Raw genomic sequence first — 57,202 nt, 5'->3', positions numbered from 1 at the left:
GAGAACGAGCGCTCCGGCGTGCTGTCGACGGCCGTGAGCTTCCTGGGGCTCTATCGCGACCCCGTCGTCAGCCGGAACACCGAAAGCTGCGATTGGCGCATCGCCGATCTCGTCGGCGCCGAACAGCCGGTCACGCTTTACCTGGTCGTACCGCCCTCGGACATCAGCCGCACCAAGCCCTTGATCCGGCTAATCCTCAACCAGATCGGCCGCCGCTTGACCGAATCCTTGAACACGAAGGCGGGTGAGGCCAAGCAGCGCCAGCTTTTGTTGATGCTGGACGAATTCCCGGCGCTCGGCCGGCTTGATTTCTTTGAAAGCGCGCTCGCTTTTATGGCCGGCTACGGCATCCGCGCTTATTTGATCGCCCAGTCGCTCAATCAGATCGCCAAGGCCTATGGCGAGAACAACGCGATCCTGGACAATTGCCACGTCCGCATCGCGTTTGCGGCAAACGACGAACGCACCGCAAAGCGCATTTCCGACGCGCTGGGTACCGCGACCGAATTAAGGGCACAGCGGAACTATGCCGGTCACCGGCTCGCGCCCTGGCTCGGCCACGTGATGGTCAGCCGCCAGGAGACAGCTCGGCCGCTGCTCACTCCGGGCGAGGTGATGCAGTTGCCGCCCGACCAGGCCATCGTGCTGGTCTCCGGCCTTGCACCGGTTCGGGCCAATAAGCTCAGGCACTACGAGGATGCAAATTTTGTAGGGCGCCTGCGTTCGCCGCCACAGCTCGCCACGGACGAGTATCGCGACCGTCCGGCGGCACGTCCAAACGACTGGGCCAGCCAGATCCGCACTGTCGATCTTCGGTTGGCGACCCTCCCGTACCGCGACCTCATGCAGTCAGGAGCCGAGGAGGGCGGCCTCAAGCAGCAGCTGCCGCTGTTCGAAGACACAAAACCTCATGTCGAAACAGCGAGGTTCGCCGAGGAGCGCCTGCTCGATGATGACGCAGACGTCGCCGCCGATCGCAACCAGATGCAGCGAGTGGCCAACGCCTCAAGCACCATCCGCAGCGCCCACGCCGTGACCCGCGACGACGACGATCTCCTTCCTGCGTTCTGACGGGAATTCTCGAATGAAACCCAAACTCTCGGCCTATGTTTCTGACAGCGTGGCAGAGCGGCTTGAGTTAGCTGCCAAGCGACCCGGAACCAACAAATCGGCGATCATCGAAGCGGCGCTCGATCGCTTCCTGAATCCGGAGCGCGACGCTAGCGGCGATGCCGCGTTGATCCGCCGGCTCGACCGTATGAGCCGGCAGCTCGATCGGTCGGAACGTGATCTCTCGATCATGGCCGAAACCATTGCTCTGTTTGTCCGCTACTACCTGACGATCACGCCGCCTCTGCCTTCGGGTGATCAGGATGCCGCACGCGCGCTTGGACGTGAGCGGTTCGAAATGTTCGTCGTCCAGGTCGGCAAGCGCGTCGCGTCGGGCGGCCGGCTGGTTGCCGATGTCATGGAGCAGGTCTCAACTTCAAATCCGGACCTCTTCATGCGGCACCTCGAGGAGGGAGCGCCGCTCGGCGCCGGCAAGGAAGGCTCCTCAACGGGATCCCGCTCGCAGCATGCGACGGGCGAGCAGCCGGGGCTGTCTCCGGCAGGGCGGGAGGAGGTCGGCCATGTCTGATCTTCTCTCGCCCGAAACCCGCGAGCGGCGCCGCGGAATGTTGCGGACCGCGATGGGCCCGGCCATCGCGCTGGCCCTGGAAGAGGCCGACGTCGTCGAGGTGATGGTCAATCCGGACGGCAGGCTCTGGCTCGACCGGCATGGGTCCGGGCGCGCGGACACCGGCGTGGTGCTGACGCCACAGGAGTCTGAGCGGATCATCCGCCTGGTCGCAAGCCATGTACGCGCCGAGGCAAGCGGGGCATTCCCGATCATCTCGGCCGAGCTGCCCGAAACCGGTGAGCGGTTTGAAGGCGTTCTGCCGCCGGTCTCGCTCGCGCCGTGCTTTGCTATCCGCAAACCTGCAACGACCACCTTCCGTCTCTCTGACTACGTCAAGGCGCAGATTGCTTCACCCGTGATGGCCAAGGTGCTCACCGCCGCGGTTACAGAAGGCCGAAGCATTCTGGTTGCCGGCGGCACGGGATCGGGCAAGACGACGCTTGCCAATGCGCTTCTGGCGGAGATCGCCGGCCTTAATGAACGCATCGTTATCATCGAGGACACCCGCGAGCTCCGCTGCGAGGCCAAGGATGCCGTGACGCTCCGGACCAAGCCGGGTGTGGCAAGCCTTGCCGATCTCGTGCGTTCTACGCTCCGCTTGCGTCCTGACCGCATCATTGTCGGTGAGGTGAGAGGAGCCGAAGCGCTCGACCTGCTGAAGGCCTGGAACACAGGCCATCCCGGCGGGATCGCCACGGTTCACGCCAATTCGGCACGCGCGGCCCTCTACCGGATCGAGCAACTGGTCCAGGAAGCCGTTACCACAGTGCCGCGCCGGCTTATCGCCGAGGCGATCGATCTCATCGTCTTCATCAAGGGGCGAGGGCCCGCGCGGCGGATCGAGGCGGTCGCCGAACTCAAGGGCCTCGATCCCGCTGGCGACTACCATCTGGAAACCCCGCCCGGCCTTCCCACTACCTCCCATCGTCCCTGACCTCACGGAGAGTTCGATATGCATGTTTTGCTGCGTTCAAGGTCGTGTTTCTTCTTTCTCCGAGTTCACAAACGCCTCCTTATTGGGTTCGGAGCGGCAGCCGGCTGTGTGCTTTTGACGGCGTCGGCGGCGCACGCGGCCGGCTCGGGCATGCCGTGGGAAGCTCCGCTGCAGCGTATCCTGGAATCCGTGCAGGGGCCGGTCGCCAAGATCGTCGCCGTCATCATCATCACGGTGACCGGCATTTCGCTTGCCTTCGGCGACACCTCCAGCGGGTTCCGCAAGATGGTCCAGGTCGTGTTCGGCCTCTCGATAGCCTTTGCAGCGAGCTCCTTCTTCCTTTCGTTCTTCTCGTTCGGCGGCGGAGCGCTGATCTGATGCGTCCGGATGGTTTCGAACTTGTGCTCCACCGCTCGTTGACCGAACCCATCCTGATCGGTGGTGCGCCGCGCGCCGCCGCCATTCTGATCGGCACAGTGTCGGCTGTGCTGGCGCTCGGCTTGCGGCTTTGGCTCGCAGGTCTCATGCTTTGGATCGTCGGTCACGGCATAGCCGTCTGGCTTGCCAAGCGCGATCCCGCCTTTGTCGAGGTCGCCGTCCGCCACACCAAACATAAGGGCTGGCTTGCATGCTGAACTTGAGAGAATTCCGCGGCCATGCCTATCGCCTGGCCGATTGGCTGCCTTGGGCGTGCCTCGTCGCCCCGGGCGTCGTTCTGAACAAAGACGGCAGCTTCCAGCGTACCATCCGCTACCGGGGACCCGATCTCGACAGCGCGACCGAGGCCGAACTCATGAGCGTGGTCTCGCGGGTCAATAACGTTCTGAAGCGCTTTGGCTCAGGCTGGGCGCTGTTTTTCGACGCCACGCGGATCGAGGCCTCTGAATATCCGCGCTCACAGTTTCCCGACGCGGTGTCCTGGCTGGTCGACGAGGAGCGGCGGGCGGCCTTTGAGAGCACCTCTGATGCGTCGTGGGACGACCCCTCACGTCCGCGCGGGCAGCATTTTGAAAGTGTGCTGCACCTTACCTTGATGTTTCTGCCACCGGCTGAACGCGTGTCGCGGCTAGAGGGATTGTTTCTGGAGCGTCCGCGGGAGAAGCAGGCTGCGGGACGGTGTCAGCAGCGTGCTGATATAGGCCGGCAAGAGGAGGGGACGCAAAACGACGATGTTTCTGAGACCGGTGTAGAGGATGATCGATCTCAGCCGTCGCGCGAGCACAGCTATTGGGACCACCTTGAGCGCTTTGTGCAGGAAACCGACCGGGCGATTGATCTTCTGTCTTCCGTCCTGCCGGAGATCTGGCCGCTTGGCGACGAGGAGACGCTGACCTACCTGCACAGCTGTGTTTCCACCAAGCGCCATCCGGTTGCCGTTCCCGAAATCCCGGCCTATCTCGATTGTTTTCTGAGCGACGAGCCGTTGACCGGTGGATTGTCGCCGGCAATCGGCCGCAACCATCTGCGTGCGCTGACCGTGCTCGGCTTCCCGTCGGTGACCTATCCGGGCTTGCTTGACGAATTGAACCGGCTTGGGATTGCCTATCGCTGGGCAACGCGATTCCTGGCACTCGACCGCACGCAGGCAAATGCGACGCTGTCGCGATATCGCCGCCAATGGTTCGCCAAGCGAAAATCGATGGCCGCAATCGTCAAGGAGGTCATGTTCAACGAGCAAGCGGCGCTCGTTGATACCGACGCCAGCAACAAGGCAGTCGATGCGGACGCCGCGCTCACCGAACTTGGCGATGATCTAGTGGCGTTCGGCTACATCACGACAACTGTCACAGTTGCAGATGAGGACGCACGCGCTGCCGACGACAAGATCCGTCTCGTCGAACGGGTGATCAATAGCCGCGGCTTCACCACGATCCGGGAAAGCGTCAATGCGGTAGAAGCGTGGCTTGGCGGGCTGCCGGGACAGGCTTACGCGAATATTCGCCAGCCCATCGTTCACACACTCAACCTCGCCCATATGTGTCCGCTGTCGGCCGTGTGGGCAGGGTCGGAACGCTGTGAACACCTCGACGGTCCGCCGCTTCTGATCGCCAAAACCAAGGGCGCGACCCCGTTCCGTCTCTCGCTCCATGCCGGAGATGTCGGACACACCATCGTCGTGGGGCCAACGGGCGCGGGCAAGTCGGTGCTGCTATCGATGCTCGCCCTGCAGTTCCGCCGCTACCCGGATGCCCAGCTGATCACGTTCGACAAGGGGCGCTCCGCCCGCGCCACTACGCTTGCTCTGTCCGGGGCCTGGTACGAACTCGGCGCCAAGGGCGGCATCGCATTTCAGCCGCTCAAGGATGTCGCGGAGGAGGGGGCGCGGCTTTGGGCGCTGGATTGGCTCTGCGGTGTGCTTGCCCACGATCGCGTTACCGTGACGCCCGAAGTGAAAGAAACCGTCTGGTCGGCGCTCAAGAGCCTCGGCACGGCACCTGTTTCCCAGCGCACGATGACCGGGCTCGTGGCGCTGCTTGCCCGCGATTCCCTTCGCCAGGCGCTGCAGCCTTATACACTCGAAGGACCTTACGGCCGTTTCCTTGATGCGGACGCCGACCGTCTCTCGAGCGCCGACGTTCTGACCTTCGAAATGGAGGAACTGATGGCGTTGCCCAGCTTGGTCGCGCCCGTTCTCACCTATCTCTTCCACACTTTGGAAGCGCGCTTTGATGGCCGGCCGACCTTGCTCGTGCTCGATGAAGCCTGGGTCTTTCTGGACGATCCGTTGTTTGCCAGCCGGATACGCGAATGGCTGAAGACGCTGCGCAAGAAGAACGTCGCGGTGATCTTCGCGACCCAATCGCTTGCCGATATCGCCGACAGCGAGATAGCGCCCGCCATCATCGAGTCCTGCCCGACGCGAATATTCCTGCCGAATCCTCGCGCCCTCGAGCCGACGCAAACCGAAACCTATCGGCGCTTCGGCTTGAACGATACCCAGGTGAGATTGATCGCCGAAGCCTTTCCCAAGCGTGACTATTACCTGCAGTCTCGCGCAGGCGACCGCTTGTTCGAGCTCGGCCTCGGGCCGGTCGCGCTTGCGCTCGTCGGAGCATCCTCGGCGGAAGACCAGCGCAGCATCGAAGCGGTCTTGGCCCGGTCGGGCCCTCATCATTTTGCCGAGCGCTATCTCGCTGAACGAAATCTGCACTGGGCCGCGAACCTGATTAGCACCTTCGAACAGGCCCACAAGGCCTGAGTTCAACCTCAACCTCGGAGTACCCTCATGCTCAAAGGCATCTGCTGCCTATGCTCTCGCACAACCTTAGGAGCATCGGTAACCATTGTTCTATCTCTCATCATCGCCGTGAACGGCTCGCGACGCCTTGGCGCGCAGGTCATCGTCTTCGATCCATCGAATTACAGCCAGAACCTGCTGACGGCCGCACGAGCGCTTGAGCAAATCAATAACCAGGTCAGAAGCCTCGAAAATCAGGCCCAGTCGCTTCTCAACCAGGCCAAACACTTAACACGCCTCCCGACTAGTGTCGTCGGCGAGCTCACGTCGACCATAAGTCAGATGAACAGCCTCATAGCGCAAGCGAAGGGAATCTCATTTGACGTTCAGAGGACGCAGCAGGGTTTTGCGCGGTTCTATCCTCACCAGTACGGGGCGGCCACCTCATCCGACAAGATGGTGCAGGACGCGACCGCGCGCTGGAACAACAGCTACGAGGGGCTGAAGCAGACGCTGACCGTCCAGTCGGCCATCGTCAGCACCCTGGACCAAGACGGCCAAACGCTTCGTACCTTGATGGCGAACTCGTCGGGCGCGGTTGGCTCGCTGCAGGCCCAACAGTCGGGTAACGAACTGCTCGCCCTGCAGGTCAAGCAGTCGCTGCAGACGCAGGCGCTGCTCGCAACCCAGGCACGCGCAGACACGTTAAGAGCGGCGGAGCAGCAGGCTGCCGTTGCGGCCGCCCGCGAGCGCTTCATCCGCTTCATCGGCGATGGCCACGCCTACGCCGGCCGCAAGTAGGAGAGGGCATCATGGCTGATCTCTCCGTCATCGACCGCTTCACCGAGACCTTCTCGAGGTACATTGACTCAGGCTTTGGCCTTCTGTCCGGCGAAGTCTCCTTCTTAAGTTCGACGCTCGTCGTTATCGATCTCACGCTTGCCGGGCTCGCCTGGAGCGTGCGAGCCGACGATCAGATGCTGGTGACGCTTGCGAAGAAGGTGCTCTATGTTGGCGCGTTCGCCTTCATCATCGTAAACTTCAAGAGCCTCGCCGATATCATCTTCGGCTCGTTCTCGAGTATTGGCCTGAAGGCGGCTGGCGGCACCCTCAGTGCCGCGGACCTGACCCGACCGGGGTTCGTCGCTTCCGCCGGATTTACCGCAGCGCATCCGCTTCTGGAGGAGACGAGCCAGTTCTCTGGCTTCGATGTGCTGACCAATCTGCCGACGATCCTGATCCTTCTGTTTTGCTGGATCGTGATCGTGCTCGCGTTCTTTGTGCTCTCGGTCCAGCTCTTCGTTACGCTGATCGAGTTCAAGCTGACCACGCTTGCGAGCTTCATCCTGGTGCCATTCGCGCTCTGGGGCAAAACCGCGTTTCTGGCCGAGAAGACGCTCGGCAACGTCGTCGCCTCCGGCGTGAAGGTAATGGTGCTGGCAATCATCATCGGCATCGGTTCGACCATCTTTGGTCAGCTGGCGAGCACGTTGACTCGGCCAATCGACATTGCGTCGGCCATGAGCCTTCTGCTTGCGGCGCTTTCTCTGTTTGGACTTGGAATCTTTTGTCCGGGCATTGCTGCTGGTCTTGTTTCGGGGGCGCCTCAGCTGGGTGCTGGTGCTGCCGCCGGAACTGTGGCGGGCGCAGCCGCCGTTGCAATTGGGGGAGGGACAGCGGCGATGGGCGGGCTCCGAGCAGTAGCAAGTGGATCAGGAACGGCGGTTCGTTCGGCGGCGTCGCTGGCAGGAGCTGCATCGACGTCCGGTGGCACGACGCGCGGTTCCGCCATCGATCAACTCTCGAGCCCAGGCGGTGGTCGTGCGGCGAGTGGAACGGAATCGGGGGGCTCCGCCAAGCCCGCAGCAGCAGGACGGCAGCGAGCAAGTGAAGCTGCGCGGGTTATCGCCCATACCCTGAAAGAGGGTGACAAGGGTGGGCACTCGTCCGGTCCGAAGCTTGGGGAGGACTGACACATGGCTGGTCATGCCTTTCAACGCGTGTCCGTTCGATATGGTGAAACGCCAGAACCCGTGACGCCCTATCAGAAGGCAGCCCAGGTCTGGGACGAGCGCTTAGGCTCCGCGCGGGTTCAGGCGAGCAACTGGCGAGTTACGGCGCTGTCAGCGACCGCCTTGTCCGGCCTGCTTGGATTGACGCTTTTCGTCGTGATCGGCCGCTCGGGCGTCGTTCCTTACGTGGTCGAAGTCGACCGGCTTGGCGAGGTACGCGCCGTCGGGCCTGCGCTCGAAGCCTATCAGCCTTCAGATGCGCAGATCGCGCACTTTCTGGCGCGGTTCATCGAAAACGTCCGCTCCTTGTCGATCGATCCCATCATCGTTCGAACTAACTGGCTGCGCGCTTACGATTTCGTCACTGATCGCGGTGCGCTGGCCTTGAACGAATACGCGCGTGAAACCGATCCGTTCGCGAAGATCGGCTCCAAAACGGTCACCGCCGAAGTCACCTCGGTGGTGCGTGCGTCCGGCGACAGTTTTGAGATCCGCTGGAAGGAAAACGCCTACGAGAACGGCTCGATCGCCAAGACCGAGCGTTTCACCGGGCTTGTCACCACGGTTCTCAAGCCGCCGGGAGACGCCGAGACGCTGCGCAAGAATCCCCTCGGGCTCTACGTCCATTCCCTCAACTGGTCGCGCGACCTCATTGGAGACGCCAAATGAATTTTGCTGCCCTCACCAAGCTCGCGTCTGCCAGTGTCCTTGCATTGTCGCTTGGGCTCGCAGGATGCGCCACCAAGCTCAATCTCGAAGCACCCTATGACGATATGACGTTTGAGCAGGCGCTTCCGGAGGTAGACCCGCCCAAGCCGGTCCAGATCGTCGAAACGCCAAAGATTTTGCCGCTACCCGGCCAATTGAAGCCTTATCCGAAAGGCGCAAAGGAAGAAAAGCTCCCACCAGAGCTGGCGATCGCGAAGGCCAACAAGGCGGCGCGGATGGAGCCGACGCGCGCCGGCTACATCAATGCGATTCAAGTCTATCCATGGACGGAGGGAGCTCTCTACCGGCTCTATGCAAGCCCAGAGAAGGTTGCAACCATCGCGCTTCAAGCAGGTGAGGAACTGATTGACGTCTCGACGGGAGATACGGTCCGTTGGGTCGTTGGAGATACCGCGAGCGGGCAGGGTAGCTCCCGGCGGGTGCACATCCTGGTCAAACCAACGTTGCCGGACATCCAGACCAACCTCGTAGTCTTGACGGATCGGCGCACCTACCACCTGGAGCTTGTCTCGACCAAGCAGACCTACATGGCCTCGATCTCCTGGACCTACCCGACGGACAAGCTGGTTGCGCTTCACAAGCAAAATGCCGTCGCTACGGCTAACGAGGAACGAGTGGCCGACCGCGGGGTGCGGCTCGACAGCTTGAATTTCCGTTATCGCATTGAAGGCGATGATCCTCCGTGGCGGCCGCTACGCGCCTTCGATGATGGCCGCAAGGTCTTTATCCAGATGCCGTCGGGCCTGTCCCAAGGTGAAGCACCGCCCTTGTTTGTGGCAGGCGCCGACGGTCGTCCAAATCTAGTAAACTACCGCGTTCGTGGCACGTACTATATCGTCGATCGGATGTTTGGCGCCGCCGAACTCCGCCTCGGCGAAAACCCACAACGCACCGTCCGGATCATTCGCATCGACGCGCGGCCGGTGTCGCAGGCCATTGGCTCTGGGAGCGCCTCATGACGCGTGCACCAGATCAGGATCCGCCGGAACCGCTGGAGTTGCGGGCACGGCCGCGGCCAATTCGGCGTCTCAACAGGCGCGCCCTCATGATCGGCTGCGCCCTCGCGGCACTGTTCATTGCGGGGGCAACGATTATTGCGCTTCGACCGCTAACGTTCAGACAAGCCGATCGGTCAGAGCTCTACAACACCGACCGCAAGCAAACAGCCGAGGGTCTGAACAAGCTGCCAAGGTCTTATGAGGATCTACCCCCAGCAACGCCCCGCCTGGGGCCGCCTTCGCCAGGCGACATTGGCCGAGCCTTCGCCGAGAACGAAAAGAAGACCGGCACCGCGTCATCGGATCCAGGCTTCCACACCAATCCGGAGGAGGACGCCGAAAGAGCCGAGCGCATCCGCCAGGCGCGCATCGCGCAGCAAGCCAAGGAGTCCGGATTGTTCTTCCGGCTGTCGGAGAAGCAAGACAAGCGAAAACAGGCGAGCACTGCCGAGGTGGAAGCCAGCCAGCCGCTCTCATTCCGACTGCCGGCGGCCGATCAGGGACCGTCGGCTGCAGAGCTGGCACAGGGAGCGCGAATGATGGTCGACCGCTCCAGCGAGATCATCCCCCCGTCGCAGGCGCGAAAGCTCGCGTTCGTGGGTGCGAAGGCTGACACCGATACCGCGAATCCTCACGGGCTTACCGCGGCACCTTCCAAGTATGCAGTGATGGCGGGGTCGATCATTCCGGCCAGCCTTGTCACCGGACTGAATTCGGACCTGCCCGGCACCACGATCGGTCAGGTTACCGAGAACGTCTACGACACGGTCACGGGCGAGCACCTGTTGATCCCGCAGGGAACGCGGCTCGTTGGAAAATACGATAGCATCGTTGCCTTCGGCCAGAAGCGGGCGCTAGTTGTGTGGACACGGCTCATCCTGCCGAACGGAAACTCGATCGTGATCGAAAACCTTCCGGCCACGGATGTCGCGGGTTACGCCGGGCTTGAGGATCAGGTGGATTTCCATACCTGGCAGGTGCTCAAGGGCGTGGCGTTGGCGACGTTGATCGGGGTGGGGACCCAGCTTTCGATCGGCAACGACGAGAGCGATCTCGTCAAGGCGCTACGGGAAAGCACGCAGCAAACGACCAATCGTGCCGGCCAGCGCCTGGTGGGGCGCGAGCTCGACGTACAGCCGACGATCACGGTGCGGCCGGGTTGGCCGCTCCGGGTGATTGTTTCAAAGGATCTGGTGATGAGGCCATACCAGGACGTTAAGACAGTAGCGAAAGGCAGGTGAGGGATGAAGCTTGCGAAACTGCCTGATCGGACACAGGTGAAGATGAATGTTGTGTTGGCGCCGCGCCTTGCTAAGCGCCTGCGCGAATATGCAGACTTTTATGTTGAGACGTACGGCAGCCGGGAGGAGGTGGCGGAGCTGATACCGTTTATGCTTGAGGCATTTCTTGATGGAGACGCAAAATTCCGGCGCGCCAATCGGGCTGGCGGCGCAAAGGATACGGCGGACGCCGTTCCTCGCATCCTTGCGGATCGCCGCACCCGTAAAGGGCACGATTTAGGTTGAGAGCCCGCACGGTTAGGCGGGAAATCAGGCCCGCCTATGCATGTTAGTCTGGCGCTCGTCGGGATCGCATAAGGGCCTCAACGAAAGGGAACACTTCAATTGTTATCTTAGGAGCTGCCTTTGAAATTATTTGCCATTTCGCCAATTGTTTTGCTGACGAGGTCGGCCGAATGATTGAGTCGCTTCAACAATATTTCCAAGTCCGCGACCGTCGCTTCTTCCATACGAAGATTCTCTGAACTGAGCGATCGTGCGATAAATGCATCAATAGGCTCAGCAATAATCCGTTGGCGTTCGTTCAAATCCCTGTCTTCGACACTCGTTATCGTCGTTACTATGCGCCCATCAGGCGTCGTCATAGTCGCCAGATCTGACTGCGCGAAGATTGCCGGCTCAGCAATTGATGCAGGGATTTCTATCACGCAAATAATCTCACCTGTTTCAAGGCAGCGATATCCAGCACGATAGGAGCTTGGACCGGTAGCGCCGAACTCCTCACCGGTCAGCTCCAAAAACGCTTCCACTGTATTTGTGCCGTGCTTCATCTGATCGCAGGGGATGCCGTTTCTGAGGGAAATAATACTCCATCTTGATGCATTATGTAACTTAAAAGCGGTCGTCTTAAAAGCGTCAATCCGCACCATAGGCGCGGTGAAACGGACGCACAAAGGACCTCTACGCGATATCTTGGCGAAAAATATGCGCCGGCTACGCGCTGTGCGTGGCCTGAGCCAAGAGGCTCTCGCGCACGAGTGCGGGATCAACCGTACCTACCTAAGCGCAGTCGAGCGTTCGGAGCGCAATGTGTCGATTGACAACATTGCCCGCATTGCAAAAGGGCTCGGCGTGGAGGCTTGGATGCTGTTGCGGAACGAGTAAGGTGTGTGGCGGTTTCTGATAGGCTCCGAGTGGTTGGACTTCAGGACATCATGCCAAGGCTGGCAGGTCGACCAGCTTGATCTCGCGACGGACGGGCTAATGCGGGCGCACATAAGCGCTCCATGAGCCTAGTCCAGCGAGATCAAACAGTGCAGAGTCGCTCGTCCTGGACGACCGCGCCACATCGACCACGGCATCAAAACCCGACGAAGCGAGACTCTCGGCACCCAAATTATCGGCAGCGGCGAGGAAGCGACGGTTCAGCCCCACCTACACCTAACGGGATATTCGTGATAAAGGAAGCGGGAGCTTGCCGATTAAGACGGCGTTGGGGGGAAGTAGATGGCCGAGGCGCACGTTGGGCCTCTTCCGGAAGGGATGAAGCGCTGCAAAGTTTGCGCGGAGCCGATCAACGAAAAGGCAGTCAAATGCATTCATTGCCAAGCAGAGCAAAGCTGGGCCCGCCAGCGCCTAGGTTTTAGCAGTACCATCCTTTCGCTCCTGGTTGCGTTGATAACCGTGCTAACGGCGGCTGTACCGGTTGTCCGTGACTCGATCACGTCGAAGAACTCGAACCTTATCTTCAGCTTTCAGGCGGCCAACGACCGAGTGATATCGGTCTTGGCCTCCAATACTGGGGTGCGCCCCGGCTCGATCGGCAGCAGTTACTTGCACATGAACCAAAAGCGCAACTACGGCCTCAGAGTTTCTGGCGTAGATTCGGCTCGCGTAGTCGAACCAGGTAAGAGTGAGCTTATTGCATTAACTCGCGACAGTAGGCCTATTTTTGCAGACGAGGATACTGATGACCCGCGCAATCCGAAATGCTTTTTGTTTCTTCACTCGACAGATTTTATCGGAGTCGCGGAATATCACAAAGTTGTCGTGCCCTGCACCTCGTTTATAGCATTCGAGGCGAATGCTTTCGATGGCGTTACAAAGCGCTAAGTCTCCCTATCATGCTCCAGCGTCTAGCCGCCGTCGCGCTCATCTCCAATTGGGCTAAGGACGAAGGGGGGTACAGCTGAGTTCAATCAAAGTCGCCTTCTTGGAGTGCCTCGTCCAATCCTTCTACGGAGGATTTCTTAAGAGAAGCTCCACTCTGTAAGGTTTGGCGTAAAGCGTCGCTAGCGTCTTTCTTTGCCTGATCAAACGGTCGCCCGAGTAGCACGGGGTGTTCCGAGCCGATCGCTTTGCCGGCGGCCATAAATTGAAAGCGGCCAAGGTTAGGGATCGTGCGCACATGCTGGCCGCTGTAGACGCTTTCCAAGAAAGTAAGGCTCGTCTGATCGATTAGGCTGTGCGTCAAGAATGTGTTGCACTGGGAGAGAATCGTCTTACTGACCAGCGCAGTCCGTTGGCTGATCACGAGCAGGCCAACACCATATTTGCGGCCCTGCAAAGCGATCTGCCCAATCCGGCTGACGACCCATTGCGTCTCGTTATCGAAGCCTGAGCTGAAGGATTCCGGGATAATCGTATGTGCTTCCTCCAGAACAATAAGGATTTTGCGCGCCTGCCGATGCTTTCGCGCCCAAGCCATGATGGTTGACAGGTACTGCTCTGTAATCCGCAGCGTCGCCTTGGTATTTGATATCTCCGTCAGTTCGAGTATCGCCAGCTTTTCTGCGCCTGTCAGAAAGGAGTTGATCTGCGTCTCGACGGAGCCCCTAATCTGGGTCAGGCAGGCCTTCAGCGCCGCCTTCTCTTGCGGAGCCCCGTAGCTACCAGTCTCAACCGCAAAGAGTTTCTGATCCAGGTCGTTGATTTGCTGTTGGGTAGGCGAGGGTACAATCGGATTCACTGTAGCGAGTCGAACCTTGTACTCGCCCGTGAAATCAACACAGAACACCTTGAAATCGTTCTTCACCGCCTCTCGCACGATATCTAGCGCCAATTCCGTCTTGCCGGTGCCGGTCATTCCAAGCACGGCGGTGTGGAATTGAACGAGGTCGTCGAGCTTCGCGGTCACACCAATGTTGGTTGACGGAACTGTGCCCACCACAAATTCGCCGGGCTGAAGCGTTGGCGCAGGAAAAGTCCGTGCCTTTGCCCAGAACACTGGTGCGTTCATGGTAGAGAGCCAGCCATATTTCGTGAATCCGCCCTCTAGTGAATAGCAGCCGAGTTGCACGGCATTCACAATGTGGGTGCCGCGTGGGTTCTGGTCGAAACTTTCTTCGGCCGTTTGCGCATCTAGAATCTGATAGAAAACGTCACGCCCGTTCAACCTCACAAACACGACCTCGCCCTCACCAAGGGGAGAGGCTGCTGACACCTCGAAGCGCAACACGCCGATATTGGAGTTTTCGACCGTGAAGCCAACCAACTCTGCTCCGGGAGTGCCACTCAGAGTCTCTATGAACTGTGCTGTCTTTTCAGACGAATGCGAATAAATAACCTCGCCCTCGTCTAGGCTAAGTTTTTCTTGAAGCTGTGCGACGCAGAGACCCGTCGCCATCACTTCGAGGCCTTGAACCTGGCTGAACAGGGCCAGCACATAGTGCTGATCGCCATCGGACATTGCAGCTGTGTAAAGATGATTTGGCTTCCATGAGGCACGGCGAGCCAATCTCACGCGCACGATTCCTGGATGATCGATGCGCTCGATCATGCCCACAGCCGGCGACTTGACGATACGGTCTGTTTCTTCTCGCCAGCTCTTCCAGGCTGCGAGGATCCTCTCTGCAGGCCGTCCGATAATGACCAGGGTCCAAAGAATCGCTAGCCAAGCGACGGCAATCGGGCTGTTCTGATAAGCGCCCACGATGCTGATCAACGCCGGAGGAGTGTAGAGGAGCTCTCCCTGACCGAACGTATCAGTTGTCCTGAAGGAAAATCGTCCTATAGGCGAGCGCTTGTTTTTGTCGTGCGCAAAAAGCGCAGCGACCGCGCCAATCATGACCAAAGTGCAGTAGAAGACGCCAACCCATCTGAGGGCTTCGAGATGGGGCTTAAGGCCGCCCACGGCGGCAAGATCGGCCGTAACTAGAATAGCCATGGCCCCGATCGAGTTCGACAGCGCATCCTTAGGAGGTACGAACCACGGTGCAGACAGCAATGCCAGAAACCACAGTGCCAGTCCGCTAAGAAACCAAACGCTCTCGAGGCCACCTGTCGGTAATACATTGCCAGACGCAACGTAGAGTCCTATGTAGAACAGAACAATGTTGGCGCAAAGAGCTTTGGTGCGATCAGCCAGGCTAGTCTGCAATCGACCCGATACCATATGATTTCTCCCGGTTGCGCGCATTGCTAGCACAACCCGGCGCCCCTTGCACAACTGGCCCAACGCTTACTCAGGTTACCGTGCCGCAGGCGGCGCGAGAACCTCAAATGACGAAGATCCTCAACGTCAACGACCTCTGCGACGCGATCGTTGGCTCGATGCTAGACGCCTCACGCAGCGCGTCCTGGAACATCTGTGGCCGGCGCAGCGAAGGTTCTGGCGGACCGTTTACGGGGGTCTTCTCCGAACAAGCCGAATACGAAGGTGGCTTCGGCGAAACCTGTGTCAATTTTCGCCTCGCATACGCAGGCTAGGAATACCCAGATGTGATCGATGAAGACGATGAGGGTGGATACTGGCCGTGAGCCGGCAAAAGCCCTGCTTGCAACCAAACCCAGGGTGATTATCCGGGTACTGCGTGGTGCCTTCGATGATGGACCGGGCGATCTCGACAGGAGACTGTGATTTTCAATGGCAACTGCAAGATCGCGTTTGCGATGCAGACGGACCAATGACGATGATACCCTACTTGCCGGTGCGATTCGGGGTCACTGCCCAGGGAATCAGGCGATGAAATGACACATGTCGAATAGTACGGCGGGCCGCAAGAACGCACCTGTGCGATTCGCAGTCGGTAATCCAGACGGGTTGACTTCTCACTCTTGGCGGGTTTGGACGGAAAAGAGATGCGAACTTTACCTCGCCTGCAGAGACGCGTTCAAAGACACCAAGGTCAGCTTGCATGCGAGCGGAAGATGGCGCATGGGGTTTACTCAGGAAGCTATTCGCTCGAGTCCAAGGCTCGTCAAGGGCGACCAAAATCGAGCGTGGGAAATCTGGGACAAGCCGCCCCCCGCACTGCCAGGAGTAATCGTCGCATTCAGCATTTATTTTCCAGCTTCGGAGTTCGTTCTGGCTAAAGAGCAGCGACCCAAAAACGCTTGGACGAATGTTCGAGTTGTTAGCTCGGCCGCTGTCGGCTTCACCACGGTGGTCAGCTTGTGTATCACCGCTGCAGGAATGGGCGTCGAGCACTCTAATACTAGCAGTGAGCTTGGCGCGTTTGACCTTGCAGACGGCAAGTGCGCACGTCTGATCGCTCATGAAGTGGTCGACACCGACATTGCGCGGAAAGTGCAGGAAATACGCGAGATAATCACGAATGCGGTTCGTGCGAACGGCGGAGAAGCGCCTCCAGACACTTTCGGCTATTTCTTGGCTCATAGGCCCGACGGCGCCCGCAATCTTATTGGGGTAAGGCTGCCGGTTGGGAGTGATGCGTAATCCAAGACTTGCGAGGGATACCTTTGACAGTAAGCAGAGAATGAACGTTGTGCAGCGGTTAGACCGAGCCGCTTTCATCCAAGGGCTCAAGAGCAGGGTTTCGAGCATATTTCCATCCGGAAAGATGAGATCTTTGAGGATTGGGTTTCGAGAGCCTGGCAGACTTCCATCGCAGCGCGCCATGCTGGCTGCGGACATGGGCGCCGTTCAGCGGAAGGTGACCGCGACGCGAGCCGTGCAGAAGCGAGCCTGGGTCGCTGCCGCGATTGGCGTTCGATCCGGGGCCACGCAAGAAATGCTTCGTTTGCAGCGGGTTCGAGCCGATCACGCAGGCTCACCATGTGGTACCTCTGAACGAACAGTTTGAGCTTGGATTCGAGGCGCCCGATCACGAGCACGAATGGCTGTGCCCGAACCATCACGTCATCCTGCATCTCTGGATAGACCGGAGCCGGGCCACTCCCAGCGTAGCCGACATACCTTTGGAGCAGTTCGGAAAACTATGGAACTGGTCGGTCGCGCGGGGCAAAAGGCTCCGAGGCCGGGCAAACCACTCCTCTCTACCTTTGAGCCCGCGGAAGGGACGGCCGTTCGGCCAATTGGCCCACAATGCGAATAGCCTCTTCGCGAGGCGTCATGGTTGGATTGCTGGGCCGGATTGCGCAGCACGGTGTCGCCGTGTTCGAGATTGATAGAGCAGTATGCGCCTTGAACGTCGACAAAGGCGCAGATTTCGCGCCCTCGCGTATTCTCTCAAGGGCCCGTGGGCCTCATCCTGCGCAACTTCTTCGGGTGTGGTCACCTCAAGAGCGGGCGAACAAATCCTCGAAACGAATTCCTCACGGGGTCATGGAGGCGTGACCCAGTCAACCTGGCCGGAGGTCATGTAAACGACGGCGCCTCGCTCGGCCTCCAAGACCTGAAGATACAGACTTAATTGCCGCCGGTAGTCGGCACGCGCCTGCTCGTTGGGACTGACGTCACTCTTCCAGTCGAATACAATCTTACCTCCGTCCTCGCTCAGCGCAATCGCGTCTGCGCGTCCCGAGACGAGCGCGTCGGCACGCGGTACCTCGCCGTAGATCGGTACTTCTGCGATGAGGCTGTCCCGGAACGGCTGCAGCTCCGGCAAGGCAAGCGTACGAAGTGCCGTGGCAGCCAGTTCGTCCGGATCAGGCAAACCGTGTGGAGATGCAAGCGACGAGAACAGCTGATCGGTGAGGACGGCGGCCCTCGCGCGCACGTCGTCACCGACGGGGGCGAGTTCGTGCGTCAGGAATTCCTCCATCAGCTTATGCAGGAGAATACCTCGCGCGCGACTGCCGTCGACCTCGACTGAAGCTTGGAGCGGCTCCTCGGTGAGCGATGGTGAGAATTGGATTTGTACGATCTCTGGATCGGCGTCGCTCGGCCGGACCCACTTGACCGGCTGAAAGGCGTCCTGGATCCGTGCTTGTTGCGCCGCGAAAACATCGGCCGTCTGCGTGTTCTCGGTCGCTTCCGGCGCGTCGAAGGGGCGGCGCGGCACGCCGCTCAGGTCCAGTTCGGGGGTATCGGCTAGCTTGAGGTCGAGCAGTCTCGCCCAGGAGGAATCGTCGCTCCAGGTGAAGTCGGGGACGATCAGTAGCTCCATCGCGCGGGTGCATGCGACATACAGCAGCCTCAGACTCTCGTCGCGTCTTTCCCGATTCTCGGCCCGCAAAGCGCCTTCAAGAGAAGGCGGCGTAATGGCGCCCAGTGCCCAATGCAGGCTGTCATCGCTTCGGCGGTAGACGAACGGTTCACTCCGGCGCGGCATCGAGGCTCGATTGATCGGGATCACGACCGGCCATTCGAGTCCTTTCGAGCTGTGAACCGTCACGATTTCGATCGAGCGACCATCGGACTCGACCAATCCCTCGGTCGAACCGATGCCGCTCGACCAATCTATTTCGAGGTCCTCCGCGAACCGCGCGAATCCCCGCACGCTGTAGCTTCGGGCCCGCTCAAGAATCCCGTCGACGTTCGCGAGCGCTCGCGCGGCCTGATCGACGCTTCGCGCAACGACGATCGCGCGGATCCGCAGCCGCTCGACCGCTTCAGCGAGGAGGAGGGCCGGGGCTGTGGTCCGCAGCCGCCGGCGGAGGTCGCGCAGCGTGTTGAGAACTTCTCGAGCGATCTCATTCGGAACCGCTGCAGGATCGACGTTCAAGGACAGCTTGCCAGATCCGGCCACGCCATCGGGCCCGCGCAGCTGTGCCGCGATGTCGAGCAGCTGCTGCTCAGTTAATCCGACCAGCGGACCTCGCAGCAAGGCGCCCAGTGCTATGGTGTCGCGGGGATCGGCGAGCGCACGCACCAGAGCGACCAGATCCTGCGCTTCCTGGCGCCGAAAGAGATTCCTGCCGGCTTGGGAGGCGAACGGCAGGCCGGCCTCTTCGAGAGCCCGCTCGTAGCGCCACAGATCGGTCGAAACGGGTGCCAATAGGGCGATGTCTCCGGGCGCGAGGGTCCGGCGCTTTCCGTCGTTGAGCGCGAATTCGACGTTTCCGATCAGCCGTGAGCAAATTTCGGCGACGACGCGGGCTTCCTCGTCCCTGCTGCTGTCCAGCCAGGTGTTCGGTGGAAGTTCGACGGTTACCTTGGAGACGCACGGCAGTCCGTGGTTCGCATCGGATCGGGTGCCGCGAAGCGCGACGTAGCCGGCTTCCTGCGCAACCAGCGGCAGCTCGAAGCACCGGTTGACGTGATCCAGTATCTGGCGGCGGGAGCGGAAGTTCGCGGTGATGCGGAGAATGTTGCCCGGGAATTGCGCTTCTATCGCCCGCCGTACAAGTAGGTAGGTCGCGAGATCGGCGCCGCGAAATCGGTAGATCGCCTGCTTCGGATCGCCGACCACGAAGAGATGGCCGGGCTCGAGGCGCCGCTCGTGCCAGGCGGCGCCGTCCGCATCCTTGGCGCAAAGCAGGAACATGATCTCCGCCTGAATCGGATCGGTATCCTGGAATTCGTCCACCAGGATGCGCGAAAACCTTTCGCCGGCGGCGGCGCGGACCTGCGGGTGGCGCCGCAGCACGTCGCGGCAGGTGAAGAGCAGATCGTCGAAGTCCAGGGCGGCTGCGCGCCGCTTGAATGATTCGTACTCTGCGAGCAATCTGTCGAGTTCGGCCGAAAACGTGCTCACCAGCGAAGTGGCGATGCGCCCCATCAGCGCGCCATATGCCTCGCGACAGCGCCCGTAATGCTCCTCCGCTCGAGCGGCGAGGTGATCGCCCTTTTCGGCGCCCCCGAAGCGCTTCCACACGGAACGCCGCCGGTATTCCTGAAGATCGAAGGAGTTTTTCCTCATGATCGGGAGCCGAGCGGGATGGGCCAAGTCCCACAAAGCCTCGAACCCGGGAGAGGCGGAAAGGGCGCCGAAATGCGCGGCGAGACGCTCGAGGTTCTCGATCTCCGTTTCGGCTTCCCGTGGTGTGCCGACGCTGACCGCCCAGCGCCTGAACTCTCGGACGCACTCCGCGAGCTCGATCGCCGCGTCGGCATCGAGATCTGGGCCGCGCGGCCGGGCAGTGCGGTAACGGCGGCGGAAGTTGGCGAATTCCCGTAGAAGCTTCTCCGCGCCGGTGGGATCCTTCCGCGCGATCAGGCTGACCGGATCGTCGTCGCGCGTCGGCGCGTCCAGACGATCGCGCCACCACTGCTCGAAGATGGCGCCGAAGACGAAGTCGGCTTGGTCGCGGTCCATGACTTCTGCGCCGGGATCGATGCCGGCCTCCACGGCATAGGCACTCAGCAGGTCGTTACAGAAACCGTGGATCGTCGAGCAGGTGAGTTGGTGCAGACGCTCGGCCGCGGTGCCGAGCGCGTCACGTCGCTCTGGACCGAGAGCGGCCGGCAGACAAAGCTTCATCTCCTCCGGAACCTTTCCGGACAGCAAAGACTCAAGGTACTGCGCGACGCGCTGGCGCAATTCGCCCGCGGCGAGCTCGGTAAAGGTGATGGCGGCGATCGAGGCGGGATCCTCGCCTTCGGCAAGAAGCATCACCACGCGGCCGGCGAGCAGCGAAGTCTTACCGGTGCCCGCCGCGGCCTCGACGATCAACGTCGAGTTCAGTTCGGCTAGAGCGCGAAGCCGGTCCCGATCGTCTGTCTCTTCCGTCACGGATGGCTCCAGAAAGGAGACAGGTTCGCGGCAGCCTTGCCGAATGCGCTTCGCTTGCGCCGTTCGTAACCGGGCGAGGCCGGAAGCGCCAAGCGGAGATCGTTCGACCTGTCGAACGACAGTCGTCCCGGCACCGCGATGCCGCCATTCAGCATGGCAATGGCCTCGTTCACGAAAGCAGCGATCTGTTCGAGCGCGCCGTCGAGATCGTTCAGCTTCACCGCGAGCGGCTCTCCCGATAGATACAGCAGGCGTGCCACCACCACCGGCTCATCCTCGAGAAGCTGGCGGCACGCGAGAGCATAAAGGCAGCGCTGTAGCTCGGCGCCACCTCCGATCACCAGGCGAGACGCGTTCGTCGGCGGGCCGCCGCTCTTGTAGTCGGTGACGCGGGCCGCCGCGGGATTACTTCGCAGATCGAGGCGGTCGATCGTGCCGCGCAACCGGATCGGCGTGCCGGGCATTGGAACGGGTCTCGTCGGATCCCAGGGAAGCTCCCTGTCGGCCCGGAAATCGTCGGACTGCCCGAAAGGCACCTCGGTCCAACTGCGCGTGCTCGCCTCGCGGATGTCCCTGTGCAGTAGTCCGGTGAGCGCCATCGCGGACGCGTAGTCGACCGTGTTGGTCCACAGCAGTTTCGGAGGCACGGGACGCTCAAGCGGCCACGACTCGTGCACGTGAGTGGCCGCATGCTTGAGCGCGGCTTCGATATCCGCTTCGGAAGCCCTGGCGTATCCGGGATCGGGCTCGAGGGAATCTACGGCGCGCCGGAGCAGCTCGTGGACCAGCTTGCCGAGCTCGTCGGGAGCGATGGTCAGCGGCTGGGCGCGTTCGCGAGGCGCGTCGAAATCGAGTGCATATCGCCACGCGAAGCCCAATGGATCGCGCAGCAGTCTCTGCAACGAGGTCGCCGATTGCACGCGTTCGATGGCGCGCCGAATCGCTGGGTGGCCCGGCGCAAAGCGTCCGTCGTGCTCGGTGAGCTCGTCCACGTGCCAGTTATGCCAGCAGCGTCCCGCCGATCTGATCAGCGGCACCTCACTGGCTTCCCCCGGACGAGCCATCAACCTGTCCGCCTCGCAGAACGCGTGTGCTGGAGTGCGGGCGCGTGATAGGGCGATTTCCGGCAGGTCCCGTAGCAACGGGCTTCTTCCGATCCGGCTGCCCTGGGCTCCCCGGCGGCTCCTGGACAGAACCGCGCCACCGACGGCGGCATCCAGAATAATCTCGAAGTGCCTGCGGTCGGCGCGTGGGGCGGGATCGGGGTCCAGCTCGCTCGCCGGGACGATATGACCCGGCAAGACGGGATCGGTAGTCGCCCGGCGGGGCCACCCTCGGTTGGTCAGTCCAAGCAGCCTGACGAATCGGCGGGGCGCGGCGGCGAGATCGCGCGCGGAGCACCAGGCGATCGAGTCCGCCGCATCGCTCTCGGACGCGAGGCGAACGTTCCGCAGCGAGAGCTCGATCGCGTCGACAGGCGCGCAGCGCGTCGCCGAACTCCAGATCCGCAAGGAGCGGCCGCGTAGCAGAGCCGCCGCCGCCTCGGTCGAGGCCATCGCTCCCTTCGCCAGGATTTCCAGCAGCGAAAGGATATCCTCCGGCGAGCCAAGTGAAGGATCGCGCAGCCTGGCCGCCTCGAGTGCGCGCTTCCAGTCCTCCAACCGGGGCAACGTTGCACCCCGGGGCAACGCCTTCGGCCATCGGTCCGGCGAGTCACCGAAAAGTCCGAGCCGGTCCCGGCACAACGAGAAGAGCCGCCGGACGCGCCGCTGGCTCATTCCGTGCATCAGCACGTCGGCGAGCGCCGCGCAGCGCTGTCCGTCTCGGGTCGATAGTGCAGGTATGCCATGCGAGAAGTGGATCCGGAGGGCAGCTTGTGGCGACAGAGCAAGGAAGTGATCGTCCCAGGCCGCGGGACTAGCGGCGGCGATGGCGATTTCGTGCGGCTTAGCCGCCCCCGAGGCGACGAGTTCGCGCGCCCAGCGCAGGCTCTCGACGACCTCGTGATGAGGGTCAGCACATGAGATGACGGCGGGCGCGCCTCGCTGCTCTGTTGGCTCGGCCACGTTCACGGTGCCGGAAAACCAGCCGGTTTCCGCCCCCGGTGGAACGCACCACTCGACTGGAACGACCTCGGAAAGCCGCTGGATCAGCCGCCGCCAGACCGGTGCGACGTAGGACAGTCCCTCGATGCGGACGGGACCGAGCAAGCGCGACGAATGCGCGATCCGCTCCAGCGCGGAATTGCGCAACTCGCGCGGGTTGAGCATGGCCTTCGGCAAGATCAGCCTCAACCGCTCCGCGACGAGGTTCAGTTCCCGTGCGCGGTAACTCTGCGCATGGGTGCCGTCGGAAATATCGAGATCGGCTTCCCATAGCTTCCGAAGCGTTCGTGCCAGCGCCCGAGCCATTCCGGGCAGCTGTCGCACCGATTCGAGATCATCGAACCCGCCCTGATCCAAAGCCGATTGTATCGCCGGCTCTAGGTCCTCGAGGGTCAGCGGGCTAGCGAAGCCGCCAGCAAGTCTCGCACCGAGCTGCGGCAGGGTGAGAATTTGAAGTCCCGATTCCCCTGCACGCGCCGCGGCGAGCCTGCGCATTTGAAATGCGAGAGAACCCTCGACTACGGTAGTTCGAGTTCGCACCAGATAAACTTCCTTGTTTCTCATCAGCTTGATAGCTGCACTCGCTCTACCCGGGTGAAGCCCGCGAACGAAGCGCGCGATCGTCGATTCCGACACTTTCTCCAGGCGGGAGTTTGATCGAAGGCACGATCGCAGGCAACCGTCAGGAGAGCGCGGACGACTGATTGATCCTCACTGCAAGCTTCGAATCGCCGGTAGATCGACGCAATGCATTGAGAAATGCTTGGCCATCCTTGATGAATGATTATTCGATCGCTCATCAAAAGGGATGATCCAGGCTACTAGGCTCGTGCTCGATGCGGAAGAATGTTCCGGCTTGATGCAGGGCAGCTCCGGATCGTGGGCCAGGCCATTTAGCAAAAGGATCGGATCGCCGGTCTCAAATCCGGACATCCCTATCAGCCGCTCTTGTATCCGTGACGCCAATCTTTTCGACAATCTCGACGAAGTCCGCGCGCCAAGCCGGCGAAGCTCGTGGCTCGTAGATTGGCAGCTACAAAAAAATAATCTGCGAATGTGAACTAGCTTACCCCCGAACGCCAACGGTAGGTCCATTTTTGCTTGCTCGGGAGCATCAGATGCACGATCGAACTGTCGTCCCCAGTCCATTGGTCGGCGCACGGCGCGCGCTGAAAAGCCAGGACCATGGCCAACGAGTAGGTGTCTGCCGAGGCATCGCGCTGTGGTGGGCGGCTGCTATGGCACCAAGAACTCGTGCTTTGGCAATACCGATCCGCAGGGATGCTTTGAAGGCTGCCCTATGCTTTGCTCTCTTCGCTACTTTGATCACAGTGGGGTGCATCACTCATGCAGGGGCCGCTGAGCCACGAGAGGAGAAGGAATTCGGTTCAAACCCAGGCAATCTGCGGATGTTCAGCTATGTGCCCGAGAGCATAAATCCTGCAGCTCCGCTGATCGTTGTATTGCATGGCTGCAAGCAGAAAGCGACCACGTTCGCAAGTGATGCCGGCTGGTTGGCTCTTGCCGATAGAACGAAAGTTTTTTTGCTGCTTCCCGAACAGAAAGGTCTTCCGTCATTCCTTTACTACATCTCTTACATCCCAGGATTCGGCGATTGGTTCCAAGGATGGTACGGGGTCAACAATCCACTTGGCTGCTTCAATTGGTTCAAGCCGGTAGACAACAAGCGAGACAGTGGCGAGGCGCTTTCGATCCGGCAGATGATTGTGGCGATGATTGAACGATATTCCGTCGATCGATCGCGAGTATACATTGTCGGACTCTCCGCCGGTGGGGCTATGGCTGTTGCCATGCTTGCTTCCTATCCGGAACTCTTCGCCGGCGGGGCGACCGTGGCTGGTGTACCCTACGGATGCGCCGACAACGGCAGCGTTGCATTGCAGTGCATGAACCCCGGCATCGACCTTTTGCCTGAAGAATGGCGACGCCGCTTCGGCGAAGGGCAGCAGCTGGAGAGACGCGCGCCGCGGATTTCGATCTGGCAGGGAGACGCCGACACAACTGTCGTTCCGCTCAACGAACAGCAGCTGGTCGAGCAGTGGACAGCCATACACCACGCATCAGCAACACCAATCCGCACTGAGACAAATGGACCTATTACACGCCAGCTATACGCGGACAATTCGGGCGCTATCGAGGTTGAAGCCGTGACGGTCAAAGGTCTCGGCCATGCGTTCCCAATACAGACCAATGGTCCTGCAGATTGCGGGCAACCGGGCGATTACGTGGTTTCAACCAGCATATGTGCTGCGACGGAGATTTCTCGGTTTTGGGGCCTGAATAGCGTCCGCAATTGAAATGGACCGCACAGCGAGGCCACGTGCGAGACGGAGTCGGCTCGCAGGCCGGTAAGCAAATCAGACAAATCGTTTGTTCTAAGCCGCAAGAATTGGGAGGGGGTCTTCGGTGACAGCTTCAGGAAGCTGCCTAGCCGAAGCTGCTGCTTTTTTGATGGCGGCGATGCGGAAGTCGTCGGGCCTCGCAGCCACCGTTAGATTGCCAAACTGATTTCGATACAAGCCCTCAAGTCGGCTTAAATGCCGGCGAAGCCGTTCGGCCGCATTGGAGCCGCCGCCATTACATCGAAATACTGCTGCCTTTTTCAATGGAATCGACCCGTACCGGGCGACATCGAACTACAGGTTGTGCGCTCGATGTTGCAAGGCGATGCGTCAAGCGCGCACGCCGATGGAATCAGGTGGATTTCCACCGAAACCAGCTTCAACTGGCCTCGAAGGAGCTTGGATAGGTCACCGGTCACAATGGCCTCACCAGTTCGAAGCACCGGCAGAACGTCGAGCAGACTAACTAATCCATCGGGGAGAGTGCCTTGAATACGAGACCGGTCAACGGGGTTCGCGAGCCGCAGTGCGAAGAATGTGCCACATTGCGACAAAATCGTTTCGTCGACCTCTGACGGGCGCTGACTGATGACCATTGCGCCGACACCGTACTTTCGGCCCTCCTTGGCGATCTTCTGCACCGTGAGTGAGGCGAGATTGGATTTGCCGGTGGCGAGATAGCGGTGCGCCTCTTCCATCACAATCAGTAGGGGCATATCGATCCCGCCCTCGGTCTTCTCTCGGCTCCAGAACAACGAATCGTAAACGATCATCAGTATCGCTCCGATCAGCTGCTCAAGCACGCCGCTGGGTACTCCGGATAGATCGAGCACGGTTATTCTTTGTCCAAGCGCGTCATATCCGGCGCCGTCAAGCCCATGAATCTTCTCCGCCCCAATAGCTACAGCGAGCCGTCGCACTTGGGTTAGGAGAGCCTCAATGTTTGGATTTGCGCCGAGCTTGCTCTTTATGCTTTCGAGCACGGAGCGATCTGCAGCTTCAAGCCCTCCGACCACATAACTCGTCAGGCCTGCGACATCGGGGATGAGAGGACCGCCGCCTTGTTGGACAACTTTTCCGTCGCTGTCGACTCTGACTGAGGTCGGAGCGCCAGCGCCAATAAAAAGTCCAATTCTCTTTCGTCCCTGCGACATTATCTGTCGGAGGTCCGTCATATAGCGGTCAGGGTTATGAACGGTTTGCATGGTTCCACTGTAGGGCAGTGCAACCGCTATGACTAGTGAACGGGCTGATACACCTGTGGAGGATTGGTGCGGGCGGCCGGACTCGAACCGGCACAGGCCTTGCGGCCCCACGGATTTTCTTACCACTTCGGCTTTCGCCGCCGCCCATCCGGCGTTCGTGGTCTGGACTATCCCTTCACCTGGGCGATTCGCGTTAGGTGCTGCCCGTCTAGTCTCTACACCTTCCCCTCGGGAGACGGCTTTGGCTCGGGATTGCCAGTGAAGGTTTCCTCGACTTTGAGTTAGTTCTGCACCCTGGGTTTCCCCTGGGGAAGCTGGACTCGATTCTAGACAAACGAAGCGAAAAACAGTCCAACTTCAACGAGTGCTTTCGATCGCTCGCTCGCTGGAACTCAGCGTCCGTATGAATTCTTCCAGTGTCGGCTGCGGTGCTGCTTGAAGCTTGTGGAGTTCCTCAGGCTTTAATTTCGTGTAGCGCCGCAGCGTCCGCCAATCCTTGTGGCCAGTAACTAGCGCGACTTTTTCGATTGTCAGTCCAGCTTCAAAAAGGCGGCTGGTGCCTTCGTGCCGCAGATCGTGAAAATGCAGATCCTCGATCTTCAACTCATCGCAGGCCCGCGTGAATGCCGCGCTCACTGAACGGTGGTTATACGGAAAGACGCGTCCCCAACCTCTAGTAATAATGCGCTGTTGGAGCAGGATCTCCCATGCATCGTACCCGGTGAGATTGAGCAGGGGGACTTTCTGATCGTTGCCATCCTTGGCCCGAGGATCCTTGCGGTCGCGAATGATTAGGAGCCTCTTTTGCATATCGACATCGGGCCAGTCGGGACGGCAAATCTCTTCCTGCCGCATAGTTGTCGCAACAGCGTACCGAACGATGCGGCCCATCGGGATGAATTGCCGACGATTGGTTTCAAAGTATTCGATGAGCTCATCGAGCTCATCTTGAGTTGGCCGCCGGTCTCGCTCCTCCGAATTGCCGACAAGACTCAAATGCTTCATTGCAAAGCGCGCTAGTCGAACCTCTTCAGCCGAGACCTCAATGCCGTGCACAGCGGCAGCATGTGTGGCAACGGTTCTGATGAATGAGAAGTCGATCGCGAGCGTGGCCGGCCCGGCACCTTGCTTAGCCCGCTTTCGACCGAATTCGATCAGTCGCTCACGATTGAGCTGGGAGAGTTTCACTCCTCCCAAAGCTTCTTTCAGCGCCTCCAAGACAGCTGCCTTAGAGCGGCGGGGAGGACGGCCGACTTCGTGCATATCTTGGACATGAAGATCGATGATGTCGCCGAATGTACGAGCCTGCGCAGCAGCCTTTGGTTTCGGTGATCCGCGGCGGTCGATGTTGCGCTCTATGTCGAGCGCCCAATCTTCACCGTCCTTGCGACGGCGGAAGGTCTCTGACACATAGCGGTTCTTGCGACGGACCTGGACGCGCCAGTTCCCGGAGGGCAACTGAGTGAAGCTGGCCATGGCCGTGTGCACTCCCTAATTCGTGTGCGCTACGTGTGCACCGAGAGGTCAAAACGGGTACAAACGTGTGCAATTTCGGCTAGTTTGAGTGCACATGTTCGTGTTTCATCCTGTTGAGATGATAGGATAAATCATTGAAATTGCAAGACTATCGCTTTTCTGTGGCTCCGATGATGGATTGGACCGACCGGCACTGCCGCGTGTTCCACCGTCTGATGAGCCGGCGCGCGCGGCTTTACACGGAGATGCTGACGACCGGCGCCGTTATTCATGGCGACCGGAGGCGGCTGCTCGGCTTCGATCCGAGCGAGCATCCGGTGGCGCTGCAGCTCGGTGGTTCCGTTCCGGATGATCTCGCTACCGCCGCGAGGATCGGCGAGGATTTTGGCTACGACGAAATCAATCTCAACGTCGGCTGTCCGTCCGACCGCGTGAAGGATGGCCGCTTCGGCGCCTGCCTGATGGCGGAGCCGGCGCTGGTCGCCGAGGGCGTGGCCGCCATGAAGCGCGCGGTCAAGATTCCGGTCACAGTCAAATGCCGGATCGGCATCGACGATCAGGACCCGGAAATGGCACTCGACGTGCTGGCGCGCGGCGTGGTTGCGGCCGGCGCGGACGCGCTGATCGTCCATGCCCGCAAGGCCTGGCTCAACGGATTGTCGCCAAAGGAAAACCGCGACATCCCGCCGCTCGATTACGACAGGGTTTACCGGCTCAAGGCCGTGCTGCCGGATGTGCCGATTATCATCAATGGCGGCATCGGCAGTATTGCCGAGGCCAAGGGGCATCTCGACCATGTCGACGGCGTGATGCTGGGCCGGGCGGCCTATCAGGAGCCGTGGCGCCTACTCGATGTCGATCCGGAATTATTCGGCGAGGTGGCACCTCACGCGACGATGAAAGACGTCTTCGAAGCGATGTTGCCCTACATCGAAGACCAGTTGGCGCGAGGAGCAAAGCTGCATGCGATGGCGCGACACTTCGTTGGCGCGTTTCACGGCGTGCCCGGCGCGCGCGCCTTTCGCCGCCATCTTGCGGGGAAGGGCGTCAGGCCGGGCGCAGGCGTCGAAGTGTTACGGGACGCGATCGCACTGGTCGAGGATCGCGCGGCGGAGCCGGTCGCGGCATAAAGCCTAGGCGGCGCGGCGCGTTTCGGAATCCGCTTCAGGCGGTTTGTGGAGCGTCTCCGCGCCAGGCGCGCGTGATCAATTCGCGGATCGCGTCTCGCTCGATCGGGCGCGGATTCCAGTACGGATTCTTCACGGCGAGGTCGGCGGCCTGGTCGATGCCGCTCTCGGGCATGCCGATCTCGCGCAGCGACAGCGGCGCGGCAAGCTTTCGCGCCAGATCGTGGAGGCCGAGCGCCGGGTCGCTCACGCCGAGCGCTGTGGCGATGCGTGTCATCGCCTCAGGTGCGGCCGGCGCATTGTAGGCGAGGGCGTGCGGGAGAATGACGGTGTGGGTCTCGGCATGCGGCAGATTGAACAGCCCGCCCAGCGTATGGCAGAGCTTGTGATGCAGCGCCATGCCGACCGCGCCGAGGCAGACGCCGCAGAGCCAGGCGCCGTAGAGCGCGTCCGTGCGCGCGACCCTGTCGCTTGGCTCAGCGCAGATTTTCGGCAGCGCCCGCGCCAGCGTGCCGATGCCTTCCTGCGCCATCAGCGATATGATGGGGTTGCGATCCCGCGCGTAGAGCGCCTCGACCGCGTGCGCAATGGCGTTGACGCCCGATGTCGCCGATAGTTTTGCCGGCATCGTCATGGTGAGGTCGACGTCATAGATCACGATCTCGGGGAGGATCTTCGGGCTCGATTGCGTGGTCTTGATCCCGCCGCTGGTCTGACCGACCACCGGCGTCATCTCCGAGCCGGCGTAACTGGTCGGCAGCACGATCTGCGGCAGATCGGTGCGCAAGGCGATCGCCTTGCCGAGGCCGGTGGTCGAACCGCCGCCGATCGCGACGACGCCATCGGCCTGGCTCTCGCGCACGACTTCCATCGCCCGTTCCGTCACCTCGACGGGCGTATGCATGACCGCTCCGGTGAAGACGCCGGCGAAGCGTTCGCCGATCATCTCCCGGATGCCGGCGACCAGATCTTTCTGCCGCGGGGTCGCCAGCACGATGGCGCGGGTAACGCCGAGGCGGGACAATTCATCGGGCAATTGACGCAGTGTGCCGGTGCCGAACACCACCCGCATCGGCGCGCTCTGGTAGGTGAAGTCTTGCATGATTGCTCCTTGCGGACGAATGTCCGGCTCCGGGATAAGGCCGCCCCCGGAGCCGGACTTCCGGCTCAAGAGGCGGGCTGTGCAACCTTGCGCAAGCCGGCAGCCTCTTCAAGGCTACCAGATGGTGCGCTCACGGGCCGGCGGGCCAGCAGGATAATCATCCCGGCGGCAATCGCGGAGACGCCGATCGACAGGAACATCGGCGTCGGGCTCTGATAATATTGCTGCAGCGTGCCGGCGACGAACGGCCCGAGGATGGCGCCGACGCGGGCGACCCCGAGTTCCATTCCGACTGCGGTGGCGCGCACGCCCGTCTCATAGGAAGCCGCGGTGAAATTGTTCAGCACGAACTGTGCGCCGATGATGAAGAAGCCGGCGGCGGCGACCGATGTGATGTTGACGATGTGGTCGTTCATCACCACGAGCGAGAGGACGGCGAGGCCGCCAATCGCCCACCAGGTCGCGATCAGCCCACGGCTGCTGCCGGATTTGTCGACGAGATGCCCAAGCACGAGAGCGCCGACGAACGACATGATCTGCATCAGCGCGCCGAAGCCGAAGCTAGCAGCAAAGGTTTCGCCACGCTGCATCATCACGGTCGGAATCCATCCCGACAGGCCGAAAATGCAGAACAGGCTGAGGAAGGCCGACGCCCAGATCGCGAACGTCGTCCGGCGATATTTGGATTGCAGCAGCGCCGCCACCGAATTGACCGGCTTCTCGGTCTGCCCGACGGCGATTTCGGCCGAGACGTAAATGCCGGCGCGCTCGGGCCGGAGCTTTGTCAGCATGTCGCGGATTTCATCGGTACGGCCCTGAAGTGCAAGAAACTTTGGCGATTCCGGAAGCATCAAGTGCATGAAGGGAAGCAGCAGGAACGACAGCGAGCCGATCCAGTACAGCGACGTCCAGCCGAATAGCGGCGTCGCGAACACGCCGGCGACACCGGCGAGGGTGCCGCCGAGCGCCCAGCCAAGCGCGACGCCCCACAGCGCAAACGTGTTCGCCACACGCCGCGGCGCCAGCTCGTTGATGTAGGTGGTCGCGAGCGGCAGCAGCACGCCGAGGCCGATGCCGGTCAGAAGCCGCAGGATGCAGAAGGAGAGGAACGAGTCCGCCGAGGTCGCGGTGAGCAGCGTGAAGATACTGGTGATCCACAAGCCGCCGAGCAGGGTGCCACGGCGGCCGAGCCGGTCGGCAATGATGCCGTGGATGGCGGCCCCGAGCAGGAATCCAACCAGGCCGCTGGAAATCAACAGTCCCGCCTGGCCGGCCTGCAGCCCCCAGGGCTTTGCGACGTAGTGAATGACGTAAGCCGGGTTGAACGTGTCATATCCGTCAAACAGCGTTAGCAGTCCCATGATGGCGCCGAGGCGCCAGTGAAATTTTCCTACCTTTGCTTCGGCGAGCTCTTCGTGAAGATCGATTGCCTGCGCGGCCATGACCGTATCCCTCCCAGATGGTGATTATGTCGTTTGAGGCCGCTTATTCCGCGGCTTGATGGATGCCGTGCCCGGCGACGGCCAAGTCGCCGAGATCGAGCTTGAACAGGTCGATGGCGTTGCGCCGGCCGATCTTCAGGCGATCGTTCTCACTGATGCTGGCGCTGTTGAACCAGTCGGAGGCGTGGTCCACGTTCTCGAACGGCCAGTCGACCGAGAACAGGATGCGATCGGCCCCGATCTCGAGAATGGAATCGATCAGCGTTTGAGTGCGGAAATTGCCCGACGTGGTCAGGAAAAAGTTGGCGTTGAAGTAGTCGCAGATCTTCTTTTTCGCCTTGTGTTTCGGCGGTGCCTTGACCCAGCCGTTGCGATGATCGACGCGCCACATGCTGTAGGGTAGGCCTTCACCCATATGGCCGAGGATGATCTTCAGTTTTGGATAGGCATCGAACAATCCCGATCCCATCAGCCGCAGTGCATGAACGGCGGTCTCCTGTCCGAACGCCCAGGTCGGGCCCATCAGCCACGGATGCCCTTCATAGATCGCGCAGTCTTGCGGCAGCGGATTGCGCGGGTGCAGATAGAAGGGCAGGCCAGTCTGCTCCACCGCCGCCCAGAACGGCCAGTATTGCGGCAGGTCGTAATAGACCGGCCGCTTGCCGTCGCCGATTTGCGAGAAGCCGTTGACCAGCGCACCGCGGAAGCCGAGCGTCTTGATACAGCGCTCGAGTTCGGCGATAGCGAGATCGGGATCCTGCATCGGCAGCGCGGCGAAGGCCTGAAAGCGGGACGGGCGCTTGGCGACCTGTTCGGCGAGAAAATCGTTGGCGCGGATCGCAATCTCGTTGGCGCGGATAATGTCGGGAATCGCCTGAACCGCCGGTGCGTTCAACGACAGGATCATCATCTCGACGCCGTGGCGGTCCATCTGCGCCAGCCGCTTGTCCTGGATATCGAGCAGGCGGTCCTTCAGTTCCGGCCAATAAGAGTCCGGAACGAAACCCGCTGAGTCCATCAGCGTGTCCGGAATGGCGAAATGTTCCTCAAGCGCGATCTTGCCCTGCATGTCGTCCTCGCTGATGTCTGATGTTGGTTAGTATTGTCCCTTAGTATTGACCTTGGGGCGTCAGCCCGAGCGCGAGCTGGCCGTACATGGTGCCGACGGCGTCCCAGTTCATGCTGATGTGGCGGCCGACGGCATTGGCATCGCGCCAGGCGCGCTGCACCGGATTGGAAAGATCGAGGCCGAGCCCGCCGGTCGAAGCGTTCAGCGCTTCGCTGGCGCGGATGGCCAGCGCAACCGAAAAGGCCTGGCCGCGGCGGCTGACGATGCGGTCCTCGACCGAGACCGGCCTGCCGTCGCGGATCGTCGCCGCACGGTCCCTGAGATCGCGCAGCAGAACTTCACGCGCCGCATCGACCGAAGCGCTCGCTTCGGCAACGCGTAACTGGATGGTGGGGAAATCCGCCATGCGGTTGTTGTGACCGGCCACCGCGCCGCGCGTGATGCGCCTCGAGGTAACGGCAAGATAGTCTTCCAGCGCGCCGGCAGCGGCGCCGACTGCCGTAGACGCCAGGCAGGATGGAATGTTCGACAGCATCGGGATTGAGAAGGTGGGGTTGGCTGCATACAGCGCTGCGCCCGGCGTCTTGCCTGATGTGGTGTCGGCGAACGACAGCAGGCGGTGCGCCGGCACGAACACGTCTGACAATACGAGCGTCTTGCTGCCGGTGCCGCTGAGGCCGACGACATTCCAGGTATCGTCGATGACGTAGTCGGAGGCCGGAACCAGCAGGAAGGCCGGCGCAAACTGGCCAGCTTCCGCCTTCGACGGCAACAGCGCCGCGCACAACGACCATTGCGCGTTGTCACAGCCGCTCGCAAACGACCAGCGTCCGCTGAGGCGATAGCCGCCGTCGACCTCGATCGCCCTGGCGGCCGGCGCATAGGAGCCACAGGCCAGCGCATCCAGATTATCATCCCAGACGTCGCGCTGCGCGGCTTCCGGAAATCCCGCGATCAGCCATTGATGGGCTGCGAGCAGGCCGCCGACCCACGCCGTCGAGGCGCAGCTTTTCGCAAGTTCGATGTTCAGTTCGACCAGCACGTCGAAATCGTGCTCGTAGCCGCCGAACATCGCCGGCTTGACGATGTCGAAATAGCCGATGTTGCGCAGCGCCGTGATGTTCTCTTCCGGCACGCGGCCCGCCTTTTCTGTGGTGTGGGCGCGTGCCTTGATCTGCGGCGCGATCTGCGCCACGCGGCTCCGCAACTCGCTAATGCCGGGGCGAGCGGCCGGCGGCGCAGATACATCCTTCAACTGGGCGATTGATACCATTGGTTTGCTCCGTATCTTCGATGGGCTGAAAGGCGGCGGCTCGGCGGATCACGCAGCCTGGCTGTCGTGGGGCACCGAGAAGCAGTAGGTCGCGTCCTGGTAGATCAGCGGCTCGATCGGATCGCGCACGTTCACGGTCTCAGCTTCGCCGATGAAAATCGTATGCGTGCCGTAGGGGACGGCGGCGGCCTTCTTGCAGAAGATGTTGATCTGCGCGTCGGCGAGGTAGGTGACGCCCTCGGCCGAGGTCATCCATTGGCCGAGCCCGAACCGCTCCTCGGCGGGGACCGCGCCGCTGAAAGCCGATGAAAGGGAGATCTGGTCGCGGCGCAGCACGTTCACGCAGAAGCGGCGCGCCAGCAGCATGATGTCGTGCAGCAGCGTTTGTTGGTTGACGCAGACGATCAGCGAGGGAGGGTCAAGCGACAGCGACGTCACCGCGGTCGCCGTCATTCCGTGGCGGCGGTTCTGGTCGGCAGACGTGATCACCGACACCGCCGCGGGAAATCGCCGCAGCGCGCGCTTGAACGTTTCACGCAATTCGTCGGATGCCGAATCCAGCGACATGGTTTCCTCCACTGAACAATCCGCTCTTGATCGGCGGCTTAATTTTCGTGAACAATAATTGCATTTGCAAATGACAAGTCAATCGGAAATTTTCAATTGCAACAATTGCCTTGAAAAATGATCGGCGCCCGGCTATTGGAGGGATGCAAAAGTTGCACCAAAGCAGGATGCAAGATCTTGTACCGGCTGACGAATTCCTTGCCCTACATGCTCAACCGCGTCGGTGTGCGGATGGGCGATCTGTTTTCCCGGCGCATCGCGGGCTATGGCGTGACGCTACCGATGTACCGCGTGATGGCCGCGCTCTGGGAGAAGGGCGATCAGCGCCTCGGCGATCTCGCCGGCATGACGACGATCGAGATATCGACACTGTCGCGCCTGATCGGGGAGATGAAGCGGCGAGGCTTGGTGACGCGCACGCGGCTGAAGGACAACGCGCGCACGGTCGCGATCAACCTCACGCCGAAGGGGCGGACGCTGGTGGAGGAATTGATTCCGATCGCCGTCCATTTCGAGGAAGTGGCGGTCCGCAATTTTCCGTCGAAGAACGTTTCGGACCTGAAGACGGTGCTCGCAGAAATCTACGAGAGCCTGAATTCGATCGAGCCCGAAATCGAGGAAGTCAACAAGGCGCGCAAGGCGGCGAAGTCGAAAGCCTGACGCATGGTGAGGTCGAAAGCCGACTAGGTGGTGACCGCGCGTTGCGGCCTCATCGAGCCCCAAGGCCCGCCTTCGCTAACGCAGCTTCATTGGACCGCACGAACAAAAAGCGGGACGCCACGGGTATTTCTGCGTCGGCGCTACCATCCCGGCCGATGAGGACTAATCCCGCTCCGCCGTTAGCCACGGTTAGAATGACAGGCTCGCCCTTCCACGTTTTGATCGGCTTCATTCCAATGACAAACTCACCCATCGGTTGGTCAAAATATTGGAGCCTTAGTTGCGGAGCGACCTCCGCTGCCGCAAGTCCGAAACCCAATTGTTGAGCGCGCGCATAAATGTCTGCCAGCGGCGCAGTATCGGTCTGAAAGCCGAGTTCGGCCGCCGACACCGCAAAAAGCTCCACGCTTGTTTTCGTCGTGCCGACGGTGAAGGCCGGTCGAGCGAGAACTTCCTCAGCCAGGCCTCCGATGCCACAGCCTGCTGCATCCAACGCGTTAATGAGGGCAAACGAATTTGCAAACGTCCCTACTGTGATCGTTCTCCACACCGGAACAGCGAAGGCGGATTTGATCAGAATAGGCGGAGCATTAGCCGAAGGAGTTGGCTTGAGCGTCAAGCGCTTCTGCAGGACGTCTCGCGCCGTACATTGAGCACTGGCTTCGCTCGCGAAGAGGACGATGCAGAGCATCGCAATAAGGAGAGTACCGCCACTTTGGACGGCCTGGTAACCGCTTTCCTTGCCAACAGTTCGGTCCATGGCGACCTACTTGGCGCACGTTATTGCGCCCGCCAATGCAATCCGACAGTTCCTTCAGTATTGTCCGCGCGGAGTGGTTTGCAGCACGGCAAACCTGTTATTCAAAAACAAACGTTGGGGTCTCACTGCAATCTGAGTTCTCGAACGATCGAGTTGGACATCGGGCCGCTTTCAAAACGGCTGCGGTAGCGATACGGATCAAAGAATACTGCGTTAGCGCTTTTCGGTATGTGAACTAGTTTACATCCGCTCAAAACCGTTTCCTTGCCGGGATGTCGCCTATTGGCCCATCGCGTCGATATCGACATGTTTGCTTTTGCGCCGCGCTTGGGCAGTAAGGCGGATATGATCAATTTATAAGTGTCCGGCGCTATTTCGCCGCCCTGCGATCGCGCTTCGAGCTAGCCGTCACCTCGGGATAGCCGTGCAGCTTCAACTTGTCAGCTTGCACGCCCCAGCTTTCCAGCCGATCCAGAAAGCTCATGCCGAGCAGATTGGTCTTCATCAGCCCGCGCGGCACCACCAGCGCCGGGACCGATTTCTCGACGAGGCCGCCGACCGCGAGGCGATCGAGCGTCAGCCGCGCCGCCTTGGTATGGCCGCCGGCGGTTTCGAGTTCGACGTTGTATTCGAGCATCTCGATCGGCAGGCCGATCGCCTTTGCCGTCTCCCAGGTCAGCACCACCGACGTCGCGCCGGTGTCGATCACCATCGGCGCCTTGACGCCGTTGATCTTGGCGTGCAGCGCGAATTCGCCGGCCTTGCCGCGTGCGATCTCCACGGCGGGCGCCGGCTCCAGCCTGCGTTGCCACAGCATTTTCGATACCGAGTTGCTGGCGCGCGCGATCTGGTTCGGATCGCCATAGGCGACGACGGCGCCGGCGGTGGCGGCGAGCATCGCCAGAACGAGCATGATGCGGATCACTGAGCGCCTCCGCCGTTTCCTCCGGCGATCAGCAGCGTTCGGTGCGCGGCGGCATCGGAACCAGGCCCGCATCCATCATGCGCGTCGCAAGCCCTTCCATCACGGCCAATCGCTCCGCCGTTTCCATGCGGTGCCAGCGCGCGATCTCCGGCAACGTTCGTCCGCAGCCGAAGCAGAGTTTGGTTTTGGGATCCATTATGCAGACTGCGATACACGGCGTTTCTTTGCTCATTCCTGGATAGTGAAGTGGTTTGCTACCTTTGCGCAAGCGCTTGCAACTACAACCCCGTGCCGGCACTCATGATCGGCTTGTGACGCGGCCGCCGCTTGTCCTCGACCGCCGCGGTGACCGCCGGGTCCGGCTGCAGGGGCGGGGCGTCCTCGGCCATCGGCGCCAGCGCGCTCATCACGCGCTCCGGCGGGAAGGTGACGATGACTTCGGTGCCGATGCGCAATTTCGATTTCAGCGTGAAGGTGCCGCCATGCATGTCGATCAGGCTTTTGGCGATCGGCAAGCCCAGGCCCGCGCCCTGTTCGGCCGATTTGATCGAGTTGGAGCCTTGGCCGAACGACGCCAGCACGATCGGGATCTCGTCCTCGGCAATGCCGGAGCCGGTATCCTTGACGCTGAGATATTGGCCGCCGGACGCGGTCCAGCCGACCTTGAGCCAGATATCGCCGCCCGGCGGGGTGAACTTGATCGAGTTGGATATGAGATTGAGCACGACCTGGCGCGTGGCGCGCTCGTCGCCCCAAATCCTGGGCATGCCCTGCTCGAACACCTCGTGAATGGTGATGCCGCGGCTGGTCGCGCGCAGCTTCAACAGGTGGTGGCAGTCGGCGACGACGTGCACCAGCGACACCGCTTCCTCGTTGAGTTCGTAGCGGCCGGCCTCGATCCGCGACAGATCGAGAATCTCGTTGATGAGGTTGAGCAGATGGACGCCCGAATTGTGAATGTCGGCGGAGTATTCCTTGTAGACCGGCACGGCGTGGGCGCCGAAAATCTCGCTCTTCATCACCTCGGAGAATCCGAGGATCGCGTTGAGCGGCGTGCGCAGCTCGTGGCTCATCTGCGCCAGAAAGCGCGACTTGGCGACGTTGGCGGATTCGGCGCGGTGCCGCGCTTCGTCGGAGATCGCCTTGGCCTGTTCGAGCTCGCCGATCAGCGCGTCCTTTTCGGCGCGCGCTTCGATCGTCTCCAGCGTCGTCGAATGAAGCTGGTGGGCAAGCAGCGCAAAATAGCTTTCGGCGGCGACTGCCAGCAGCGCGAGCGCGTAGTTGTCGAAGGTTCCGCCCATCACGAAATTGAGCGCGATCGCAGCCGTCACCGGCGCGGTTGCCGCCACCGCCGCAATGGGCAGCGTCGCGGCCAGCATGCTTGACACCGCGATCACCAGCAGCATCAGGAACATCATCATCGTGTTCGAGACGACGTCGAGGCCGGCTGGGTCGAGCAGGATCGCCGTCCAGCTCAGGCCGTAGAGCAGGTCGAGCAGCACGAAGCGGGTTTGCCATTTGCGCGTGGCGGCGAGCGTAGGCTGCTCGCTGAGGAAGCGCTTGCAGTTGCGAATGATGGTGGCATGGATGCAGAGCATGCCGGCTGTCCATACCGCGGCCGGCACGGCATACTTCCAGAGGCCGAACAGCACGCCGGTCGAAACCACCAGCAGCATGACGACGAAGGAAGCCGAGACCCGGGTCTGGGCGTATTGTCGGAGCAATTCGGTATCGAAGGCGGGGCGGGTCCCGCTGGTCGACGTTAACCGATCCCGCGCCTCGCGCACCCGCTGCGCCGCCACGCGCCGGGTGTTGACCGCTGATGCGACCGGCGCTTCTGCCGGAAGCTGGACAACCTCGGGCTTCTCTGCGGGCTTACTCATTGAACAACACAAATCCTGCCCGCGAACTGCGCGGGCTTTTGCATTGTCTATCTGTGCCGCTAAATCATTAAGCGATGACTTAAAGAGCTAAAAATTCTCGTAAACAGGAAGTTAAAATTAACCTCTTGGGCAGACGGAACCCCCGCTTCTGACTGGATAAGAAGCGGGGGCTTTGCGCTTTGTCTTAACCTGTTTCTTTAACTCACCGCTCGAGCCGGGCCAAAAGGCTCGACGTGTCCCAGCGCTTGCCGCCCATCTTCTCGACCTCGGCGTAGAACTGATCGACGAGGGCGGTCACCGGCAGGTTGGCGCCGTTGTGGCGGGCCTCACTGATGCAGATCGAGAGGTCCTTGCGCATCCATTCGACGGCGAAGCCGAAGTCGAACTTGCCGTCATTCATGGTCTTGTAGCGGTTCTCCATCTGCCAGGACTGCGCCGCGCCCTTGGAGATGGTCTCGATCACGGCCGCGACGTCGAGCCCGGACTTCTTGGCGAAGTGAATGCCTTCCGACAGGCCCTGGACGAGACCTGCGATGCAGATCTGGTTGACCATTTTGGTGAGCTGTCCGGCGCCGGCGGGCCCGAGCAGTTTGCACATCCTTGCGTAAGCGCCGGAAATGATCGGCTCGGCAGCGGCATAGGCGTCTTCCTTGCCGCCGCACATCACCGTCAACACGCCGTTTTCCGCACCCGCCTGGCCGCCGGACACCGGCGCATCGATGAACTTGAAGCCGGCCTTGACGGCAGCAGCATCGAGCTCGCGGGCGACTTCGGCGGAGGCGGTAGTGTGGTCGACGAATACCGCGCCCTTCTTCATGCCGGCGAAGGCGCCATCAGTCCCGATCGTGACCGCGCGCAGGTCATTGTCGTTGCCGACGCAGCACATCACGAAATCCTGACCTTCGGCCGCGGCCTTCGGCGTCGGCGCGGTGCGCCCGCCGAACTTGTCCGCCCACTCCTTCGCCTTGGCCCCGGTCCGGTTGTACACGGTCACCTCGTGGCCGCCTTTTTTCGCCAGATGTCCTGCCATGGGGAAGCCCATTACGCCGAGACCGAGAAAAGCGACTTTAGCCATGTGTGTTACCTTGGAGTTTTCGCCGGCGACGTTGGGCCGGCCGGACGGTGTTTTTGGAGGAGCCGCACCATAACCGCTGCGCAGGGGAGGGCAACGCCTTCGTTGGTGGGCGGGGCCGGATTCGTGCTAGGATAGGTTCCTCAAGAATCTCACAAAAAAGGGAGTGACATCGCATGGGCGTCAGCGTGGGCGTGCTCGACCATTTCAACATCCGGACCCGCAACCTTGCCGATACGGTCCGGTTCTATGAGGACATTCTGGGCCTGGAAAAGGGCGCCCGGCCGAACTTCGCATTTCCCGGGGCGTGGATGTACAGCGAGGGCAAGGCGGTGGTGCATCTCGTCGATATTTCCAAGACCGACGAGCCGCAAAAGCCCGATTCCGGCGTTGTCCACCATGTCGCGTTCGCCAGCTATGGCTTTGACGGCATGAAGCGGCGGCTGGAGCAGAAGGGCATGGCGTACGACTCCCGGCAGGTTCCGGGCGGTGACCTCTGGCAGATCTTCGTCAAGGACCCCAATGGCGTCATGATCGAGCTGAACTACGAGGCGGCGAAGGAGCAGGCGGCTGCCGCCCCTGCGGAGCGGCGGGATGACGTAGGAGCGAGATAGCCTTTTGCGCTGAACCGCTCTATGGGTCGCATCAGACTGGCATAGCATCTTGGAACGAGGCCTCGCTTTCGGACTTGGTCCGGAGCGGGTCGGGTTCGCATCAAGAATGCGCGTCAAAACAAGCGAGTAGGGCCCGGTTCTCGCTCGGAACTGCAAGGGCTTCAGGAGATGCGCGAGTGAGCGTAACACAGCAACAAGTTCTCGATGCCCTTAGCCGGGTGGCCTCGCCGCGCGGCGTGCCACTGACCAATGCCAACGTGCTGTCGGCGATCTCGGTCACCGACGGCAAGGTGTTCTTCTCCATCAATGTCGACGCCGCCGAGGCTAGAGCCTGGGAAAGCGTGCGCGCGCAAGCCGAAGCTGCAGTGCGCGCGATCTCCGGTGTCAGCACGGCGATGATCGCGCTGACGGCCGAGCGCAAGCCCGGTGCTCCGCAGGCCGCGCCCGCGGCGCATCGGCATGCGCATGGCGTGCAACCAGCTTCCGCCCACCGCCCACCGCAGGGCGCGGCCTCGCCGATGTCGAAGCAGGCGGAGATTCCTGGCGTTGCCGCCGTCATCGCAGTAGCCTCGGGCAAGGGCGGTGTCGGCAAGTCGACCACCGCGCTCAATCTGGCGCTTGGCCTGCGCGACCTCGGCCTGCGCGTCGGGCTGCTCGATGCCGATATTTACGGCCCCTCGGTGCCGCGGCTCACCGGCATCAGCGAAAAGCCGCAGCTCGACGACGGCCGCAAGATGATTCCGATCAAGCGTTTCGGGCTTTCGATCATGTCGATCGGCTTCCTGGTCGAGGAAGACACCGCGATGATCTGGCGCGGGCCGATGGTGATGTCGGCGATCACCCAGATGCTGCGTGACGTGGCGTGGGGCACGCTCGATATTCTCGTCGTCGACATGCCGCCCGGTACGGGGGACGCGCAATTGACCCTGGCGCAGAACGTGCCGCTGAAGGGAGCGGTGATTATCTCAACCCCGCAGGACCTCTCCCTGATCGACGCGCGGCGGGGTCTTGCGATGTTCAAGAAGGTCAACGTGCCGGTGCTCGGCATTGTCGAGAACATGAGCTATTTCCAGTGTCCTGAGTGCGGCACGCGCTCGGACATTTTCGGCCATGGCGGCGCGCGCCATGAGGCGGAGCGGCTGGGTGTCCCATTCCTGGGCGAGATCCCGCTGCACATGTCGATCCGGACCACGTCGGATGAAGGTAATCCGGTGGTGGCCAGCGAGCCTGATGGCCCTCATGCCGCGATCTACCGAGCCATCGGAACCAAGGTTCGCGACGGGCTTCAGGGCGCGATTGCCGCGGCCTGAGGTTGCTTGTCCGCGCCCATACGACTTTCGTTTAATCAGTGCAGTCATGCCTTTGTCGCGTTTTCTGGCGCGAACTTCCGTGTTAAAGCGCCCCCGCCAGAGCGCCCCGGATGCCATGGAATTCGTCCCGCCGGAGGAACGCTCGAGGAAATTTGGGGAACGACCCGAAGGAGAGCTTGAATGAAGCGTCGTGATTTTTTGAAGGTTTCAGCGGCCGGTGCTGCCGCGACAGCCGTTGCCTCGCCGGCGATCGCGCAATCATCGCCTGAGATCAAATGGCGCCTGACGTCGAGCTTCCCGAAGTCGCTCGACACCATCTATGGCGGTGCCGAGCACTTGGCGAAGCAGGTCGCCGAAATGACCGACAACAAATTCCAGATCCAGGTCTTCCAGGCCGGCGAGCTGGTTCCGGGTCTGCAGGCACTCGACGCGACCTCCAAGAACACCGTCGAGATGTGTCATACCGTCTCGTACTACTACGTCGGCAAGGATCCGACCTTCGCGATCTTTTCGGCCGTGCCGTTCGGTCTCAATGCGCGCCAGCAGAACTCTTGGCTGGCGCAAGGCGGCGGTAACGACCTCGCCAACGAGTTCTTCAAGAAGTCCGGCGTGATCGGCTTTCCCTGCGGCAATACCGGCACGCAGATGGGCGGCTGGTTCCGCAAGGAGATCAAGACCGTTGCCGATCTGTCCGGCCTCAAGATGCGTATCGGCGGTATCGCCGGCCAGGTCCTGCAGAAGGTTGGTGTGGTGCCGCAGCAGATCGCCGGTGGCGATATCTACCCGGCGCTTGAAAAGGGCACCATCGATGCCGCGGAGTGGGTCGGTCCGTACGACGACGAGAAGCTCGGCTTCCAGAAGGTCGCGAAGTACTACTACTACCCCGGCTTCTGGGAAGGCGGCCCGACGGTGCACGCCTTTGCCAATCTGGAAAAATGGAACGAACTGCCGAAGAGCTATCAGGCCATTCTCACCAACGCGGCGGCGAACACCAACGCCTGGATGAACCAGCGCTACGACATGCTGAACCCCGCGGCACTGAAGCGCCTCGTCGCCAGCGGCACGCAGCTTCGTCCGTTCACCAACGAAGTGCTGGAAGCTTGCCTGAAGTCGACCAACGAATTGTGGGGCGAAATCTCCGGCAAGAATGCGGACTTCAAGAAGGCAATCGACGCGATGCAGGCCTATCGCTCCGACCAGTATCTGTGGTGGCAGGTCGCCGAATATACCTATGACAGTTTCATGATCCGTTCGCGCACGCGCGGCTGATCGGAGCCGGATACCTATCCCAAAAGCTTACGAGGAAGCCCGGCCTTCGTTAGGAAGGTCGGGCTTTTTCGCGTTTCCATCCAATTGCTTATGGAAATTGGCGGCCGGATGTTCCATGCTTGATTCCAAGCCTCGACACGAAGGCTGATCGGCACAACCAAAAGGGATGGAATATGAAGCGAAGAGATTTTCTCAAAGTAACCGGCTTGGGTGCGGCAGGTGCTGCAACGATCGCAGCGCCCGCGATTGCGCAGGGCTTGCCCGAAATCAAGTGGCGCATGCCGACGAGCTGGCCGAAGTCCTTGGACACGCTCTATGGCGGTGCCGAATTGATGGCCAAGATGGTCGGTGAAGCCACCGACAACAAGTTCCAGATCCAGACATTTGCCGGCGGTGAAATCGTCCCCGGCCTGCAGGTTCTCGACGCCGTGCAGAACGGCACCGTCGAAATCGGCCATACCGCATCATACTACTATTTCGGCAAGGATCCGACCTTCACCTTCGGCTCTGCGGTGCCGTTCGGGCCGAACATGCGTCTCAACCAGGCTTGGTACATGCTTGGCGGCGGCAGGGATCTGCTCAACGAATTCTACAAGAAGTACAACGTGACCTCGCTGCTCGCCGGCAATACCGGCGCGCAGATGGGCGGTTGGTACCGCAAGGAGATCAAGACGCCCGACGACCTGAAGGGGCTGAAGTTGCGCATCGGCGGCTTTGCCGGCCGTGCGTTGCAGAAGCTTGGCGTCGTCCCGCAGCAGATCGCCGGTGGCGACATTTACCCGGCGCTCGAAAAGGGCACCATTGATGCCGCGGAGTGGGTCGGCCCCTACGACGACGAAAAGCTCGGCTTCGCGAAGGTTGCCCCCAACTACTATTATCCCGGCTGGTGGGAAGGCGGCCCGATGCTGCTGGCCTTCGTCAATCTCGACAAGTGGAACGCCTTGCCGAAATACTACCAGTCGGTTCTCGAGCAGGCCGGCCACTACGCCAACAACTGGATGATGGCGAAATACGATCAGGCCAATCCGCCCGCGTTGCGCAAGCTGATCGCAGCCGGCGCCAAGCTGCGCCCGTTCCCGGCGCCGGTGATGGAAGCCTGCTACAAGGCGGCGAAGGAATTGCACAGCGAAGTCGCGGCCAGCAACGCCGATTTCAAGAAGGTGTATGAATCGCTGACGTCGTTCTCGAACAACGGCTATTCATGGTTCCAGGTGGCCGAACTCGGATACGACGGCTTCATGGCGCGTCACTCGCAGGGCTGATCTCGTCGAACCTGCCAAAAGCAAGCAAAAACCCCGGAGCGAAAGCTCCGGGGTTTTTATTTGGGAAGCGGACGATGTGAGCCGGGGCGCTACTGTTTGGGCTGCCCGAAATCGAGCGGCGGCAATTCGATCTGTGGCACCTCGATCTTGATCGAGTTCGGATCGATCGTCGACGCCGCGCCCTTGTAGTGCATCACCATCCCCGGGAACATGATGACCAACACCACCATGATGACCTGGATGACGACGAACGGCACCGCGCCCCAATAGATCTGGCCGGTCGTCACCGGGTCCATGCGCTTGCCGGTGACGCGGTCGATGTAGGATTCCTTCGGCGCCACCGAGCGCAGATAGAACAGGGCGAATCCGAACGGCGGGTGCATGAACGACGTCTGCATGTTGACGCCGAGAATGACGCCGAACCAGATCAGGTCGATGCCGAGCTTTTCCGCCGCGGGTCCGAGCAGCGGAATGATGATGAAGGCCAGTTCGAAGAAGTCGAGGAAGAAGGCAAGGACGAAGACGAGGGCGTTGACGAAAAGGAGGAAGCCGATCTGGCCGCCGGGCAGGGAGGTCAAGAGATGCTCGACCCAGATGTGGCCGTTCACGCCGTAGAACGTCAGCGAGAACACGCGTGCGCCGATCAGGATGAAGATCACGAAGGCCGACAGCTTGGCCGTCGATTCCGTCGCTTGCCGGATCAGATCCCACGTCAGCCGGCGCTTGGCGGCACCGAGAATGAGTGCACCGGCCGCGCCCATCGCGCCGCCTTCGGTCGGCGTGGCGACACCGATGAAGATGGTGCCGAGCACCAGGAAGATCAGGAACAGCGGCGGTACCATCACGAACGTGGTTTGCTGCGCCATCGCAGAGAGAAAGCGGAAGCCGGAGACCTTGTGGATCAACCAGTTCACCACAGCCACGAAGAAGGCGAACAGGATGCCATAGAACATGCTGAGCACGACGTAATCGGCGCCTCGCGCTTCCGAAGACCGCATCATGAACCAGCCGAACACGCAACTGGCGATGAAGAGGACGCCGAGCGACCAAAGTCCGCGGCTGCCATCAGGCTCGCGAAAACCGACCGCCTCCGCTGGCAGACCCGGAGCGGCCTTGGGAAAGATCATGCTTACCAGGAACGCGTAGCCGGCATACAGAGCAGCAAGCACCATTCCCGGAACGAACGCGCCCTCGTACATGTCGCCGACCGACTTGCCGAGCTGGTCGGCCATCACGATCAGGACGAGAGAGGGAGGAATGATCTGCGCCAGGGTACCGGAAGCGGCGATGACGCCGGTCGCCATCCTTCGGTCGTAGCCATAGCGCAACATGATCGGCAGCGAGATGAGGCCCATCGAGATGACGGAAGCGGCAACGACACCTGTGGTCGCCGCGAGCAACGCGCCGACGAAAATGACGGCATAGGCGAGGCCGCCGCGGATCGTGCCGAACAATTGTCCGATAGTATCGAGCAGGTCCTCGGCCATGCCCGACCGTTCGAGCACCAGTCCCATGAACGTGAAGAACGGAATGGCGAGCAGCGTGTCGTTGTTCATCACGCCGTAGACGCGCTCAGGCAGCGCTTGCAGGAAGTCGGGGCGGAACTCGCCAAGCTCGATGCCGACAAAGGCAAAGATCAGTCCAACCGCGCCGAGCGAAAATGCCGCCGGATAGCCCAGCAGCAGGATGATCACCAGCGACGCGAACATGATCGGCGCCATGTTGGCGATGAGAAAAGCAGTCATCTAGTCCCCCTGAGATCGCGCCGACGATCAGCGTTTTTCGATCGCCTCGACGAGGTGTTCGACCTCGGCTTCGAGAGCATGCATCTGCGATGCGTGTGGATCCGGAATCAGGCCGCGCATCACGGCGATTCGCTTGATCAGTTCGGAAACGCCCTGAGCGAACAGGAACACGAACCCGATGATGATCAGCGATTTGGCCGGCCATTGCGGCAGACCACCGGCATTGCCGGACTGTTCGTTGATTTCAACCGAGCGCATGAAGAACGGACCGCCGGTGATGATCATCACGATGCAGAGTGGCATCAGGAAAAATACGTGGCCGATGATGTCGACGATATCCCGCCATCTCTTGGAAAACAGGTTGTTTACGATATCGATGCGGATGTGCTCGTTGTCGAGCATCGTCCACGGCGAGCACAGCAGAAAGACAACGCCGAACAGCACCCACTGCAGCTCCAGCCAGGAATTCGACGACACGTCGAAAGTCTTGCGCACGATCGCGTTGGTGGCCGAGATGAGCACGGCTATCAGAATGAGCCACGCCAGGCGTTTGCCCGTCCACCGCGTGAACGCGTCGATTCCCCGGCTCAATTTCAAGAGCGATTGCAACGATGACCCTCCCAGACTGACGCCTCTGCCGTCTTGACCGCGCTGTTGGGCGCAGCCGGCTTATCCTGCCGAGCTAGCATGAAGCCGATGCACCAAACCAGCGCTCGCTGCCGCCGTCAATCGGAAGTTTGTTGATATTGAAGGGGAATATTTCGTCTGCGGAATACCATTGCGCCTTGGCCCGGGCGACGGGCCGCTCGTCAACGAGTCATTGTTTGCCGGAGCAGTTTCTACTGTTGCTTGAGCGGACCTAGATCCAGCGGCGGCAATTCGATCTGCGGAACCTCAATTCTGATCTTGCTGAGATCCTCCGCGCTCACCGGCTTGTCCAGCAACGCGGTAACGGTCCAGGGGAAAGCGATCACCAGCACGACCATGATGACCTGCAGGCCGATCCAGGGGATCGCCCCCCAATAGATGTCGGAACTCTTGACCTCCTTGGGCGCCACGCCACGCAGGTAAAACAGCGCAAAGCCGAACGGCGGATGCAGGAACGACGTCTGCATGTTGACGCACAGCATCACGCCGAACCAGATCAAAGCCGCATCCGCGCCGACCACCGGTGCCAAGACCTTTTGCGCAATCGGCGCAACCATCGGCAGGATGATGAAGGCGATCTCGAAGAAGTCGAGGAAGAACGCCAGGAAGAAGATGAACAGGTTGATGAAGATCAGGAAGCCCCAGACCCCGCCCGGTACCGAGGTCAGCATGTGCTCCAGCCAGACGCCGCCGGAGACGCCGAGGAACACCACGGAAAAGCAGGTCGACCCGATCAGGATGAACACCACCATCGAGGTGATCCGCATCGTCGTCTGATAGCCTTGCCGGATAAGCTCGCGGAGGTCGGGAATCCGCACGGCTTCCAGACAAATCCAGATCACGGCGAGATAGGTGATTGCGAAGGCGATCTTGAAGAGAAAGCTGCCCGTGTAGAGGATTCCGAGAATCGTTCCGACACCTGCGGCGACGATGCCGATCAGCAGAATCCTGTTGCCGGCTGCGCTGAACTCCTTGTGATGTATTGCGGCAAGCACGACGGCGCCAACGGCGCCCATCGCGCCGGCTTCGGTCGGCGTCGCCAGGCCCAGCATCATGGTGCCGAGCACGACGAAGATCAGCACCGCCGAGGGGATGATTCCCATCAAGCATTTTCGCCACAACGGCCAGCCGGTCAGCGTCAACGCCGATTTCGGCACCGGCGGCACGTGGTCCGGTTTGATGATGCCGAGGAGAAACGTGTAGCCGGCGAACAGCGCGATCTGGAATAGCGACGGCCCCCAGGCGCCGAGATACATGTCGCCGACCGACTTGCCGAGCTGGTCGGCCAATACGATCAGCACCAGCGACGGTGGCACCAACTGGGTGATGGTACCCGAGGCCGCCAGCACGCCGGTGATGTAGCGCATGTTGTAGCCATAGCGGATCATCACCGGCATCGAGATCAGTGCCATGGCGATGACCTGAGCCGCCACCGTGCCGGTAATCGCGCCGAGAATGAAGCCGACGATGATGACGGAGTAGCCTAGTCCGCCGCGTACCGGGCCGAACAACTGGCCCATCGAATCCAGCATGTCTTCGGCCAGGCCGCATCGTTCGAGGACGGCGCCCATGAAGGTGAAGAAAGGGATCGCCAGCAGCAATTCGTTGGCCAGCACGCTGCCGAAGATGCGGCCCGGAATCGCTTGCATGAAGCTGAAGTCGAAAAAGCCGAGATGGATCGCGAGAAAGCCGAACGAGAATCCGACCGCCGCCAGCGTGAATGCGACGGGAAAGCCGATCAGCATCGCCAGAATAAGTCCGCCGAACATCAGCGGCGGCATCATTTCCAGCGTGATCATTGCACTGGTCTTTCGTACCTGGCGTCGATGGTCACGAGATTCTGCAGCGCGGCGATGCGCTTGATGACCTCGGAGACGCCCTGCAGTGCGAGCATCACGAACCCTGCGGGCACGACGAGCTTGATCGGCCAGCGCAACAGGCCTCCGGCATTGCTGGATTCCTCGCCGACGGCATAGGCCTGCAGGAAGAACGGCCAGGACAGCCAGGTCAGCAGCAGGCAGGCCGGGATCAGGAAGCACAGCGTTCCGATCAGGTCGAGCCAGAGCTGGCCGCGTTCAGAGAGCATCAAATAGAAGATTTCGACGCGAACATGCTCGTTGCGCTTGAAGGTGTAGGAGGCGCCGAACATCACGAAGATGGCGAACATGTACCACTGCAGTTCGAGCCAGCCGTTGGAGCTATAGCCGAACGCGTAGCGGATCATCGCATTGCCGGCGCTGACCGTGCACGCTGCGAGGACCAGAAAGTTGCAGAGATTGCCGATCTTTTCGTTGAGCAGATCGATGCCGGCACTGAGCACTAACAACGGCCGCATCATACCTGCCCGGGCGGTGGCCACGACGCCATCGCCGATGTCGCGATCGATTGCATCGATCGTCCTCCCCCTTTTTGCGCTTCCGCCGTCTTTGCCGCTCCGTTTAGGTGCGGTGGCCTGTCCAGCCATGCTGGCGTGAAGCAGCCGCACCATTCCAGCGCGCTGCAACAGCGTCAATCGGAAAATGCGTCGGACGATATGGGGCTGCGGTAACTAGCCGCCGGTCACGCTCATGTGGCGCGAGACGCTCGGGCGATTATGCCGGCGGTCGATGATGAAGTCGTGCCCCTTCGGCTTCAGCCCGATGGCGCGATCAATCGCCGCCGAAAGCAGGTCGTCGTCGGCGGAGGCCCGCAACGGCTTGCGCAGATCGGAGGCATCCTCATGGCCGAGGCAGGTGTGCAACGTACCGGTGCAGGTGATCCGTACGCGGTTGCAGGACTCGCAGAAATTATGCGTCATCGGCGTGATGAAGCCGAGTTTGCCGCCGGTCTCAGTGACGCGGACGTAGCGGGCGGGGCCGCCGGTGTCGTCGTCGAGATCGGTCAGCGTGTAGTGCTGCGCGAGGCGGGCACGGAGCAGCGACAGCGGCACATACTGGTCGATCCGCCCTTCGCCGATGTCGCCCATTGGCATGACTTCGATCAGCGTCAACGCCATGCCCTTGCCGTGCGCCCATTCCATCAGCGAGGGGATCTCTTCCTCGTTCACGTTCTTCAGCGCCACCGCATTGATCTTGACCGCAAGCCCTGCATCCCGCGCGGCCTCGATGCCGGCCAAAACCTTGTCGAGATCGCCCCAGCGCGTGATGGCGCGGAACCTTGCGGCATCGAGCGTGTCGAGCGAGACGTTGACGCGGCGGACGCCACAGTCGCGCAGTTCGGTCGCAAAGCGCGCCAGTTGTGAACCGTTGGTGGTCAGCGTCAGCTCATCGAGCGCGTTACTTCCAAGATGCCGCGACAGCGAGCGAACCAGCGACATCATGTTGCGCCGGACCAGTGGCTCGCCACCGGTGAGGCGGATCTTGCGCACGCCCTTGGCAATGAAGGCCGAGCACAGCCGGTCGAGTTCCTCCAGCGTCAGGAGGTCCTTCTTCGGCAGGAATGTCATGTCCTCGGACATGCAGTAGAAACAGCGCAGGTCGCAGCGATCGGTCACGGAAACGCGCAGATACCGGATGGTCCGGCCGAAGGGATCGACCATCGGACGTATCAGTTGATCGGGTGACGGGGAGCCGCTCATTCAAACTGCCTCTAATGGGGCCGCGTGTGGTTCGCTAGCATAATCTAGGCACCTTGTAAGGCGCCTACAATCGCAACCTCTCAAAGGGGGCCGCGGCGCGGAGTGAGGGGCCTATGGCGATCAAATAATAACTGTAAAATCAAACAGTTAAATCCGTAAAGCGGCTGCTGAGTCCGTCCACGGCGGCCGGTAATTCGCGCATGTGCCCGATCAGCCGGTCGGGCTTAAGCTGGGCGATCGGAACGTCGGTGTAGCCGAATTCGACCCCGATCACGGGAACGCCGGCCCGCCTGGCGACGCCGACGTCAGGTCCCGCGTCGCCCACCATGATGGTCGCGCCAATATCCCCGCCGGCGCGCGCCACGGTCTGCTGCAGGATCACGGGGTCGGGCTTAGAGACGCCGAACGTGTCGGCGCCGCAGATCGCGGCGAACCGTCCGCTCAAGCCCAGTTCGTCGAGCAGCCGCTTCGACAGCCATTCCAGCTTGTTGGTGCAGACCGCAAAACGACAGCCCTGCGCCTCGAGATCGTCGAGGGCGGCCTCCAGCCCCTCGAAGGGCCGCGATTCAACGGCGATATGGGCGCCGTAATAATCGACAAAATCCCTGGTGAGTCGGTCGATGTCGTCAGTGCTTATCGCACGGCCTTCCAGCTCCAGCCCACGTTCGATCAGCTTGCGGGCGCCCGCGCCGATCATGTTGCGTGCGGCACGCAGCGGTACCGGGGGCAATCCTTCGCGATCGAGCACGAAATTGAGCGCGGCGATCAGGTCCGGCGCGGTGTCGACCAGCGTGCCGTCGAGGTCGAAGACTACAGTGCGGGGAAGGCTCATCCGGAATTCGCTATCCGCAGGCCAAGCATCATGCAAGTGCTGCCTAGACACAGTGGGCAACCTGATTCAGGCAATTTAGACGGGCCAAGGCGCTGTTCCCAAGGCCAAAACGACGCTAGACATGCGCCCGCGGATCGGCGGATTCTGGGAGCATCGTCAGCGTGGATATGGATGGACTTAAACGGCAAGCGGCGGCACGGGCGCTGGAGCATGTGCAGGATGGCATGAAGCTCGGGCTCGGCACCGGCTCGACCGCCAGGCATTTTGTCGAACTGCTCGGCGAAAGGGTTGCCGGCGGGATGAAGGTGATCGGCGTGCCGACCTCGGAAGCGACCCGCGCCCAGGCCGAGGCCTGCAAAATTCCGCTCACCACGCTCGATGAAGTCGACCGGCTCGACCTCACTATTGATGGCGCCGACGAGGTCGATCCCGCCCTCAACCTGATCAAGGGCGGCGGTGGGGCGCTGCTCCGGGAGAAGATCGTGGCGGCGGCGTCCGATCGCATGATCGTGATTGCCGACGATACCAAATGGGTCGATGTTCTCGGCCGCTTTCCCCTACCTGTAGAGGTGGTTCCGTTCGGGCTGGCTGCCACCCAGCGGGCCATGGCCGCGGCATTTGCTCAAAGCGGAGTTTCCGGGCAAATGGGGCTCCGCAGGGGCAAGGACGGCCACGTTTTTGTCACCGATGGCGGCCACTGGATTGTCGATGCCCATCTCGGGCGTATCGCCGATGCGCCGCGTCTGGCGGGCCTGTTGAGCCTGATCCCGGGTGTCGTCGAACACGGGTTGTTCATTGGCCTGGCCAGCACCGCCGTCCTGGCAGGTGCCCAGGGAATTCGCGTAGTTGAGCGGCGGTAACGCCGGTAATCGAGGAGAATGGAATGAAGAGGCTTTCACGGATTTTGTCGGCGGCCGGCCTTGCGGTGGGCCTAGCCCTGACCGGCGCGCCGGCCGGCGCGCAGCAGAAGAACGCGCCGGCAGCACCTGCGACCGTGCCACTCAAGCCCGGCTCACCGGCGGCGATTGCCGCCGCCAAGGAAATCCTGGCGATGAAGAACGCGGCGGCGATGTACGCCAATGCCGTTCCCAATCTCGTCGAGCAGACCAAGAACGTGCTGATGCAGAGCAATCTGAACTATCAGAAGGATCTCAACGAGGTCGCCGTGATCGTGGCCAAGAATCTCGCTGGCCGCGAAAAGGAGATCGGCGAAGGCATGGCGCAGGTCTATGCCAATGAGTTCACCGAGCAGGAGTTGAAGGACCTCGTGACCTTCTACAAGTCGCCGCTCGGCCAGAAGCTGCTCGCGAACGAGCCCCGCGCCATTCAGTTCAGCATGTCCTACATGAACCAGTGGGCGCAGCAATTTGCCGAAACCATCAACGGCCAGTTCCGCGCCGAGATGAAGAAGCGCGGCAAGGATATCTGATCTTCAAGCGAAGCATGCCCTCGGACTTGATCCGAGGGTGGACTTCCGGTTCGAATGAAGAAAACGTCAAATTATAATAGAGCAAACGGACGACTTCGGGCGGGGTTGAGATGGCTGAGTTCGATGTCGATCTGTTCGTCATCGGTGGTGGTTCGGGCGGCGTTCGCGCCGCCCGCATCGCAGCCAACCATGGCGCAAAGGTCATGGTTGCCGAGGAATACCGGATGGGCGGCACCTGCGTGATCCGCGGCTGCGTGCCGAAAAAGCTGTTCGTGCTCGGCTCGCACGTCCGCCACGAGATAGAGGACGCAAAAGGTTTTGGGTGGACCATTCCCGAACCCTCCTTCGATTGGCCGACGCTGGTCGCCAACAAGGACAAGGAGATCGCGCGCCTCGAAGGCATCTACGCCGCCAATGTCGAGAAATCAGGCGCGAGCATCGTCAAGACGCGCGCCGTGCTGGAAGACGCCCACACGCTGCGCCTGTTGACCGGCGAAACGGTCACCGCAAAATACATCCTGATCGCGACCGGCGGCGCGCCTAATCACGGCCGGGAGATCCCCGGAATCGAGCACGTGATTTCCTCCAACGAGGCGTTTCACCTCACCGAATTGCCGAAGCGCATCGTGATCCAGGGCGGCGGCTATATCGCGCTGGAATTCGCCGGCATCTTTGCCGGCTTCGGCTCCGACGTGACCGTGATCTATCGCGGCGACAACATTCTGCGCGGTTTCGACGAGGACGTCCGCAAGCACGTGCGCGCCGAGATGGAGAAGCAGGGGATTACGATCATCACCGGCTGCACCATCGATAAAGTGGACAAGCACGGCAACGAATACACCACGCATCTATCCAGCGGTTCGAGCATCGCCTCGGAGAAGGTGATGTTCGCGATCGGCCGCCACCCGAACGTCGCCAATCTCGGGCTCGAGAAGGCCGGCGTCGCCATCAACCCAGCCAATGGCGGCATCGCGGTCGACGAGTGGTCGAAGACCTCGGTCGACAACATCTATGCGATCGGCGACGTCACCCATCGCCTCAATCTGACGCCGGTCGCAATCCGCGAGGGCCATGCCTTCGCCGACACCGTGTTCGGCAAGCGGCAGGTAGCAGTCGATCACGCCACCATTCCGACGGCGGTGTTCTCGCAGCCCGAGGTCGGCACCGTGGGCCTGACCGAAGCGCAGGCGCGCGCGCAAGTGAGCCATGTCGACATCTACAAGGCCGATTTCCGCCCCATCAAGGCGACGATGTCCGGCCGCGATACCCGCGTGCTGATGAAACTCGTGGTCGACGGCACCACGGATCGCGTGCTCGGCTGTCACATCGTCGGCGACACCGCGGCCGAGATCGTCCAGGCGGTCGCCATCGCCGTGAAGATGAAAGCCACCAAGGCCGATTTCGACGCGACGATCGCGCTGCATCCGACGGCGGCCGAGGAATTGGTGACCATGCGGACGCCGACGGCACGGTATGTGCGGCAGGCGGCGGAGTAGGCAGAATCGTAGGATGGGTTGAGCCCTTGCGAAACCCATCATCTGCTGCGCAACGCGAATGATGGGTATCGCAGAGCCTGTCATCGGGCGCACTCGCGCGACCCGTTGGCTCCACCCATCCTACGGGCTCGGACTACCGACGCCCGCCGCATTCTGATAACGACTAACCCAGCATTCAAGAACAGAGGTAGGCGAATAATGATTGAGCAGATCGGAATCGTAGGCGCAGGCACGATGGGCAACGGGATCGCGCAGGTGTGCGCGGCGGCGGGCCTTCCGGTGGTCATGACCGATATCTCCGATGCCGCCCTCACGCGCGGGATGTCGGTCGTCGCCAACAGCCTTGAGCGCCTCGTCAACAAGCAGAAGATGACCGACACCGACCGGCAGGCGGCGCTGGCGCGCATCACGACGACCACGGACACGGCGAAGTTTTCTACCTGCGATCTCGTTATCGAGGCGGCGACCGAGAATGAGGACCTGAAGGTGAAAATCCTGAAGGACCTTTGCCCAAAACTGCGACCGCAGGCGCTGCTCGCCACCAACACGTCCTCGATCTCGATCACGAAACTCGCGGCGGCAACCGACCGGCCGGACCGCTTCATCGGCATGCACTTCTTCAATCCGGTGCCGCTGATGGCGCTGTTGGAATTGATCCGGGGTTTGCAAACCTCCGACGATACCCATGCCAAGGCGGAAGCCTTTGCAAAGCGGATCGGCAAGGTGGCGATCACGGCGAAGAACAGCCCGGGCTTTGCTGTCAACCGCATCCTGTGCCCGATGATCAACGAGGCGATCTTTGCGCTTCAGGAAGGTATTGCCACGGCCGAGGACCTCGATGCCGGCATGAAGCTCGGCTGCAACCATCCGATCGGCCCGCTGGCGCTCGCCGACATGATCGGACTCGACACCATGCTGTCGGTGATGGAGGTGTTCTACCAAGGCTTCAACGACCCGAAATACCGCCCCGCGTCGCTCTTGAAGGAAATGGTCGCCGCCGGTCATCTCGGCCGCAAGACCGGGCAGGGGTTTTATAGTTACGGGAAGTAAGTAAGGCGGATTAGCGATAGCGTAATCCGCCGTTGGGGAAGTGGTGGATTACGCTTCGCTAACCCACCCTACGAAGCTGCGCCGTCATTTCGGGTCAGGCTCGACAAGACCCTTCGCCGGATTCTCCAGCTTCCCCGCCCGCGCCAGCTTCACTGCATTCCCCAGCGCGCGTGCCGCGTTGCGCACCTCGTCCTGGAATTCGCGGTCCTTGTCCAGGGCCTGGTGCGACGTGGCGTAGGGCTCCATATAGCCGATATAGCCCTCGGCTTCGGCGGTGCGGCCGGCCGAGATCAGCGCCATGTCGGTCAGCCAGTCCGACAGCGAGCGGCGCAGCGTCTCCGCACCTCCGCTGTCGCCGTGAATCACAAGCCCGAAGTGCCGGCCGGCGAGATGCCGCGGATAGGGCCATCCCTTCAGTTCGAGCGCCTTGGCCTGGTCAGCATGCTTGCCGTGCGTCGAGGTCGGATCGGGATTGCCGCCATCGGCGCAGACCAGGCGATCCATCATTGCCTTCAGCGGCGTCGACGCGTGATACCAGTTCACCGGCGCCACGATCAGGATGCCGTGCGCGGCCACCCAGAGCGGATAGATATCGTTCATCCAGTCGTCGGTCTGGCCGAGCGAATAGTTCGGATAGCAACTGCAGGGCCAGTGGCAGAGCGGCATCGCGGTGGCGACACAGGATTTGCAGGGATGAATCTGCCGGCCATATTCCGACGTCAGCCGCGACAGATCCAGAATGTCGACCGCAAATCCCATTTCGACCAGCACCGGCTCGGCGAGCTTGACCAGCCGCCAGGTCTTGGATGTCTCGCCGGGGCAGGTATGCTCGCTCCGCGCCGAGCCGTTGATGACGAGGATGCGCGGCTGCGCCGCGGCATCGTCGTGGCGCCGCTGCGCTTCGAGAATGGCCTCGCGTGCGGCGAGCCAGTCCACCGCGATTTCGTACTCGGGATCGGCAAAGCCCGCGCCCGCCTTGCGCGTCAGCGGGGCTTTGCGGGAATGACTATAGGCGTCCCATGCCGCCGCGACCACGGCGTCGAGCTCGCGCTGCAGCGGCTGGAAGACCGGATCGACGAAGCGGCGGCGATAGCGCCTTTCGAATTCCTCGCGCGGCAATTTGACGGGCGGCATTTCCTTGCGAACGTCCGGCGCCGCCATGGATCGATCCTTTCGCGCGACGATGGCTCCCGTCTCAACGTTGGAGCCGGAGCGCCGGTTCCGGGGCGTGGCCGGGGCATCTAGTCCGGACGCCACATCTCGAACAGTTCCGCGGCACTGACCAGCTCGATCTGCTCGTTGAACCGCGTCCGGTACATGGTCATGAGCGCATCATGGCCAGTGTCCGAGGAACTGCACAGCGCATCCTGCACGATGACGACGCGAAAGCCGAGATCGACCGCGCCGAGCACCGTGGCAAGCACGCAGACATCGGTCTCCGCGCCTGACACCACCACTGTGCCGACATGCCGCTCGACCAGCAGATGACCGAGCCGCGATCCGAAGAACGCCGAATAGGCGGGCTTGTCGACGACCAAAGCCGGCGGTGAATATCGCGCTAGCGCCGGCACGATGTCGAGCGCGCCCGGCGTGAGATCGCCGCGCGTCGCGCGCTGCCATTTGGTGAAGTAGACGCGCCACTGGCCGCGACGGTCTTCTGGCCGCTCGGGTGTGATGAAGCGCGTGAATACCGTCCGCTCCTGATATCGTGCGGCGATCTCCGAGATCACCGGCAATACCTTTTCCATCCATGGCGTTTCCCACACGCCGCCCCTTGCGAAGATGTTCTGCATATCGATGCACAGATGTGCGGCGTCGCGAATTCCTTCCATGAGTGGCCTCTCGCCTCAATGAGAAGGCTAATTCGGAAAATGGGAACTGGTTTCAACTGCCGGCTGGGAACGTCCGGCCTCGCCGGGCATACGTAAAGTAGCGACCGAGGGTCGCCGGCCGAGGGTGAACGGAACTCCCGCCTTTGTGCCACGTTGCATTCGTGGTTGGTGGCGCGTGGACGGAGAGGCCATGGCTTACTTTTCCAGAGGACAGGACGCGATCGAGCGGAGCGGCAAGATCCTGGCGGATGTCGTATGTGCCTTGCTCCTGTTGGGCTTTGCAATTGCGTACTTCGGCTGGCTGGGCGGCGCGGTTGCGTTTCTCATCGTTGAAGGCGGGCTGCTGGCGGTCGAATACGTCTTGCCCGGCGACGACGGTGACGCGGCCGCCGTTGTGAGGTGAACGCGGACCGTCAGGCGAACCATATGCGTGGTCTCACTGCCCGATGGTCAGCCTCGCGCAGAGAAGGGACTATTCATGCCCGTGAAGGTCGATGCCGACGATCTGACAGCAACGG

The 57,202-nt window shown here is 61.4% G+C and carries 52 protein-coding genes and 1 pseudogene (2 of these 53 cut by a window edge); 29 read left to right on the top strand and 24 right to left on the bottom strand.

Annotation, left to right across the window (positions count from 1 at the left end):
- The 12 genes in view from LMTR3_RS12735 to LMTR3_RS12680 are tightly spaced (at most 27 nt apart) and all read left to right on the top strand, a layout consistent with a single transcriptional unit that may run on beyond the window.
- Positions 1–1,071, top strand: partial view of a conjugal transfer protein TraG gene (locus LMTR3_RS12735; protein WP_065745337.1) — the 3' portion only. The gene continues 957 nt to the left of window position 1, outside the view; 1,071 of the gene's 2,028 nt are visible here — the last part of the coding sequence; the start codon falls outside the window, past its left edge; its stop codon occupies positions 1,069–1,071.
- Positions 1,072–1,084: 13 nt separating this feature from the next.
- Positions 1,085–1,639 carry a ribbon-helix-helix protein, CopG family gene (locus LMTR3_RS12730; RefSeq protein WP_065745336.1) on the top strand — a complete coding sequence of 185 codons (555 nt, stop codon included), beginning with the start codon at positions 1,085–1,087 and terminating at the stop codon, positions 1,637–1,639.
- A complete protein-coding gene (gene trbB / locus LMTR3_RS12725; protein WP_065745335.1) occupies positions 1,632–2,615 on the top strand; it encodes a P-type conjugative transfer ATPase TrbB in 984 nt (327 codons plus the stop codon). Before LMTR3_RS12730 ends, trbB begins: the two co-directional genes overlap by 8 nt.
- An 18-nt stretch (positions 2,616–2,633) precedes the next feature.
- Positions 2,634–2,993, top strand: coding sequence for a TrbC/VirB2 family type IV secretion system protein (locus LMTR3_RS12720; RefSeq protein WP_084029554.1), 360 nt, complete (start codon positions 2,634–2,636; stop codon positions 2,991–2,993).
- Positions 2,993–3,250, top strand: coding sequence for a VirB3 family type IV secretion system protein (locus LMTR3_RS12715; protein WP_065745334.1), 258 nt, complete (start codon positions 2,993–2,995; stop codon positions 3,248–3,250). The genes LMTR3_RS12720 and LMTR3_RS12715 overlap by 1 nt, the downstream gene beginning before the upstream one ends.
- Positions 3,244–5,814, top strand: a complete 2,571-nt coding sequence (gene trbE, locus LMTR3_RS12710; RefSeq protein WP_065745333.1) for a conjugal transfer protein TrbE — start codon at positions 3,244–3,246, stop codon at positions 5,812–5,814. Before LMTR3_RS12715 ends, trbE begins: the two co-directional genes overlap by 7 nt.
- Before the next feature lie 27 nt (positions 5,815–5,841).
- Complete coding sequence (trbJ, locus tag LMTR3_RS12705) at positions 5,842–6,594, top strand: P-type conjugative transfer protein TrbJ (RefSeq protein WP_065745332.1); 753 nt, start codon at positions 5,842–5,844, stop codon at positions 6,592–6,594.
- An 11-nt stretch (positions 6,595–6,605) separates the two neighbouring features.
- Positions 6,606–7,766 (top strand): P-type conjugative transfer protein TrbL, encoded by a 1,161-nt coding sequence (gene trbL, locus LMTR3_RS12700; protein ID WP_065745331.1) that lies wholly within the window; start codon positions 6,606–6,608, stop codon positions 7,764–7,766.
- Between the two features lie 3 nt (positions 7,767–7,769).
- Positions 7,770–8,474: a conjugal transfer protein TrbF gene (gene trbF, locus LMTR3_RS12695; RefSeq protein WP_065745330.1), complete on the top strand. Its 705-nt coding sequence runs from the start codon at positions 7,770–7,772 to the stop codon at positions 8,472–8,474.
- Positions 8,471–9,493, top strand: coding sequence for a P-type conjugative transfer protein TrbG (gene trbG, locus LMTR3_RS12690; RefSeq protein ID WP_065745329.1), 1,023 nt, complete (start codon positions 8,471–8,473; stop codon positions 9,491–9,493). Before trbF ends, trbG begins: the two co-directional genes overlap by 4 nt.
- Positions 9,490–10,773: a TraB/TrbI/VirB10 family type IV secretion system protein gene (locus LMTR3_RS12685; RefSeq protein ID WP_065745328.1), complete on the top strand. Its 1,284-nt coding sequence runs from the start codon at positions 9,490–9,492 to the stop codon at positions 10,771–10,773. Before trbG ends, LMTR3_RS12685 begins: the two co-directional genes overlap by 4 nt.
- Before the next feature lie 3 nt (positions 10,774–10,776).
- Positions 10,777–11,058 carry a DUF2274 domain-containing protein gene (locus tag LMTR3_RS12680; protein WP_141686570.1) on the top strand — a complete coding sequence of 94 codons (282 nt, stop codon included), beginning with the start codon at positions 10,777–10,779 and terminating at the stop codon, positions 11,056–11,058.
- A 107-nt stretch (positions 11,059–11,165) separates the two neighbouring features.
- Here the strand turns inward: LMTR3_RS12680 and LMTR3_RS12675 are convergent, their stop codons facing one another.
- Positions 11,166–11,603: a hypothetical protein gene (locus tag LMTR3_RS12675; RefSeq protein ID WP_065745327.1), complete on the bottom strand. Its 438-nt coding sequence runs from the start codon at positions 11,601–11,603 to the stop codon at positions 11,166–11,168.
- Positions 11,604–11,616: 13 nt separating this feature from the next.
- Between LMTR3_RS12675 and LMTR3_RS39990 the strand changes: the two genes are divergently transcribed.
- A complete protein-coding gene (locus LMTR3_RS39990) occupies positions 11,617–11,937 on the top strand; it encodes a helix-turn-helix domain-containing protein (RefSeq protein WP_210184690.1) in 321 nt (106 codons plus the stop codon).
- Positions 11,938–12,279: 342 nt separating this feature from the next.
- A complete protein-coding gene (locus tag LMTR3_RS12665) occupies positions 12,280–12,885 on the top strand; it encodes a hypothetical protein (protein ID WP_065745326.1) in 606 nt (201 codons plus the stop codon).
- An 82-nt stretch (positions 12,886–12,967) separates the two neighbouring features.
- Here LMTR3_RS12665 and LMTR3_RS12660 read toward each other — a convergent pair whose 3' ends face one another.
- Complete coding sequence (locus tag LMTR3_RS12660) at positions 12,968–15,166, bottom strand: ATP-binding protein (protein ID WP_065745325.1); 2,199 nt, start codon at positions 15,164–15,166, stop codon at positions 12,968–12,970.
- A 107-nt stretch (positions 15,167–15,273) separates the two neighbouring features.
- On the opposite strand from LMTR3_RS12660, the gene LMTR3_RS12655 reads away from it, so the two are divergent.
- Positions 15,274–15,480: a hypothetical protein gene (locus tag LMTR3_RS12655; RefSeq protein ID WP_065745324.1), complete on the top strand. Its 207-nt coding sequence runs from the start codon at positions 15,274–15,276 to the stop codon at positions 15,478–15,480.
- Between the two features lie 448 nt (positions 15,481–15,928).
- Positions 15,929–16,450: a hypothetical protein gene (locus tag LMTR3_RS12650; RefSeq protein WP_065745323.1), complete on the top strand. Its 522-nt coding sequence runs from the start codon at positions 15,929–15,931 to the stop codon at positions 16,448–16,450.
- A gap of 847 nt (positions 16,451–17,297) precedes the next feature.
- Here LMTR3_RS12650 and LMTR3_RS12645 read toward each other — a convergent pair.
- Both LMTR3_RS12645 and LMTR3_RS12640 read right to left on the bottom strand, forming a co-directional pair.
- On the bottom strand, positions 17,298–20,591 hold the full coding sequence (locus LMTR3_RS12645; RefSeq protein WP_065745322.1) for a UvrD-helicase domain-containing protein: 3,294 nt from the start codon (positions 20,589–20,591) through the stop codon (positions 17,298–17,300).
- Positions 20,588–23,002, bottom strand: a complete 2,415-nt coding sequence (locus tag LMTR3_RS12640) for a PD-(D/E)XK nuclease family protein (protein WP_210184689.1) — start codon at positions 23,000–23,002, stop codon at positions 20,588–20,590. Before LMTR3_RS12640 ends, LMTR3_RS12645 begins: the two co-directional genes overlap by 4 nt.
- Before the next feature lie 812 nt (positions 23,003–23,814).
- Here LMTR3_RS12640 and LMTR3_RS12630 point away from each other — a divergent pair.
- On the top strand, positions 23,815–25,014 hold the full coding sequence (locus LMTR3_RS12630; protein ID WP_084029551.1) for an extracellular catalytic domain type 1 short-chain-length polyhydroxyalkanoate depolymerase: 1,200 nt from the start codon (positions 23,815–23,817) through the stop codon (positions 25,012–25,014).
- Positions 25,015–25,319: 305 nt separating this feature from the next.
- On the opposite strand, the gene LMTR3_RS12625 is transcribed toward LMTR3_RS12630, so the two are convergent.
- On the bottom strand, positions 25,320–26,264 hold the full coding sequence (locus LMTR3_RS12625) for an ATP-binding protein (RefSeq protein WP_141686569.1): 945 nt from the start codon (positions 26,262–26,264) through the stop codon (positions 25,320–25,322).
- A 357-nt stretch (positions 26,265–26,621) separates the two neighbouring features.
- Positions 26,622–27,740, bottom strand: coding sequence for a site-specific integrase (locus LMTR3_RS12620; protein ID WP_065745317.1), 1,119 nt, complete (start codon positions 27,738–27,740; stop codon positions 26,622–26,624).
- Between the two features lie 134 nt (positions 27,741–27,874).
- On the opposite strand from LMTR3_RS12620, the gene dusA reads away from it, so the two are divergent.
- Complete coding sequence (gene dusA, locus LMTR3_RS12615) at positions 27,875–28,870, top strand: tRNA dihydrouridine(20/20a) synthase DusA (protein WP_084029550.1); 996 nt, start codon at positions 27,875–27,877, stop codon at positions 28,868–28,870.
- Positions 28,871–28,904: 34 nt separating this feature from the next.
- On the opposite strand, the gene LMTR3_RS12610 is transcribed toward dusA, so the two are convergent.
- The 5 genes from LMTR3_RS12610 to LMTR3_RS12590 all read right to left on the bottom strand — a co-directional run bounded on the left by LMTR3_RS12610 (position 28,905) and on the right by LMTR3_RS12590 (position 34,320).
- The gene (locus LMTR3_RS12610; RefSeq protein ID WP_065745647.1) at positions 28,905–29,972 is read right to left on the bottom strand and encodes a maleylacetate reductase; all 1,068 of its coding nucleotides are present in this window, start codon (positions 29,970–29,972) and stop codon (positions 28,905–28,907) included.
- Between the two features lie 62 nt (positions 29,973–30,034).
- The gene (locus LMTR3_RS12605; protein WP_065745316.1) at positions 30,035–31,411 is read right to left on the bottom strand and encodes an MFS transporter; all 1,377 of its coding nucleotides are present in this window, start codon (positions 31,409–31,411) and stop codon (positions 30,035–30,037) included.
- 43 nt (positions 31,412–31,454) lie between these two features.
- Positions 31,455–32,480: an amidohydrolase family protein gene (locus LMTR3_RS12600; protein WP_065745315.1), complete on the bottom strand. Its 1,026-nt coding sequence runs from the start codon at positions 32,478–32,480 to the stop codon at positions 31,455–31,457.
- Positions 32,481–32,520: 40 nt separating this feature from the next.
- Complete coding sequence (locus LMTR3_RS12595) at positions 32,521–33,753, bottom strand: acyl-CoA dehydrogenase family protein (RefSeq protein WP_141686568.1); 1,233 nt, start codon at positions 33,751–33,753, stop codon at positions 32,521–32,523.
- A 48-nt stretch (positions 33,754–33,801) separates the two neighbouring features.
- Positions 33,802–34,320, bottom strand: coding sequence for a flavin reductase family protein (locus LMTR3_RS12590; protein ID WP_065745645.1), 519 nt, complete (start codon positions 34,318–34,320; stop codon positions 33,802–33,804).
- Positions 34,321–34,497: 177 nt separating this feature from the next.
- On the opposite strand from LMTR3_RS12590, the gene LMTR3_RS12585 reads away from it, so the two are divergent.
- Positions 34,498–34,980 carry a MarR family winged helix-turn-helix transcriptional regulator gene (locus LMTR3_RS12585; RefSeq protein WP_176721866.1) on the top strand — a complete coding sequence of 161 codons (483 nt, stop codon included), beginning with the start codon at positions 34,498–34,500 and terminating at the stop codon, positions 34,978–34,980.
- A gap of 49 nt (positions 34,981–35,029) precedes the next feature.
- Here the strand turns inward: LMTR3_RS12585 and LMTR3_RS12580 are convergent, their stop codons facing one another.
- From LMTR3_RS12580 to LMTR3_RS12560, 5 genes and pseudogenes are all read right to left on the bottom strand, one after another.
- Positions 35,030–35,740, bottom strand: a complete 711-nt coding sequence (locus LMTR3_RS12580) for a hypothetical protein (protein WP_065745314.1) — start codon at positions 35,738–35,740, stop codon at positions 35,030–35,032.
- 370 nt (positions 35,741–36,110) lie between these two features.
- Entirely contained in the window at positions 36,111–36,665 is a 555-nt protein-coding gene (locus tag LMTR3_RS12575; protein ID WP_065745313.1) for a TIGR02281 family clan AA aspartic protease, read from the bottom strand.
- Between the two features lie 28 nt (positions 36,666–36,693).
- Positions 36,694–36,897, bottom strand: coding sequence for a DUF1289 domain-containing protein (locus LMTR3_RS12570; protein ID WP_065745312.1), 204 nt, complete (start codon positions 36,895–36,897; stop codon positions 36,694–36,696).
- Positions 36,898–36,943: 46 nt separating this feature from the next.
- Positions 36,944–38,548 (bottom strand): sensor histidine kinase, encoded by a 1,605-nt coding sequence (locus LMTR3_RS12565; protein WP_065745311.1) that lies wholly within the window; start codon positions 38,546–38,548, stop codon positions 36,944–36,946.
- A 202-nt stretch (positions 38,549–38,750) separates the two neighbouring features.
- A pseudogene (locus tag LMTR3_RS12560) lies at positions 38,751–39,629 on the bottom strand (NAD(P)-dependent oxidoreductase); the annotation flags it as partial.
- A gap of 167 nt (positions 39,630–39,796) precedes the next feature.
- On the opposite strand from LMTR3_RS12560, the gene LMTR3_RS12555 reads away from it, so the two are divergent.
- From LMTR3_RS12555 to LMTR3_RS12540, 4 genes are all read left to right on the top strand, one after another.
- A complete protein-coding gene (locus LMTR3_RS12555; protein WP_065745309.1) occupies positions 39,797–40,234 on the top strand; it encodes a VOC family protein in 438 nt (145 codons plus the stop codon).
- A gap of 176 nt (positions 40,235–40,410) precedes the next feature.
- A complete protein-coding gene (locus tag LMTR3_RS12550) occupies positions 40,411–41,544 on the top strand; it encodes an Mrp/NBP35 family ATP-binding protein (protein WP_065745308.1) in 1,134 nt (377 codons plus the stop codon).
- A gap of 180 nt (positions 41,545–41,724) precedes the next feature.
- Positions 41,725–42,813 carry a TRAP transporter substrate-binding protein gene (locus LMTR3_RS12545; protein WP_065745307.1) on the top strand — a complete coding sequence of 363 codons (1,089 nt, stop codon included), beginning with the start codon at positions 41,725–41,727 and terminating at the stop codon, positions 42,811–42,813.
- Between the two features lie 173 nt (positions 42,814–42,986).
- Complete coding sequence (locus LMTR3_RS12540) at positions 42,987–44,075, top strand: TRAP transporter substrate-binding protein (RefSeq protein ID WP_065745643.1); 1,089 nt, start codon at positions 42,987–42,989, stop codon at positions 44,073–44,075.
- A gap of 89 nt (positions 44,076–44,164) precedes the next feature.
- On the opposite strand, the gene LMTR3_RS12535 is transcribed toward LMTR3_RS12540, so the two are convergent.
- The 6 genes from LMTR3_RS12535 to LMTR3_RS12510 form a co-directional block, all read right to left on the bottom strand.
- Positions 44,165–45,820 (bottom strand): TRAP transporter large permease, encoded by a 1,656-nt coding sequence (locus tag LMTR3_RS12535; RefSeq protein WP_065745306.1) that lies wholly within the window; start codon positions 45,818–45,820, stop codon positions 44,165–44,167.
- 27 nt (positions 45,821–45,847) lie between these two features.
- Positions 45,848–46,429, bottom strand: a complete 582-nt coding sequence (locus LMTR3_RS12530; RefSeq protein WP_065745305.1) for a TRAP transporter small permease subunit — start codon at positions 46,427–46,429, stop codon at positions 45,848–45,850.
- A gap of 230 nt (positions 46,430–46,659) precedes the next feature.
- A complete protein-coding gene (locus LMTR3_RS12525) occupies positions 46,660–48,267 on the bottom strand; it encodes a TRAP transporter large permease (protein WP_065745304.1) in 1,608 nt (535 codons plus the stop codon).
- The gene (locus LMTR3_RS12520) at positions 48,264–48,803 is read right to left on the bottom strand and encodes a TRAP transporter small permease subunit (RefSeq protein ID WP_065745642.1); all 540 of its coding nucleotides are present in this window, start codon (positions 48,801–48,803) and stop codon (positions 48,264–48,266) included. Before LMTR3_RS12520 ends, LMTR3_RS12525 begins: the two co-directional genes overlap by 4 nt.
- A gap of 213 nt (positions 48,804–49,016) precedes the next feature.
- Positions 49,017–50,045 carry a GTP 3',8-cyclase MoaA gene (moaA, locus tag LMTR3_RS12515; protein WP_065745303.1) on the bottom strand — a complete coding sequence of 343 codons (1,029 nt, stop codon included), beginning with the start codon at positions 50,043–50,045 and terminating at the stop codon, positions 49,017–49,019.
- A gap of 139 nt (positions 50,046–50,184) precedes the next feature.
- A complete protein-coding gene (locus tag LMTR3_RS12510; RefSeq protein WP_065745302.1) occupies positions 50,185–50,877 on the bottom strand; it encodes an HAD family hydrolase in 693 nt (230 codons plus the stop codon).
- Positions 50,878–51,038: 161 nt separating this feature from the next.
- On the opposite strand from LMTR3_RS12510, the gene rpiA reads away from it, so the two are divergent.
- The 4 genes from rpiA (at position 51,039) to LMTR3_RS12490 (ending at position 54,852) form a co-directional block, all read left to right on the top strand.
- The gene (gene rpiA, locus LMTR3_RS12505; protein WP_141686567.1) at positions 51,039–51,737 is read left to right on the top strand and encodes a ribose-5-phosphate isomerase RpiA; all 699 of its coding nucleotides are present in this window, start codon (positions 51,039–51,041) and stop codon (positions 51,735–51,737) included.
- Between the two features lie 23 nt (positions 51,738–51,760).
- Entirely contained in the window at positions 51,761–52,306 is a 546-nt protein-coding gene (locus LMTR3_RS12500) for a DUF2059 domain-containing protein (protein WP_065745300.1), read from the top strand.
- Positions 52,307–52,416: 110 nt separating this feature from the next.
- A complete protein-coding gene (gene gor / locus LMTR3_RS12495) occupies positions 52,417–53,802 on the top strand; it encodes a glutathione-disulfide reductase (RefSeq protein ID WP_065745299.1) in 1,386 nt (461 codons plus the stop codon).
- A 198-nt stretch (positions 53,803–54,000) separates the two neighbouring features.
- Positions 54,001–54,852, top strand: a complete 852-nt coding sequence (locus LMTR3_RS12490; RefSeq protein WP_065745298.1) for a 3-hydroxybutyryl-CoA dehydrogenase — start codon at positions 54,001–54,003, stop codon at positions 54,850–54,852.
- Between the two features lie 84 nt (positions 54,853–54,936).
- On the opposite strand, the gene LMTR3_RS12485 is transcribed toward LMTR3_RS12490, so the two are convergent.
- Together LMTR3_RS12485 and LMTR3_RS12480 are read right to left on the bottom strand one after the other, a co-directional pair.
- A complete protein-coding gene (locus tag LMTR3_RS12485) occupies positions 54,937–56,013 on the bottom strand; it encodes a flavodoxin family protein (protein ID WP_065745297.1) in 1,077 nt (358 codons plus the stop codon).
- Positions 56,014–56,093: 80 nt separating this feature from the next.
- Positions 56,094–56,684, bottom strand: a complete 591-nt coding sequence (locus LMTR3_RS12480; protein ID WP_065745296.1) for a cysteine hydrolase family protein — start codon at positions 56,682–56,684, stop codon at positions 56,094–56,096.
- 190 nt (positions 56,685–56,874) lie between these two features.
- Here LMTR3_RS12480 and LMTR3_RS12475 point away from each other — a divergent pair, with 190 nt between their 5' ends.
- Both LMTR3_RS12475 and LMTR3_RS12470 read left to right on the top strand, forming a co-directional pair.
- Positions 56,875–57,087 (top strand): hypothetical protein, encoded by a 213-nt coding sequence (locus LMTR3_RS12475; RefSeq protein ID WP_065745295.1) that lies wholly within the window; start codon positions 56,875–56,877, stop codon positions 57,085–57,087.
- Positions 57,088–57,162: 75 nt separating this feature from the next.
- Positions 57,163–57,202: the 5' portion of a hypothetical protein gene (locus tag LMTR3_RS12470; protein WP_065745294.1), read on the top strand. Its footprint extends 224 nt past the window's final position; only the first 40 of its 264 coding nucleotides appear in the window; the start codon lies at positions 57,163–57,165; its stop codon lies off the right edge, out of view.

It is taken from the genome of Bradyrhizobium sp. LMTR 3 (genome assembly GCF_001693485.1).
GTDB lineage: Bacteria > Pseudomonadota > Alphaproteobacteria > Rhizobiales > Xanthobacteraceae > Bradyrhizobium.
Note: the sequence above shows the minus strand (reverse complement) of the source record. Positions and strands in the feature narration are given on the sequence as shown.

Coding starts and splice junctions, on each gene's coding strand:
- LMTR3_RS12730 (WP_065745336.1), top strand. CDS start 1,085: ATGAAACCCAAACTCTCGGCCTATGTTTCTGACAGCGTGGCAGAGCGG.
- trbB (WP_065745335.1), top strand. CDS start 1,632: ATGTCTGATCTTCTCTCGCCCGAAACCCGCGAGCGGCGCCGCGGAATG.
- LMTR3_RS12720 (WP_084029554.1), top strand. CDS start 2,634: ATGCATGTTTTGCTGCGTTCAAGGTCGTGTTTCTTCTTTCTCCGAGTT.
- LMTR3_RS12715 (WP_065745334.1), top strand. CDS start 2,993: ATGCGTCCGGATGGTTTCGAACTTGTGCTCCACCGCTCGTTGACCGAA.
- trbE (WP_065745333.1), top strand. CDS start 3,244: ATGCTGAACTTGAGAGAATTCCGCGGCCATGCCTATCGCCTGGCCGAT.
- trbJ (WP_065745332.1), top strand. CDS start 5,842: ATGCTCAAAGGCATCTGCTGCCTATGCTCTCGCACAACCTTAGGAGCA.
- trbL (WP_065745331.1), top strand. CDS start 6,606: ATGGCTGATCTCTCCGTCATCGACCGCTTCACCGAGACCTTCTCGAGG.
- trbF (WP_065745330.1), top strand. CDS start 7,770: ATGGCTGGTCATGCCTTTCAACGCGTGTCCGTTCGATATGGTGAAACG.
- trbG (WP_065745329.1), top strand. CDS start 8,471: ATGAATTTTGCTGCCCTCACCAAGCTCGCGTCTGCCAGTGTCCTTGCA.
- LMTR3_RS12685 (WP_065745328.1), top strand. CDS start 9,490: ATGACGCGTGCACCAGATCAGGATCCGCCGGAACCGCTGGAGTTGCGG.
- LMTR3_RS12680 (WP_141686570.1), top strand. CDS start 10,777: ATGAAGCTTGCGAAACTGCCTGATCGGACACAGGTGAAGATGAATGTT.
- LMTR3_RS12675 (WP_065745327.1), bottom strand. CDS start 11,603: ATGAAGCACGGCACAAATACAGTGGAAGCGTTTTTGGAGCTGACCGGT.
- LMTR3_RS39990 (WP_210184690.1), top strand. CDS start 11,617: ATGCCGTTTCTGAGGGAAATAATACTCCATCTTGATGCATTATGTAAC.
- LMTR3_RS12665 (WP_065745326.1), top strand. CDS start 12,280: ATGGCCGAGGCGCACGTTGGGCCTCTTCCGGAAGGGATGAAGCGCTGC.
- LMTR3_RS12660 (WP_065745325.1), bottom strand. CDS start 15,166: ATGGTATCGGGTCGATTGCAGACTAGCCTGGCTGATCGCACCAAAGCT.
- LMTR3_RS12655 (WP_065745324.1), top strand. CDS start 15,274: ATGACGAAGATCCTCAACGTCAACGACCTCTGCGACGCGATCGTTGGC.
- LMTR3_RS12650 (WP_065745323.1), top strand. CDS start 15,929: ATGGGGTTTACTCAGGAAGCTATTCGCTCGAGTCCAAGGCTCGTCAAG.
- LMTR3_RS12640 (WP_210184689.1), bottom strand. CDS start 23,002: ATGGCTCGGGCGCTGGCACGAACGCTTCGGAAGCTATGGGAAGCCGAT.
- LMTR3_RS12630 (WP_084029551.1), top strand. CDS start 23,815: ATGCACGATCGAACTGTCGTCCCCAGTCCATTGGTCGGCGCACGGCGC.
- LMTR3_RS12625 (WP_141686569.1), bottom strand. CDS start 26,264: ATGCAAACCGTTCATAACCCTGACCGCTATATGACGGACCTCCGACAG.
- LMTR3_RS12620 (WP_065745317.1), bottom strand. CDS start 27,740: ATGGCCAGCTTCACTCAGTTGCCCTCCGGGAACTGGCGCGTCCAGGTC.
- LMTR3_RS12605 (WP_065745316.1), bottom strand. CDS start 31,411: ATGGCCGCGCAGGCAATCGATCTTCACGAAGAGCTCGCCGAAGCAAAG.
- LMTR3_RS12600 (WP_065745315.1), bottom strand. CDS start 32,480: ATGCAGGGCAAGATCGCGCTTGAGGAACATTTCGCCATTCCGGACACG.
- LMTR3_RS12595 (WP_141686568.1), bottom strand. CDS start 33,753: ATGGTATCAATCGCCCAGTTGAAGGATGTATCTGCGCCGCCGGCCGCT.
- LMTR3_RS12590 (WP_065745645.1), bottom strand. CDS start 34,320: ATGTCGCTGGATTCGGCATCCGACGAATTGCGTGAAACGTTCAAGCGC.
- LMTR3_RS12580 (WP_065745314.1), bottom strand. CDS start 35,740: ATGGACCGAACTGTTGGCAAGGAAAGCGGTTACCAGGCCGTCCAAAGT.
- LMTR3_RS12570 (WP_065745312.1), bottom strand. CDS start 36,897: ATGAGCAAAGAAACGCCGTGTATCGCAGTCTGCATAATGGATCCCAAA.
- LMTR3_RS12565 (WP_065745311.1), bottom strand. CDS start 38,548: ATGAGTAAGCCCGCAGAGAAGCCCGAGGTTGTCCAGCTTCCGGCAGAA.
- LMTR3_RS12555 (WP_065745309.1), top strand. CDS start 39,797: ATGGGCGTCAGCGTGGGCGTGCTCGACCATTTCAACATCCGGACCCGC.
- LMTR3_RS12545 (WP_065745307.1), top strand. CDS start 41,725: ATGAAGCGTCGTGATTTTTTGAAGGTTTCAGCGGCCGGTGCTGCCGCG.
- LMTR3_RS12540 (WP_065745643.1), top strand. CDS start 42,987: ATGAAGCGAAGAGATTTTCTCAAAGTAACCGGCTTGGGTGCGGCAGGT.
- LMTR3_RS12535 (WP_065745306.1), bottom strand. CDS start 45,820: ATGACTGCTTTTCTCATCGCCAACATGGCGCCGATCATGTTCGCGTCG.
- LMTR3_RS12525 (WP_065745304.1), bottom strand. CDS start 48,267: ATGATCACGCTGGAAATGATGCCGCCGCTGATGTTCGGCGGACTTATT.
- LMTR3_RS12520 (WP_065745642.1), bottom strand. CDS start 48,803: ATGCGGCCGTTGTTAGTGCTCAGTGCCGGCATCGATCTGCTCAACGAA.
- moaA (WP_065745303.1), bottom strand. CDS start 50,045: ATGAGCGGCTCCCCGTCACCCGATCAACTGATACGTCCGATGGTCGAT.
- LMTR3_RS12510 (WP_065745302.1), bottom strand. CDS start 50,877: ATGAGCCTTCCCCGCACTGTAGTCTTCGACCTCGACGGCACGCTGGTC.
- LMTR3_RS12500 (WP_065745300.1), top strand. CDS start 51,761: ATGAAGAGGCTTTCACGGATTTTGTCGGCGGCCGGCCTTGCGGTGGGC.
- gor (WP_065745299.1), top strand. CDS start 52,417: ATGGCTGAGTTCGATGTCGATCTGTTCGTCATCGGTGGTGGTTCGGGC.
- LMTR3_RS12490 (WP_065745298.1), top strand. CDS start 54,001: ATGATTGAGCAGATCGGAATCGTAGGCGCAGGCACGATGGGCAACGGG.
- LMTR3_RS12485 (WP_065745297.1), bottom strand. CDS start 56,013: ATGGCGGCGCCGGACGTTCGCAAGGAAATGCCGCCCGTCAAATTGCCG.
- LMTR3_RS12480 (WP_065745296.1), bottom strand. CDS start 56,684: ATGGAAGGAATTCGCGACGCCGCACATCTGTGCATCGATATGCAGAAC.
- LMTR3_RS12475 (WP_065745295.1), top strand. CDS start 56,875: ATGGCTTACTTTTCCAGAGGACAGGACGCGATCGAGCGGAGCGGCAAG.